Annotated in this window: 51 protein-coding genes (1 of these 51 running past the window's edge); 30 read left to right on the top strand and 21 right to left on the bottom strand. The window is 59.8% G+C overall.

All coding sequences use genetic code 11. The annotated features are described in order from the left end of the window. On the bottom strand, positions 1-1,387 hold the 5' portion of the coding sequence (edd, locus tag FHK95_RS16780) for a phosphogluconate dehydratase (protein WP_150305787.1). 449 nt of this gene lie to the left of the window's left edge; the window shows 1,387 of its 1,836 coding nt (coding positions 1-1,387); its start codon is at positions 1,385-1,387; its stop codon lies off the left edge, out of view. Between the two features lie 254 nt (positions 1,388-1,641). Between edd and pyk the strand changes: the two genes are divergently transcribed. Together pyk and FHK95_RS16770 are read left to right on the top strand one after the other, a co-directional pair. Continuing rightward, positions 1,642-3,093: a pyruvate kinase gene (gene pyk, locus FHK95_RS16775; protein ID WP_150305786.1), complete on the top strand. Its 1,452-nt coding sequence runs from the start codon at positions 1,642-1,644 to the stop codon at positions 3,091-3,093. Between the two features lie 272 nt (positions 3,094-3,365). Further along, entirely contained in the window at positions 3,366-5,084 is a 1,719-nt protein-coding gene (locus FHK95_RS16770) for an L-lactate permease (protein WP_150305785.1), read from the top strand. Positions 5,085-5,118: 34 nt separating this feature from the next. Here FHK95_RS16770 and glcC read toward each other — a convergent pair whose 3' ends face one another. Beyond that, positions 5,119-5,886 (bottom strand): transcriptional regulator GlcC, encoded by a 768-nt coding sequence (glcC, locus tag FHK95_RS16765; protein ID WP_150305784.1) that lies wholly within the window; start codon positions 5,884-5,886, stop codon positions 5,119-5,121. Positions 5,887-6,116: 230 nt separating this feature from the next. Here glcC and glcD point away from each other — a divergent pair, with 230 nt between their 5' ends. From glcD to FHK95_RS16740, 5 genes are read left to right on the top strand one after another with little or no spacing between them, the layout of a single operon-like run. Further along, complete coding sequence (gene glcD, locus FHK95_RS16760) at positions 6,117-7,616, top strand: glycolate oxidase subunit GlcD (RefSeq protein ID WP_150305783.1); 1,500 nt, start codon at positions 6,117-6,119, stop codon at positions 7,614-7,616. A gap of 41 nt (positions 7,617-7,657) precedes the next feature. After that, positions 7,658-8,710, top strand: a complete 1,053-nt coding sequence (gene glcE, locus FHK95_RS16755) for a glycolate oxidase subunit GlcE (protein ID WP_150305825.1) — start codon at positions 7,658-7,660, stop codon at positions 8,708-8,710. A 16-nt stretch (positions 8,711-8,726) separates the two neighbouring features. After that, on the top strand, positions 8,727-9,968 hold the full coding sequence (gene glcF / locus FHK95_RS16750; protein WP_150305782.1) for a glycolate oxidase subunit GlcF: 1,242 nt from the start codon (positions 8,727-8,729) through the stop codon (positions 9,966-9,968). After that, entirely contained in the window at positions 9,962-10,366 is a 405-nt protein-coding gene (locus FHK95_RS16745) for a GlcG/HbpS family heme-binding protein (protein WP_150305781.1), read from the top strand. Before glcF ends, FHK95_RS16745 begins: the two co-directional genes overlap by 7 nt. A 9-nt stretch (positions 10,367-10,375) precedes the next feature. Beyond that, positions 10,376-12,553, top strand: a complete 2,178-nt coding sequence (locus FHK95_RS16740) for a malate synthase G (RefSeq protein WP_150305780.1) — start codon at positions 10,376-10,378, stop codon at positions 12,551-12,553. Positions 12,554-12,632: 79 nt separating this feature from the next. Here the strand turns inward: FHK95_RS16740 and FHK95_RS16735 are convergent, their stop codons facing one another. Beyond that, positions 12,633-14,156, bottom strand: coding sequence for a fumarate hydratase (locus FHK95_RS16735; RefSeq protein WP_150305779.1), 1,524 nt, complete (start codon positions 14,154-14,156; stop codon positions 12,633-12,635). Positions 14,157-14,426: 270 nt separating this feature from the next. Between FHK95_RS16735 and FHK95_RS16730 the strand changes: the two genes are divergently transcribed. From FHK95_RS16730 to FHK95_RS16720, 3 genes are read left to right on the top strand one after another with little or no spacing between them, the layout of a single operon-like run. Further along, complete coding sequence (locus FHK95_RS16730) at positions 14,427-15,557, top strand: GGDEF domain-containing protein (RefSeq protein WP_150305778.1); 1,131 nt, start codon at positions 14,427-14,429, stop codon at positions 15,555-15,557. Beyond that, entirely contained in the window at positions 15,550-16,476 is a 927-nt protein-coding gene (locus tag FHK95_RS16725) for a 2Fe-2S iron-sulfur cluster-binding protein (RefSeq protein WP_178114830.1), read from the top strand. The genes FHK95_RS16730 and FHK95_RS16725 overlap by 8 nt, the downstream gene beginning before the upstream one ends. Before the next feature lie 17 nt (positions 16,477-16,493). Further along, positions 16,494-17,264, top strand: a complete 771-nt coding sequence (locus FHK95_RS16720) for an enoyl-CoA hydratase (RefSeq protein ID WP_150305776.1) — start codon at positions 16,494-16,496, stop codon at positions 17,262-17,264. Positions 17,265-17,301: 37 nt separating this feature from the next. On the opposite strand, the gene FHK95_RS16715 is transcribed toward FHK95_RS16720, so the two are convergent. The 4 genes from FHK95_RS16715 to FHK95_RS16700 all read right to left on the bottom strand — a co-directional run bounded on the left by FHK95_RS16715 (position 17,302) and on the right by FHK95_RS16700 (position 20,863). Then, entirely contained in the window at positions 17,302-18,459 is a 1,158-nt protein-coding gene (locus FHK95_RS16715) for a phospholipase D-like domain-containing protein (RefSeq protein WP_150305775.1), read from the bottom strand. 24 nt (positions 18,460-18,483) lie between these two features. Next, a complete protein-coding gene (locus FHK95_RS16710; protein WP_150305774.1) occupies positions 18,484-19,257 on the bottom strand; it encodes an oxygen-binding di-iron domain-containing protein in 774 nt (257 codons plus the stop codon). 119 nt (positions 19,258-19,376) lie between these two features. Continuing rightward, entirely contained in the window at positions 19,377-19,970 is a 594-nt protein-coding gene (locus tag FHK95_RS16705; RefSeq protein ID WP_150305773.1) for an acyl carrier protein phosphodiesterase, read from the bottom strand. Then, the gene (locus FHK95_RS16700) at positions 19,970-20,863 is read right to left on the bottom strand and encodes a hypothetical protein (protein ID WP_150305772.1); all 894 of its coding nucleotides are present in this window, start codon (positions 20,861-20,863) and stop codon (positions 19,970-19,972) included. The genes FHK95_RS16705 and FHK95_RS16700 overlap by 1 nt, the downstream gene beginning before the upstream one ends. A gap of 185 nt (positions 20,864-21,048) precedes the next feature. Between FHK95_RS16700 and FHK95_RS16695 the strand changes: the two genes are divergently transcribed. Next, entirely contained in the window at positions 21,049-22,104 is a 1,056-nt protein-coding gene (locus FHK95_RS16695; RefSeq protein ID WP_235906816.1) for a saccharopine dehydrogenase family protein, read from the top strand. Here the strand turns inward: FHK95_RS16695 and FHK95_RS16690 are convergent. After that, a complete protein-coding gene (locus FHK95_RS16690) occupies positions 22,097-22,996 on the bottom strand; it encodes a LysR family transcriptional regulator ArgP (protein ID WP_150305771.1) in 900 nt (299 codons plus the stop codon). The two genes, FHK95_RS16695 and FHK95_RS16690, sit on opposite strands and share 8 nt — an antisense overlap. Before the next feature lie 96 nt (positions 22,997-23,092). Between FHK95_RS16690 and FHK95_RS16685 the strand changes: the two genes are divergently transcribed. The 3 genes from FHK95_RS16685 to FHK95_RS16675 all read left to right on the top strand — a co-directional run bounded on the left by FHK95_RS16685 (position 23,093) and on the right by FHK95_RS16675 (position 26,719). Beyond that, a complete protein-coding gene (locus FHK95_RS16685; RefSeq protein ID WP_150305770.1) occupies positions 23,093-23,701 on the top strand; it encodes a LysE/ArgO family amino acid transporter in 609 nt (202 codons plus the stop codon). 187 nt (positions 23,702-23,888) lie between these two features. Continuing rightward, positions 23,889-24,470 (top strand): superoxide dismutase [Fe], encoded by a 582-nt coding sequence (gene sodB, locus FHK95_RS16680; protein ID WP_150305769.1) that lies wholly within the window; start codon positions 23,889-23,891, stop codon positions 24,468-24,470. A gap of 182 nt (positions 24,471-24,652) precedes the next feature. After that, the gene (locus FHK95_RS16675; RefSeq protein WP_150305768.1) at positions 24,653-26,719 is read left to right on the top strand and encodes a putative bifunctional diguanylate cyclase/phosphodiesterase; all 2,067 of its coding nucleotides are present in this window, start codon (positions 24,653-24,655) and stop codon (positions 26,717-26,719) included. Positions 26,720-26,830: 111 nt separating this feature from the next. Here the strand turns inward: FHK95_RS16675 and rpoS are convergent, their stop codons facing one another. From rpoS to FHK95_RS20080, 12 genes are all read right to left on the bottom strand, one after another. Beyond that, a complete protein-coding gene (rpoS, locus tag FHK95_RS16670) occupies positions 26,831-27,754 on the bottom strand; it encodes an RNA polymerase sigma factor RpoS (protein WP_408003642.1) in 924 nt (307 codons plus the stop codon). Positions 27,755-28,009: 255 nt separating this feature from the next. Continuing rightward, entirely contained in the window at positions 28,010-28,927 is a 918-nt protein-coding gene (locus FHK95_RS16665) for a peptidoglycan DD-metalloendopeptidase family protein (RefSeq protein WP_408003641.1), read from the bottom strand. A gap of 41 nt (positions 28,928-28,968) precedes the next feature. After that, positions 28,969-29,853, bottom strand: a complete 885-nt coding sequence (locus FHK95_RS16660; protein ID WP_150305822.1) for a DUF368 domain-containing protein — start codon at positions 29,851-29,853, stop codon at positions 28,969-28,971. A gap of 50 nt (positions 29,854-29,903) precedes the next feature. After that, a complete protein-coding gene (locus FHK95_RS16655) occupies positions 29,904-30,539 on the bottom strand; it encodes a protein-L-isoaspartate(D-aspartate) O-methyltransferase (RefSeq protein ID WP_150305766.1) in 636 nt (211 codons plus the stop codon). Between the two features lie 38 nt (positions 30,540-30,577). After that, positions 30,578-31,327, bottom strand: coding sequence for a 5'/3'-nucleotidase SurE (gene surE, locus FHK95_RS16650; RefSeq protein WP_150305765.1), 750 nt, complete (start codon positions 31,325-31,327; stop codon positions 30,578-30,580). Continuing rightward, complete coding sequence (truD, locus tag FHK95_RS16645) at positions 31,327-32,391, bottom strand: tRNA pseudouridine(13) synthase TruD (RefSeq protein ID WP_150305764.1); 1,065 nt, start codon at positions 32,389-32,391, stop codon at positions 31,327-31,329. Before truD ends, surE begins: the two co-directional genes overlap by 1 nt. Further along, the gene (gene ispF, locus FHK95_RS16640) at positions 32,388-32,861 is read right to left on the bottom strand and encodes a 2-C-methyl-D-erythritol 2,4-cyclodiphosphate synthase (RefSeq protein WP_150305763.1); all 474 of its coding nucleotides are present in this window, start codon (positions 32,859-32,861) and stop codon (positions 32,388-32,390) included. Before ispF ends, truD begins: the two co-directional genes overlap by 4 nt. A 96-nt stretch (positions 32,862-32,957) precedes the next feature. Further along, on the bottom strand, positions 32,958-33,809 hold the full coding sequence (fghA, locus tag FHK95_RS16635) for an S-formylglutathione hydrolase (protein WP_150305762.1): 852 nt from the start codon (positions 33,807-33,809) through the stop codon (positions 32,958-32,960). An 88-nt stretch (positions 33,810-33,897) separates the two neighbouring features. Then, a complete protein-coding gene (locus tag FHK95_RS16630) occupies positions 33,898-35,010 on the bottom strand; it encodes an S-(hydroxymethyl)glutathione dehydrogenase/class III alcohol dehydrogenase (protein WP_150305761.1) in 1,113 nt (370 codons plus the stop codon). A gap of 201 nt (positions 35,011-35,211) precedes the next feature. After that, entirely contained in the window at positions 35,212-35,598 is a 387-nt protein-coding gene (locus FHK95_RS16625) for a DUF4168 domain-containing protein (RefSeq protein ID WP_150305760.1), read from the bottom strand. Positions 35,599-36,733: 1,135 nt separating this feature from the next. After that, positions 36,734-37,252, bottom strand: a complete 519-nt coding sequence (locus tag FHK95_RS16620; protein WP_150305759.1) for a hypothetical protein — start codon at positions 37,250-37,252, stop codon at positions 36,734-36,736. A gap of 221 nt (positions 37,253-37,473) precedes the next feature. Next, positions 37,474-37,980, bottom strand: coding sequence for a hypothetical protein (locus FHK95_RS20080; protein WP_178114829.1), 507 nt, complete (start codon positions 37,978-37,980; stop codon positions 37,474-37,476). A 155-nt stretch (positions 37,981-38,135) separates the two neighbouring features. Between FHK95_RS20080 and FHK95_RS16610 the strand changes: the two genes are divergently transcribed. From FHK95_RS16610 to ligB, 10 genes are all read left to right on the top strand, one after another. Further along, entirely contained in the window at positions 38,136-39,662 is a 1,527-nt protein-coding gene (locus tag FHK95_RS16610) for a sensor histidine kinase (protein WP_150305758.1), read from the top strand. Further along, on the top strand, positions 39,652-41,034 hold the full coding sequence (locus FHK95_RS16605) for a sigma-54-dependent transcriptional regulator (protein WP_150305757.1): 1,383 nt from the start codon (positions 39,652-39,654) through the stop codon (positions 41,032-41,034). The genes FHK95_RS16610 and FHK95_RS16605 overlap by 11 nt, the downstream gene beginning before the upstream one ends. An 87-nt stretch (positions 41,035-41,121) precedes the next feature. Next, positions 41,122-42,306 carry an efflux RND transporter periplasmic adaptor subunit gene (locus FHK95_RS16600; protein WP_206668606.1) on the top strand — a complete coding sequence of 395 codons (1,185 nt, stop codon included), beginning with the start codon at positions 41,122-41,124 and terminating at the stop codon, positions 42,304-42,306. Continuing rightward, positions 42,306-44,270: a MacB family efflux pump subunit gene (locus tag FHK95_RS16595; protein WP_150305756.1), complete on the top strand. Its 1,965-nt coding sequence runs from the start codon at positions 42,306-42,308 to the stop codon at positions 44,268-44,270. Before FHK95_RS16600 ends, FHK95_RS16595 begins: the two co-directional genes overlap by 1 nt. Continuing rightward, positions 44,260-45,657, top strand: a complete 1,398-nt coding sequence (locus tag FHK95_RS16590) for an efflux transporter outer membrane subunit (protein WP_178114828.1) — start codon at positions 44,260-44,262, stop codon at positions 45,655-45,657. Before FHK95_RS16595 ends, FHK95_RS16590 begins: the two co-directional genes overlap by 11 nt. Before the next feature lie 19 nt (positions 45,658-45,676). Next, the gene (locus tag FHK95_RS16585) at positions 45,677-46,117 is read left to right on the top strand and encodes a hypothetical protein (RefSeq protein WP_150305754.1); all 441 of its coding nucleotides are present in this window, start codon (positions 45,677-45,679) and stop codon (positions 46,115-46,117) included. 99 nt (positions 46,118-46,216) lie between these two features. Beyond that, positions 46,217-46,885 (top strand): BLUF domain-containing protein, encoded by a 669-nt coding sequence (locus FHK95_RS16580; RefSeq protein ID WP_150305753.1) that lies wholly within the window; start codon positions 46,217-46,219, stop codon positions 46,883-46,885. 120 nt (positions 46,886-47,005) lie between these two features. Next, positions 47,006-47,977, top strand: a complete 972-nt coding sequence (locus FHK95_RS16575; protein ID WP_150305752.1) for an alpha/beta fold hydrolase — start codon at positions 47,006-47,008, stop codon at positions 47,975-47,977. A gap of 118 nt (positions 47,978-48,095) precedes the next feature. Continuing rightward, positions 48,096-48,749 (top strand): 7-cyano-7-deazaguanine/7-aminomethyl-7-deazaguanine transporter, encoded by a 654-nt coding sequence (locus FHK95_RS16570; protein WP_150305751.1) that lies wholly within the window; start codon positions 48,096-48,098, stop codon positions 48,747-48,749. A gap of 78 nt (positions 48,750-48,827) precedes the next feature. After that, a complete protein-coding gene (ligB, locus tag FHK95_RS16565; protein WP_150305750.1) occupies positions 48,828-50,537 on the top strand; it encodes an NAD-dependent DNA ligase LigB in 1,710 nt (569 codons plus the stop codon). Here ligB and speA read toward each other — a convergent pair. After that, positions 50,482-52,401 carry an arginine decarboxylase gene (gene speA, locus FHK95_RS16560; RefSeq protein WP_150305749.1) on the bottom strand — a complete coding sequence of 640 codons (1,920 nt, stop codon included), beginning with the start codon at positions 52,399-52,401 and terminating at the stop codon, positions 50,482-50,484. The two genes, ligB and speA, sit on opposite strands and share 56 nt — an antisense overlap. 353 nt (positions 52,402-52,754) lie before the next feature. Between speA and ectA the strand changes: the two genes are divergently transcribed. The 6 genes from ectA to FHK95_RS20135 form a co-directional block, all read left to right on the top strand. Continuing rightward, a complete protein-coding gene (gene ectA / locus FHK95_RS16555) occupies positions 52,755-53,261 on the top strand; it encodes a diaminobutyrate acetyltransferase (RefSeq protein ID WP_150305748.1) in 507 nt (168 codons plus the stop codon). Between the two features lie 18 nt (positions 53,262-53,279). After that, positions 53,280-54,566, top strand: coding sequence for a diaminobutyrate--2-oxoglutarate transaminase (gene ectB / locus FHK95_RS16550; RefSeq protein WP_150305747.1), 1,287 nt, complete (start codon positions 53,280-53,282; stop codon positions 54,564-54,566). 10 nt (positions 54,567-54,576) lie between these two features. After that, the gene (locus tag FHK95_RS16545; protein WP_150305746.1) at positions 54,577-54,978 is read left to right on the top strand and encodes an ectoine synthase; all 402 of its coding nucleotides are present in this window, start codon (positions 54,577-54,579) and stop codon (positions 54,976-54,978) included. 18 nt (positions 54,979-54,996) lie between these two features. Next, positions 54,997-55,905, top strand: coding sequence for an ectoine hydroxylase (gene thpD, locus FHK95_RS16540; RefSeq protein WP_150305745.1), 909 nt, complete (start codon positions 54,997-54,999; stop codon positions 55,903-55,905). 65 nt (positions 55,906-55,970) lie between these two features. Then, on the top strand, positions 55,971-57,401 hold the full coding sequence (locus FHK95_RS16535; protein WP_150305744.1) for an aspartate kinase: 1,431 nt from the start codon (positions 55,971-55,973) through the stop codon (positions 57,399-57,401). A 55-nt stretch (positions 57,402-57,456) separates the two neighbouring features. Then, a partial coding sequence (locus FHK95_RS20135) for a hypothetical protein (protein WP_206668605.1) occupies positions 57,457-57,671 on the top strand: 215 nt, incomplete at its 3' end.

The raw sequence follows: 57,671 nt of genomic DNA, 5'->3' as shown, positions 1-57,671 counted from the left end.
CGCTGGCTTGAAAGGCCTCGACAAAGGCTTCCTGGCTTTCAAAGATGCGGCAGGGCGCGCTCACGGACCAGTGCGCTTCGGCGACCGCTGATACCTTGATCACACCGCGGCCAAGTCGCCCTTGCACCAGTCGCAGGCCACCATCGACCGAAAACGGCTCGCGCCAACCGCGCAGAATACCGTGATCCAGACTCTCAATTGGCCCGGCGCGCCAGGTCAGCTTGCCATCGAGCAGCACCGGTTCCTGGGTATAACGCTCCAGTCCCGCACCTGCCACTGTCTGCACATCGGTGTGCAAAAGTCCCGCCTCGATCAGCTGACGGAACAGGAAGGCCGTGCCTCCAGCAGCCTGGAAATGATTGATGTCTGCCTGGCCGTTCGGGTAGATCTTCGCCAACCCGGGCACGACCTCGGACAGGCTGGCCATGTCGTCCCAGTTGAGATTGAGCCCCGCCGCCTGACCGATGGTAACCAGATGCAAGGTGAGATTGGTCGAGCCCCCGGTCGCCAGCAGCATGACCACCGCATTGATCAGCGCGCGCTCGTCAATGATCGAAGCCAGCGCACCCTCGCCGCTGCGTGCCAGGCGGGCAGCCTGTTCGGCCGCATACACGGTAAGCGCATCGCGCAAGGGGGTATCTGGATTAACGAATGACGCCCCAGGCAACTGCAGCCCCATCGCTTCCAGCAACATCTGATTGGTATTGGCGGTGCCGTAAAAGGTACAGGTACCCGGCGAATGGTAAGACTGCGTTTCGGCTTCCAGCAACTCTTCCCGCCCAATCAATCCTTCCGCGTAGCGTTGACGCACCGCCGCCTTTTCCTTGTTGGGCAGCCCAGAAGGCATCGGACCGGCCGGCACAAACAGGATCGGCAAGTGCCCAAAGCGCAACGCGCCCATCAACAGGCCCGGTACGATCTTGTCGCAAATACCCAGACACAGCGCACCATCAAACATGTTGTGCGATAGCGCGACGGCAGTGGCCATGGCGATCACATCGCGACTGTGCAGCGAGAGCTCCATCCCCGGCGCGCCCTGGGTGACGCCATCACACATGGCCGGCACGCCCCCGGCCACCTGACCGGTAGCGCCGAACGCACGCAAGGCTTCACGGATCAGTGGCGGATACGTTTCATAAGGTTGGTGAGCGGACAGCATGTCGTTGTAAGCGGTGACGATGCCAATATTGACCTCATCCATCATCCGCAACCGGTCCTTGTCCGAAGAAGAACACGCGGCCATGCCATGGGCCAGGTTGCCGCACGACAGCTGTCGCCGACCGCGCGGCAACTGTGCCGCATCATCCATCTGCTGCAGGTAGCCCTGGCGCGATTGTCGACTGCGTTCACGCAGGCGCTCGGTTACTTCGATAACACGTGGGTGCATCTGCCCTCCCCATTGCGGTGCGCTTCTCTAGTATCATCTCTGGCAAGCGCATACGGACTAGACTATAGCTTCGGTTACAGGTCGCTAACTTGCCACCATTGTAAGCCTCCGGGTAGCGGGCCAGTGATAATTCATCCGGGGTGAATCGCATGAATGCCACATCATGTTGCTTTACTCCTCAGTCGTGATCACAACGCTGCCTGTCGGGTGTCGACCTTGCGCCGGCACCTCCACATATCAATAGGAATTCAAACATGGCCATTCGTCGTACCAAAATCGTCGCCACCCTGGGTCCTGCCAGTAACACAGCTGAATGCATCGCTGCGTTGATTGATGCGGGAATGAACGTAGCACGCATGAACTTCTCCCACGGCACGGCAGACGAGCACCGCGAGCGAGCGCGACTGGTACGGGAGATGGCAGCCCAGAAGGGCCTGCACGTTGCGCTGATGGGCGATTTGCAGGGCCCTAAAATCCGTATCGCGCGCTTCGTCGACGGCAAAATCCACCTCGCCATAGGTGACAGGTTCCGCCTGAGCACCTCTCATCCGCTGGACGATGGCACGCCTGAAGTGGTCGGTATCGACTACCCGCAACTGGTCGTAGACTGCCGCACGGGTGATGAACTGTTACTGGATGATGGCCGCGTGGTCCTGCATGTCGATCAAGTCACGACCGACGAGGTCTGCTGCACCGTCACCGCTGGCGGCCCGCTCTCCAACCACAAGGGTATCAATCGCCGTGGCGGCGGCTTATCGGCTGCAGCCCTGACCGACAAGGACCGCAATGACATCCTTATCGCGTCCGAGCTGGAAATGGAATACGTGGCAGTTTCCTTCCCACGCGACGCGGCCGATATGCATCTGGCACGCCGTCTGCTGAAGGAGGCAGGCTCCTCTGCCTGGCTGATCGCCAAGATCGAACGCGCCGAAGCGGTCGCTGATGAAGCAGCACTGGATGGTCTGATCGAAGCCAGTGACGGCGTGATGGTTGCCCGCGGCGATCTGGGTGTAGAAATCGGCGATGCCGAACTGGTCGGTATCCAGAAAACCATCATCAGTCGCGCCCGCCGCCAGAACAAGGTGGTGATTACTGCGACCCAGATGATGGAGTCGATGATCAACAGCCCACTGCCAACGCGCGCAGAAGTGTCCGACGTAGCCAACGCAGCGCTGGACTACACCGATGCAGTGATGCTTTCGGCCGAATCCGCTGCCGGCAGCTTCCCGGTCGAAGCCGTTCAGGCTATGGCACGAGTATGTGTCGGCGCAGAGAAACATCCCACCAGCCAGTCATCCAGTCACCGCTTGCATCAAAGCTTCGAACGCTGTGACGAGACCATTGCGCTGGCGGCGATGTACGCGGGCAACCACTTCCCCGGCGTCAGCGCCATCATCAGTCTGACCGAGAGCGGCTACACCCCGCTGATCATGTCGCGGATCCGTTCGCACCTGCCGATCTTCGCGCTATCACCCAGCGCCCAGACTCTGGGCAGGGTCGCCATGTTCCGCGGCGTGCAGAGCATCGAGTTCAACCCAGCCGAGTTGCAGCGCGACCAGGTAAACCACGAAGCCGTCAACGAGCTACTCAAGCGCGGACACGTAAAGACAGGTGACTGGGTGATTCTCACCAAAGGTGATGCTTATGACGCCCGTGGCGGAACCAACGCTATGAAGTTGCTGCAGGTTGGTGAACGGCTGATCTGAATAAAACGCCCGCGACCCTCTCGGGTCGTGGGACCTCCCTGCACCACTGGTATGACCAGCCAGGCCGCCGCTGTCCTGCTGACCTTCCGCCTCGTCAACATGTTGATTTTCAGCGTTAATTACCCCTCCGCCTGACTTGCCGAAAAATTACTGGTCCTACCAGCCGGCAGACCTCTGGACCTGCCCAAATTGCAGTAGCAGTATCGATACGGCATTACAACAGCTCTGATTTGCACAGAGCCCGATGATAAAAAAAATAAAGGTAGATCAAGATGAGTCAAACGCTCTTGTCTCTGATTGCATTTTTCCCTCTGGTCCTGGCAGGCATACTGCTGATCGGGTTCCGGTGGCCCGCGAAACATGCAATGCCAGTGGTCTTCGTTGTCACCGTCATCATCGCCCTACTGGTCTGGGACATGAGCGTCGTGAGAGTGATCGCCTCCAGCCTTCAGGGTCTGGTACTCACCGCCGCCATTCTGTGGATCATCTTCGGCGCCATCCTCCTCCTCAATACCCTGAAGCATTCCGGTGGCATTCTGGCTATCCGCAAGGGCTTTTCTGCGATCAGCCCTGACCGCCGAGTTCAGGCACTCATCGTTACCTGGCTATTCGGGTGTTTTATTGAAGGCGCCTCCGGATTCGGTACGCCTGCGGCCGTAGCTGCCCCGCTCATGGTCGCCCTGGGGTTTCCGGCGGTGGCCGCCGTTGTGGTAGGGATGATGGTGCAATCCACTCCTGTCTCTTTCGGTGCGGTCGGCACGCCGATGATTGTGGGCGTGGGTGCCGGGCTTGATCAGGCGTCCATTGGTGCACAGCTGGCCACAATCGACTCAAGCTGGGAGGTATTCTTCCGGCTAATCGTGTCAGAGGTAGCCATCATCCACGGCATTGTCGGCCTGCTCATGCCCCTGTTCATGGTCATGATCCTGGTGCGTTTTTTCGGCAAGAACAAGTCGTGGAAGGAGGGGCTGGAAATCGCTCCCTTCGCGTTCTTCACTGCCGTGGCATTCGTCATCCCCTATATGCTGGCAGGCGTCTTTCTCGGTCCGGAGTTTCCCGCCATGATCGGCGGTCTGGTGGGCCTGGCAATCGTGATACCCGCCGCCAAGGCAGGATTTCTGATTCCGAAAACCCCCTGGGATTTTGCCGACTCCAGGGAGTGGCCAGCGGAATGGATGGGCAGCATCGAGATGAAGCTGGACGACGTTGCGGGAAAGCGACCCCTGGCAATCTGGATGGCCTGGGTACCCTACGTGCTGCTTGCCGCGCTGCTGGTTCTGTCGCGCACCAATGCAACGGTCAAGGCGGCCTTGAATTCGCTCAGTCTGCGCTTCACCGACATCATGGGCGAAACCGGCTTATCCGCCAGCCTTGAACCCCTGTATCTGCCCGGCGGCATTCTGGTGATGGTGGTGATCCTCACCTACTTCCTGCATCGGATGTCGTTCACCGAGCTGAAGAGAGCAGTCGGCGAGTCGACAAACACCATCGTGGGTGCCGGGTTCGTTCTGATCTTCACCATTCCGATGGTGCGGATTCTGATCAATTCCAGCGTCAACATGTCCGATCTGCCCTCCATGCCGGTAGCCATGGCCGAAGCGGTTGCCGCCTCGGTAGGCGGCGTATACCCGCTGTTTGCACCGATGGTGGGCGCACTGGGCGCCTTCATCGCCGGCTCGAATACCGCGTCAAACCTGATGCTGTCGCAATTCCAGTTCAACACGGCCGAGCTACTGGGCATTTCCGGCGCGCTGATCGTCGCGGCACAATCGGTGGGTGCAGCTGCCGGGAACATGATCGCCATTCACAACGTGGTGGCCGCCTCGGCGACGGTGGGGCTATTGGGACGCGAGGGCATCACGCTGCGCAAGACCATCCTCCCGACCATCTACTACGTGACGGCCGCAGGCATCATCACCATGCTGGCGGTATATGTCTTCGGTATAGGCGACCCGCTGTCGGCGGCTGGTCTCACCACCACGCGCGGTTAACAATTGGGGCTGACAGGACGGTACCGCCGCCCTGTCAGCTCCATCCCTCCAGCCGCATGGTCGCTCGTTCCAGGCGCTGCTCCTCGTTCTCGATATCCTGCAGGTTGTCTCGAATACTCTGAATATGGTCGATGGCAGCCCTCTTGGCCTGGATCGGCAGGCGCTCCATTACGGCGTGATAAAGCCGCGCATGCTGCCGGTCGAGTTGACGCTTGTGTACCGGGCGGTGGTAGAGGTTTTTCACCGAAGCGAACACCGAGCTCAATAACAGGCTGGTAAGGGATTGCAGGGTATGCACCAGCACCGGGTTATGGGAGGCGTCGCTGACCGCCAGATGAAAGGCATGGTCCAGACGCGCAAGTGTCTCGGGGTCCGTAACCGTACCACTGGCATGGGCGGCGACCATTTCATCGTAGCGCCGCTGAATCAGCACGAAATCGGCATTGGTACCCCGTAGCGCAGCAAGCCTGGCCGATTCGCCTTCGAGCAAAGCGCGAACCTCCAGCAAATCAAAGAGGGTTCTTGGATGAGTGTTGAACAGGTGCATCATCGGCGTCTCGTCCCTTCCCATCAGGCTGGCCACGTATGACCCTCGCCCCTGCTCAGTCTTGATCAGACCTCTGGCACGTAGCACCTTCAATCCCTCGCGCAACGCGCTGCGGGAAATCCCGAGCTTCTCGCACTGAGATCTCTCGGAAGGGAGCGCCTGGCCCATTTTCAGAACCCCGTCCGCTATGAGTTTTTCCACCCGATCAGCCACGACATCGCCAACCTGTCGTCGCTGCGCCGCATCATTGTTCATTGTTTTTATCCCGTCGGTTCAACTGGTCATACCAGCTTAGGAATACAAACGACATAAATCCAGCTTGAATCTGAAAAGCACGAACGGCAGGGCCTACCCAGCTTCTGGGAGAAAAGTGGGCAAAAAAAACTGGTCCTACCAGTAGTTTTAACGCTGGACCGGCTCTCACCTCAGTCGCATATTTCAAGCAGGTGCAGATACCAGTCCCACACAACAACAGGTGACGCCCGATGAATCTTCTTTACGATGAGCGACTCGATGGTCCTCTGCCTCCCGTGGATCGCAGCGGCCTGATCGAAGCACTCCGTCACGCCTTACCCGATATGACAGTGCTGCATGAACGCGAAGACCTGCAGCCCTTTGAATGCGATGGTCTGGCGGCTTATCGCATCTTGCCCATGCTGGTAGTCATTCCGGACACCGTTGAACAGATCCAGACCTTTATGCAGATCTGCCATCAACGCAAAGTGCCGGTTATTGCCCGCGGGGCGGGAACGGGTCTATCGGGCGGTGCACTGCCGCTGGAAACCGGCGTGCTCCTGGTGCTGGCGCGGCTGAAAACCATCCTGGAGGTAAACCCCGAGGGCCGCTTTGCCCGCGTCCAGCCGGGTGTACGCAACCTGGCCATCTCCGAAGCCGCGGCGCCATACCAGCTGTATTACGCGCCGGACCCCTCCTCCCAGATCGCCTGCTCGATTGGCGGCAACGTCGCCGAGAACGCAGGCGGCGTGCACTGTCTCAAGTACGGCCTGACGGTGCACAACCTGCTGAAGCTGGAGATCATCACGGTCGAGGGCGAGCGCATGACGCTCGGCTCCGACGCTCTGGACAGCGCCGGTTTTGATCTGATGGCGTTGTTCACAGGGTCCGAAGGCATGCTCGGGATCGTAGTCGAGGTAACGGTGAAACTGCTGCCGCGGCCCCAGGTCGCCAAGGTGCTGATGGCCAGTTTCGATGACGTCGGCAAGGCAGGCAGAGCGGTTGGCGACATCATATCGGCGGGCATCATCCCCGGTGGTCTTGAGATGATGGACAGCCTGGCCATCCAGGCGGCCGAGGATTTCATTCACGCCGGCTATCCGGTGGATGCCAAGGCGATTCTGCTGTGCGAGCTCGATGGTGTGGAAGCCGACGTCAATGACGACTGCGAGCGCGTAAGGGCGGTACTCGACAGAAGTGGTGCTACGGCCATCAGCCTGGCCAGAGATGATGCCGAGCGCGCTCTGTTCTGGGCCGGACGCAAGAATGCGTTTCCTGCGGTGGGGCGCATTTCGCCGGACTATTACTGCATGGACGGCACCATTCCCCGTCGGGAGCTACCCCGCGTGCTGCAGGGTATAGCGGATCTTTCGGCCGAATACGGCTTGCGTGTCGCCAATGTGTTCCACGCTGGTGACGGCAACATGCACCCGCTGATCCTGTTCGATGCCAACAAGGAGGGCGAGCTCGAGCGCGCAGAAGCCATTGGCGGCAAGATCCTCGAGCTGTGCGTGGCGGTGGGCGGCTCGATCACCGGCGAGCATGGCGTCGGCCGGGAAAAGATCAATCAAATGTGCTCGCAGTTCAACGACGACGAGCTGCTGACCTTCCATGCGGTCAAGGCGGCCTTCGATCCCGACTGCCTGCTCAATCCCGGCAAGAATATACCGACATTGAACCGCTGCGCCGAATTCGGCGCCATGCATATCCATCACGGGAAGCTGCCCTTCCCTGAACTGGAGCGTTTCTGATGACCGCGCCTTCTACCATGTCAGGAAGACCCGATCCCCGCATGTCCTGCGAGAGCGAGCAGCAGCTACAACGCCAGATCATCGACGCACTAGAGAACCAATCACCCCTGGCCATTCAGGGCGCCGGGAGCAAGGCATTTCTAGGCCGACCGGTAAGCGGCGAGCTGCTCGACACCCGCGCGCACTCTGGGATCGTCAACTATGACCCTACCGAGCTGGTGGTAACGGTACGCAGCGGTACGCCATTGGCCGAACTGCTGGCGACGCTCGACCAGCACGGCCAGATGCTGCCATGCGAGCCGCCAACCTTTGACGGCGCAGCAACCGTGGGCGGGATGGTTGCAGCCGGACTGTCCGGGCCGCGCCGGCCTTGGTCCGGCTCGGTACGCGACTTTGTCTTAGGCACCAGGGTCATCACCGGGCACGGCAAACTGATGCGCTTTGGTGGCGAGGTAATGAAGAACGTGGCCGGCTACGACCTGTCGCGCCTGATGGCCGGGAGCTTCGGCCTGCTCGGCGTGCTGACCGAAGTATCCCTGAAGGTCCTGCCCAAGCCGGTTGCTACCCGGCACCTGAGCCTGGACCTCTCCGCTGAAACTGCCCTGGAAAAACTGGCGCAATGGGGGCAACAGCCCATCCCTATCACCGCTGCCTGTTATATCGATGGTCGTCTGTGCCTGCGCCTGGAAGGGGGCACTGGCTCGGTGCGCTCTGCTGCTGACCGTCTGGGCGGCGAGGAACTGGAAAGCGATTTCTGGTCTCACCTCAATGAACAGAAGCTCGCGTTCTTCGATGATGCCCGCCCGTTGTGGCGACTGTCGTTGCCGAGCACGACGCCGGTGCTGGAGCTGCCGGGCGACGCCCTCCTGGATTGGGCCGGCAACCAGCGCTGGCTGAAAAGTGACGCCGCCGATACTACCATCCAGGCCCTGGCGAGCCAGTGTGGCGGACACGCCACCTGCTACAGCCCAGGCATAACCGACACGCCCTTTCAGCCGTTGCAACCCCTGCTCGAACATTACCATCGCCGGCTCAAGGCGCAATTGGACCCCCAGGGCATCTTCAATCCTGGCCGTACTTACGCCTCGCTGTGAGACAGGAGACCGGAACATGCAAACCAATCTGACCGAACAGGCGCGCAGGCTACCCCGCGCTGAAGAAGCCGAAAGCATACTGCGCTCCTGCGTGCACTGCGGCTTCTGCAATGCCACCTGCCCGACCTATCAACTGCTTGGTGACGAGCGTGACGGCCCCCGCGGGCGCATCTACCTGATCAAGGCGTTTCTTGAGGGCGAGCCCACAACCCGGGAGACCCAGATCCATCTGGACCAGTGCCTGAGCTGCCGCAATTGTGAAACCACCTGCCCGTCCGGGGTGGAATACCACACGCTGCTGGATATTGGCCGCGAGGCGATGGCCGGCCAGATCGAGCGCCCTTTGCACGAGCGTTTGCTGCGCTCGGGGCTGCGCACGGTGGTGCCCAACGCCAGCGTGTTCAAGCTGCTGCTGAAAACCGGACAGCTGCTGCGCCCGCTGATGCCCAGCGCCATGCAGGACAAGATTCCGGCCCACATTTCCCAAGCCGGGGAACGCCCGAAGGCACAGCACGCCCGGCGCATACTGATACTGGAAGGCTGCGCCCAGGCGGGCCTCTCACCCAACACCAACGCGGCCACCGCACGGGTGCTGGACCGCCTCGGTATCTCGGTCAGCTCGGTAAGCGAGGCCGGTTGCTGCGGCGCGATGGACTATCACCTGGACGCGCAGCAAAAGGGCCTCGAGCGGGCAAGACGCAACATCGATGCCTGGTGGCCGGCGATCGAGTCGGGAGCCGAAGCCATCGTTCAGACCGCCAGCGGCTGCGGCGCCTTCATCAAGGAATACGCCCATCTGCTGAAAGGTGATCCTGACTACGCGGACAAGGCGCAACGAGTCAGCAGCCTGGCGCTGGACCTGGTGGAGGTCATGGAGAAAGAGGATCTGCGGCCGCTGAACGCCAGCACCAGCCAGCGCCTGGCCTTCCACTGCCCGTGTACGTTGCAACACGCCCAGAAGCTGGGCGGCCGTGTCGAGCCTTTGTTGCAAAAGCTCGGCTTCAACCTTACCCCCGTCGCCGACGGTCACCTCTGTTGTGGCTCTGCCGGCAGCTACTCCATTACCCAACCGGTGCTTGCCAGGCAGTTGCGCGACAACCGCCTGAACGCACTGGAAGCCGGCAAGCCGGACACCATTGTCACCGCCAATATCGGCTGCCAAACCCATCTGGGCTCGGCGAACAGGACCCCGGTTCGCCACTGGATCGAGGTCGTCGAAGAGGCGCTGCCAGCCACATCAGGAGAAAGACCATGCTGAGCAAGTCCGTACTGAGCCTCGTCGAAGCCAACAGCATGATCGATGCCGCCTTCGCTGAAGCCGACCAGAACGCCTGGAAGGTCACCGTCGCCGTTGTAGACGACGGGGGCCATCTGCTGGCCATGCGCAGAATGGACGGCTGCGCGCCGGTGGCGGCCTATATCGCCTCGCAAAAAGCGCGCAGTGCTGCGCTGGGCCGACGTGAAACCAGCGACTACGAGGCAATGATCAACGGCGGGCGCACGGCTTTCCTGTCCGTCCCCGAGATTACCGGGCTATTGGAGGGCGGCGTGCCCTTGCGCATCGACGGCCAGGTGGTTGCCGCCATCGGGGTCTCCGGGGTATTGCCGAACCAGGACGCGCAGATAGCCAAGGCCGGCATTGCACATTTCAACTGAGGAGCATGTATGAACCAACGCATCGAGATAGAGGGCCTGCAGATTGATGCAGCGCTGCGCGATTTCATCGACCAGCGCGCACTGCCCGAAACGGGAATCGAACCGGGTACTTTCTGGTCAGGTTTCAGTGCGCTTGTACACGAGCTGGCACCAAAGAACCGCGCCCTGCTGGCCGAGCGCGACCGTCTGCAGATCGAGCTGGACCGGTGGCACAAGTCGCACCCCGGGCCTATCACCGACATGCCCGCTTACCGGGACTTTCTGCAATCCATCGGTTACCTGAAGGCGGTACCGGACGATTTTCGTATCAGTACCTCCGACGTCGACAGCGAAATCACCCAGCAGGCCGGCCCGCAGCTCGTCGTGCCCGTCATGAACGGGCGCTACGCTCTCAATGCCGCGAACGCGCGCTGGGGCAGCCTCTACGACGCACTTTATGGCACCGACGCCATCGCTGACGATGACGGCGCCGAGCGCGGCCATGGATACAACCCTGTGCGCGGCGACCGCGTGATCGCCCGCGCGCGGCAGTTTCTCAACGAGACCATCGCGCTGGGGAAAGGTGATCACACCCAGGCACAGACTTACCAGGTCGAGGATGGGCAGCTGCAGGTCAGGCTGCTGTCGGGCGAGCAAACCGGGCTGCAAGACCCCACGCTATTTCGCGGCTACCAGGGCAACCCGGCACAACCCGACGCCCTGCTCTTCGTGCACAACGGCCTACACTTCGAGATTCAGATCGACCCGGGCCATCCCATCGGCCAGACGGACGCAGCGGGGGTCAAGGATGTGCTGATCGAGGCCGCCGTTTCCACCATCATGGACTGCGAAGATTCCATTGCTGCAGTGGATGCCGAAGACAAGGTCCTGGTCTACAGCAACTGGCTGGGGCTCATGAAAGGTGATCTTGAGGAGCAGATGGACAAGGGCGGCAAATCGGTGGTGCGCAAGCTCAACCCTGATCGGCAATACACCACGCCCGACGGCACGGACCTGACCCTCCATGGCCGCTCGCTGCTGTTCATCCGCAACGTCGGTCACCTGATGACCAACCCTGCAATCCTGCTCAACGACGGCAGCGAGATACCTGAAGGCATCATGGATGCCGTCTGCACCAGCCTGATTGCCATGCACGACCTGCAGCGCAAGGGCAATTCGCGCACCGGCAGCGTATATATCGTCAAACCGAAGATGCACGGGCCGGATGAAGTCGCCTTTGCCAGCGAGCTGTTCGCACGCGTGGAACAGCTCCTCGGTCTGCCGGATAACACCTTGAAGATGGGCATCATGGACGAGGAGCGGCGCACGTCGGTGAACCTCAAAGCCTGCATTGCCGCGGCTCGGACCCGGGTCGCCTTCATCAATACCGGCTTCCTCGACCGCACCGGCGACGAAATGCATAGCGTTATGCAAGGCGGACCCGTGTTGCGCAAAGGTGATATGAAAAGCACCGCCTGGATCCAGGCGTATGAGCGCAACAACGTGCTCGTTGGGCTGACGTGCGGCCTGCGGGACAAGGCGCAGATCGGCAAGGGGATGTGGGCCATGCCGGATCTGATGGCTGACATGCTCGAGCAGAAGATTGCCCACCCCAAGGCGGGCGCCAATACCGCCTGGGTGCCCTCCCCGACTGCTGCGGTGCTGCACGCGCTGCACTACCATCAGGTCAATGTTCGCGATGTGCAGCAGGGTCTGGAAAAAATCTCACTGGCAGATGAACAGCAAAGCCTGCTCGACGGCCTGCTCACCGCCCCGCTTGCCGCTGAGGTCAGCTGGAGCGACAGCGAGAGACAGCAAGAGCTGGATAACAATGCCCAGGGCATTCTTGGTTACGTGGTCCGCTGGGTGAATCAGGGCATCGGCTGTTCCAAGGTGCCGGATATCAACAACGTAGGACTAATGGAGGACCGCGCTACCTTGCGCATTTCGAGCCAGCACATTGCCAACTGGCTGCACCATGGCGTCGTCAGTGAAGCACAGGTGAAGGAGACGTTCGAGCGCATGGCGAGGGTGGTGGATCAGCAGAATACCAATGATCCGCAATACATCCCCATGGCCACGGATTTCAACGCATCAGTCGCCTACCAGGCCGCCCTGGATCTGGTCTTCAAGGGCCTGGAGCAACCCAGTGGCTATACCGAGCCCCTGCTGCACCACTGGCGACAGGTGGCCAAAGCCCGCGGATAGCGGTCCACAAGCAAAAATCCCGGCACAATGGCCGGGATTTTTTCAGAGCACCGCGTGTACTGCGCGTTCAGCGTCTGCTTTACTGGACTTCTACCGCCAGACTGTCAGCTATCTTCTTCTTCCAGATCGCCGGGCCGGTGATGTGTACCGACTCACCGTTGGTATCGACTGCTACGGTTACCGGCATATCCTTAACCTCGAACTCGTAGATGGCTTCCATACCCATTTCCGGGAAGGCCAATACTTCGGCTTTCTTGATTGCCTGAGCAACCAGATAGGCTGCGCCACCGACTGCCATCAGATAGACAGCCTTGTGATCCTTGATAGCTTCGATCGCGATCGGGCCCCGTTCGGATTTGCCGATCATGCCCAGCAAACCAGTCTCTGCAAGGATCTGTCGGGTGAACTTGTCCATGCGCGTCGCAGTGGTCGGGCCGGCTGGTCCAACCACTTCATCACGGACCGGATCAACCGGACCGACGTAATAGATGAAGCGCCCTTTCAGATCGACCGGGAGCTGCTCGCCGTTATTCAGCATTTCGACCATGCGCTTGTGCGCCGCGTCGCGGCCAGTAAGCATCTTGCCGGATAGCAGTACGGTCTCGCCGGTTTTCCAGCTGAGCACGTCTTCCGGCGTCAGGGTGTCCAGGTTGACCCGGCGGACGCCGGTGCCGACTTCCCAGGTGATGTCCGGGTAAGCGTCCATTGGAGGCGGCGCCAGTTCGGCCGCACCGCTGCCATCCAGCACGAAATGTGCGTGACGGGTCGCCGCACAGTTCGGGATCATGCACACCGGCAGACTCGCGGCGTGGGTCGGATAATCCATGATCTTGATATCGAGAACGGTGGTCAGACCGCCGAGGCCCTGAGCGCCGATGCCGAGCGCGTTGACCTTGTCCATGATCTCCAAACGCAGCTCTTCGACCCTGTTCTGTGGGCCGCGGGCGCGCAGCTCATGGATGTCGATGGAACCCATCAAGGATTCCTTGGCCATCACCGCAGCTTTTTCCGCGGTGCCGCCGATACCAATCCCGAGCATGCCCGGCGGACACCAGCCTGCACCCATGGTTGGGACAGTGTTGACCACCCAGTCGACGATGGAGTCGGACGGGTTGAGCATGACCATCTTCGATTTGTTTTCCGAACCGCCGCCTTTCGCTGCAACGTGGAATTCAACTGTGTCGCCCGGCACCATCTGGTAGTGGATCACCGCAGGCGTGTTATCCCGGGTGTTGATGCGCTTGCCAGCCGGATCGGCCAGGATCGATGCTCGCAGCACGTTCTCTGGCAGATTGTAGGCCTGACGCACGCCCTCGTTGATCATGTCATCGAGGCTCAGCGTGGCGCCATCCCAGCGCACATTCATACCGATCTTGACGAAGATTGTGACGATGCCGGTGTCCTGACAAATCGGACGATGGCCGGTGGCGCACATACGCGAATTGATCAGGATCTGAGCCATGGCGTCACGTGCAGCCGGTGACTCCTCGCGCAAATACGCCTCATGCACGGCCTGGATGAAGTCCACAGGATGGTAGTAGGAGATGTATTGCAGCGCGTCAGCCACGCTTTGAATCAAATCATCTTGCTTGATTATGGCCATGCTCGGACAGGCTCCTCTATTGGCTGCTGGCTCGGCACTGACCTGCGGAGAGGGCAGAACTGCCAGATTCTCGGACAAAGCGGCGGTCGGGCCAGAGGCCCTTGCCTGAAAAGTGGCGAGCAGTATACCTGAGCATCGCACCTGCGGCAGCGGTCTTGCCCAGGATGCTACGGGAATGAGACAAAAGGCTTTGCAAAACCGTGAGGGGGCGCTAAATTGACGTCAAATGGCCATCATCTAGCATGTAACATAAGAAAGGACAGGCCCGACGTGACTGGAACGGATTCCACAGGCAGAGAAGCGAACGCTCAGGCGCTACGTCTGCAACGCTTGTATCTGGCGCAAACCAATTACCTCATCGCCTACGTATTGATTATCGTGGCCTGGGTCTCCGGTGAGTACATCGGCGATACCCTGGTACTGGCGACCCACTTCGCTCTCGGTATCAGCACCCAGATTGCTTTCCTTTCGATCTTCAAGAGCGGGCTGAACAAACGCTTCAAGGACCCCAATCTCGCCTCCATCCAGATAACAACCGGCACCATACTGGTGAGTTATCTGATGCTGTTCCTGGGCGACCTGCGCGGCAGCATGCTGTTGTTGTACCCGATGGGACTGATATTCGGCGTCTTCCAGTTGAGCATGCGCTCCTACGTGCTCCACTCCATTTTCGTCCTCATTTGCTACGCTGCGGTGCTGGCAGCAGACTTTCAGTTTCGCCTGTCCGACCGTGACCACACCGTCCAGCTGGTCGAATGGGCGGCGCTGGCCTGCTTCCTTGGCTGGTTATGTGTATTTGCAGGCTACGTTCGCAAGCTCAAAGAACAGTTGCAAGAACGCCACAGTACGCTAAGACTGCATCAGGAAACCCTGAAGGGGATGATGGGTCAACTTCAGGATCTGGCCGCGACGGACAGTCTGACCGGGCTGCCCAACCGCCGACATTTCATCGATGAGTCCCGGCGACGCATTCAGCTGCTGGGGCCAGGCAAAACCCTGGGGATCGCGCTGGTGGATCTGGATCATTTCAAGCACGTCAACGATACATGCGGCCACGCCGCAGGCGACGAAGTACTCCAGGGCTTTGCCCGGGTGGCGTCTGAAAACCTGCGCGGCGGCGATCTGGTCGCCCGGTTTGGTGGTGAGGAATTCATTCTGCTGCTGAACAACAGTGACATGGTCAGTTTGCACCATTGCCTGGATCGCATCCGCAATGCTTTTTCCCGCACCGAATTCCCGTGCTTACCCGAGGGCACCTATTGCACGCTCTCCGCCGGCCTGGCACTGATTCAACCGGGTGATGAGCTGGAAGCCTGCATCAGTGCAGCCGATCAAGCCCTTTATCAGGCCAAGAACGCCGGTCGCAATCGGTGCGAAGCCTTCGAAACGGCCTATGCCTGACATCAGGATTGGCCAGCTTACCCTCTACGCTGACCACGGCGAAAACCTGCTCGACACATTGCTCGCCGCGGGTCAGAACGTGCCCTGGTCATGTCGCGGCGGCTATTGCCACACCTGCCTGATCCAGGCGCGCCCGGGCCAGGCGCCTGACGAAGCCAGCACGATGCTCAGCCCTGAACAGCGCGAAGCAGGTTGGCTGCTCAGCTGCCAATGCCCGGTTCAGCATGACATGGACCTGCGGCTGCACGATCCGGCACGCGATGATCTGAGCGCCCAGGTCATCTCCGTGCAACAGGTAAATGAAGTATTGATACTGCGCATCGCGCCGCAGCGCCCGCTACGATTCCTACCGGGGCAACACCTGACGTTATGGATCAATAATCAGCTCGGCCGTCCCTATTCAATAGCCAGTCTGCCAGGCGAACCCTGGCTGGAGTTTCATATCCGGCTGCGTTCATCGGGACGTTTCAGCAGCGCCGCAGCGGACTTGGCAGTCGGCGACAGGCTATTTGTCGGCGCGCCCACCGGTGCGTTGCATTACGATCTGGAGTGGCAGGACCGCCCCCTTCTGTTACTGGCTGCCGGCACCGGGCTGGCTCCGCTGCAGGCCATTTTGCGGGACGCTCTGGAGCGCGGGCATCACGCGCCAATCGAGTTGTGGCATTGGTCGTCAAGCGACTGCTATCTGGCAGAACGGCTTGAGGCACTTGCCGAACAGCACTCATTATTGAGCTTCAACTTCCGGTCCCGGCTCACGATGGGCGAGGATATCCGCCAGCTACGTATTGCCTCGCGCAGGACCATGGCGCTAATCTGCGGCGACCCCGGTTTCGTCGAGCAGCTGCGCAAACCGCTATTTTTCGCCGGACTAGCCGGCCGTCAGGTGCTCGACGAAGCCTTCCACAGTCGCTCGCAATAACACATCAAGGAGCCATCGTGACTGACCAGCTGCTCATCGACCACAGTGATGCGGTACTTACCATCACCCTGAATCGTCCGCAAAAAAAGAACGCCCTGAGCCGAGAAATGTACGCCGCTATGGCGGAGGCCATTCAGGATGCCCAGGATGACAGCAGCCTGCGTGCCGTGATCATTCAGGGCAGTGAAGACTGCTTCACCAGCGGCAACGATATCGCTGACTTCGTCAATGTGGCGCCAGCCGGTGCGGACAGCCCCGTGTATCGCTTTCTAAAGGCTATCTGTTACGCAGACAAGCCGTTGATCGCTGCGGTAAACGGCCCCGCGGTGGGCATCGGCACTACCATGCTGCTGCATTGCGACCTGGTCTATATTGCCGACGATGCCATGCTGACAATGCCCTTCGTCAATCTGGGATTATGTCCCGAAGCCGCCTCCAGCTTCCTTCTGCCACGCTTGATCGGCCACTTACGCGCCGCCGAGATGCTCCTGCTCGGCCAGACCATTACCGGACAACGCGCTGCAGACATGGGATTGGCGAATTATGCGTTCGGCACCGGTGCGGATGTGCTGGACGCGGCTCGCACTGCAGCGCTGCGGATCGCTGCCCTGCCCCCCGGCTCAGTGCGGTTGACCAAACAGTTACTAAAGCAAGGCGTCAGCAAAGTGGCGAGCGAAATCATGGACAGGGAAGGCGAACACTTTGCCAGCTTGCTACAGGGTCCCGAAGCGCGGGAAGCCCTGTCTGCCTTCATTGAAAAACGCAAACCGACTTTCCCGGTGGCATAACGCGCCAAAGCAGCCCGCTGCGGCGGGCCTGACTTGCTCAGCCCTTGATGCTGAACCAGTACATGACAGCGCGATTCATCGTTCCCCAGAGAAAGATCTTCAGCCGGTGCAGCCGCGGCAGGTCGCGCCACTGCTCGCGCGTCCATTCGCGGCTCAGGCCAAAGTCCGTTTCAAAGCTTTGAGTGATGGCCCGATTGAGTCCGGCATCAACCAGATTGAGATTGGCTTCCAGATTCCAGTGCAGCGTCCAGTGATCGAAATTGCATGAGCCCAGGCTCGCCCAGTCATCGACCAGCACGGTTTTAAGGTGGAGAAAGCGCGGCTGGTATTCATAGATGCGGATGCCGGATTTCAGCAGCTTCTGGTAATACCGCTGCCCGGCATAACGTACCGCCGGGTGGTCGTGAATACGACCGCTCAACAGCAAGCGTACGTCCACCCCGCGACGCGCCGCGCGCATCAACGCCCGACGGATCCGCCAGCTCGGCAGAAAATACGGCGTCGCCAGCCAGACCAGATTATGCGCACGGGAGATAGTCGCGAACAACGCCTGGACCGTCTCACGGTGTTCCCGCGAGTCGGTGTAGGACAGCCTTGCATAGCCGTCACCCGGTGGTGGTGATGGCGGGATGGACACCCGGCGTCGGCGCGGTGGCACCAGCCTGAGCCGCTTGGCCGAGACGACCCATTGGCGTTCAAACAGGTCAAGGCAATCGGCAACCACCGGTCCACGCACCGACAGCATCTGCTCATGCCACTGCGAATAGCCCTTTTCACCGGGCTTGCAGAATTCATCGGTAAACCCCGTCCCACCTATGAATAACAGCTGCTTATCAATAATCAGCAGCTTGCGATGGTCACGGTGAAAATTGCCCTTGCCGCCCAGGAGACTGACCGGATTATAGAAGCGCAGCTCGACGCCGCCGGTCAGCAACCGTTGCCGGTCACTGTCATGCATGCCCTGACTGCCCAGACCGTCAAGCAGACAGCGCACCGTCACGCCGCGTGATACGGCCTCGAGTAAGGTCTCGGTAACGCGGCTGCTGCTCTCACCGGAACTGACGAGGTACAGCTCGATTTCGATGCTCGACCGCGCCAGCTGCATGGCTTCGATAATGCGCGGAAAGAACACCTCGCCGTCGATCAGCAGCTCGAACTGGTTATTTTCTCTCCATGGATAAATCTGTCCGGGCATGGTGATCCTTGGGCTTCGTTACGGCTAGGGTATGCGATAGTCCTCCTGATCAAGAAGATCCAGACCGCATTGCAGTTGGCTGATCCAATCGAGAAACGCGTTGATCATAGCAGCTCCAACGAAGGGTCGACCGTGCTGCGGGACGATCATCTCCGGCTGCAGGGTACGGATCATGTTGGCCCACAAACGGCACGCCTTGTTGCCGGCCATATAACGCCGGTGGAAGCCTTCCATGGTCGACAGATGCGCGGCGAAATCGGTTACCGGCTCAGCGTCGTCCACCATCGAGGCGCCCATATCACCGGAGAACAGTATTCTGCTGACCGGATCGAAGAACTGCAGGTTCCCCACCGAATGCAGGAAGTGCGCAGGCAATGCCTTGATCTCGGTTTTACCCAGCGGAATGTTCTGGCCCCGATCAGGCACTGCAATCATTCGTTCGGTGGTACTCATGCCCCGGCTCTTACTGAGGTATGCAGCTGACAAATGCGGCAGGAAGCGCGCCCAGAGCTTTGAGCAGACTACCTTGCAACCCGTATGCAGGAACCACTTATCCAGCGAGGCGATGATGTCGGGATCCTGGTGTGACGCGAATACATAGGTCAGATCTGCAATGGGAATGTGCTCACTCACGGCCAGGGCCAGCGGCATGTAGGTCAGGTCGCCGCCCGGATCAAGCAGCGCATGCTGGTCATGATCGATGATCAGAAACTGGTTGGATTGCACCCCATCCCCGGTTACCAACTGATCAAAACACAACACTTTGTGGGGTCCGTTGTCGAACAGCACTCTGGCCATGAAATTCCCTTTATAGAGTTAATTGATGTCTGTGGCGCGCCAACACAGCGTCGCCGCACCAGCGGAACACGTTATAAAACAGACCTGGGGAATGGGTACTGACCTGAATCAACGGGAAACTAGGGTAGGAGAAAATTCGCCTCGGCGCGGGCGAATTCGATGACCTCTGGCATGAACAGCAGGAAATCTTCCTCGAAACCGCCGTATGCGGTTTCCAGTTCCGCCACGCCACCGGGCAAGGTAGTCACCCGAGTGAAGCGCCGGGAAATATTGTTTACCGCCTGATGCAGATTGGACAGTTCGGCATAGCTGGTGAGCCAGTCCTGTTGCGCCATGCGCTGGATAATCGGCCAGGCTGAGTCAGGGATTTCGGTCTGCTGAGCGAGCAGCACGGCATACATATCCTGCGTGAAGCGCCCGATGGGCAGATCACTGTAGCGGGACCAGTGTGCAGCCAGCAGGTGATCGTAGAACATGTCGACCATAATCCCGGCATAGCGACGCCGATCGGGACTGACGCGCCGCTTGCTCCGAATCACCATCGGATGCGCATCAGTGAAACCGTCGATACGTCGGTGCAGCCAGACACCCTGTTTCACCTGTTCGGGAAGTTGCAGCGAATCCAGCGGACCTTTGACGAAGTCCCCCAGCAAGCTGCCCAGCGCACGTTGTGGCTCCTGCGGCCCGAGAAACAGGTGCGCGAGAAAATTCATCAGGGCTGCCCGGCAGTCTCGTTGATTGCCCGTAGCTGGGTTTGCAGGCGGGTGAGCGCGCGATTGGTCTGCAGGCGGAAGCTATCAATTGACTGGATTTCTTCGGCAACCATCGACATGCGCGCCTCCAGCTGACTGCGCATGGCTGCAACCTCGGCATTCACGTCCTGAGTGGATACCTGCTCGCTGAGCGCAGCCAGAGTCTGTTGCTGTGCTGCAAGTTGCTCACTCTGGCGGTTGAGCTGCGCTTCCAGCGGACCGAGCTGCTCCAGCCCTTCGCTCAGCGCGGTCACCTGGGCATTGAGCATGGTCAGCTGCCCGGCCAAAGCGGTGGCGTTCTCATCGTAGGCATTCAGCCGGCCGGTCAGCGCGGCGGTCTGGGTTATCACCTCCTCGAGGCGCTGTTGCTGCTTCGAGCCGTGCTCCTTGAGGGTCGTTCCGCCCTGCTCTACCTGCTCAAGCACCTGGCCCTGGCTACCCACTACTTCGGATAACTGATCAACCCGCCGATTAAGCGCTTCCAGCTCACTCAGGCTGGATTCCGTCGCGCTAACCTTGCCGGTGATGTTCTCGATCTGTCCGGCGGCGTCTTCACTGATACGCGCAAAGCTGTTCTGCGTGGCGACCAGCTGCTGCTGCAGGCGCGTCTGCTGCTGATGACTCCAGTAGCCGAAGCCGATCAGCGACAGGGTCAATGCCGCGCACAGCGCCCATAACCCACCGGTACCACGTTGAGCAGGCTCTGACCGCATGGGTGCACGCACGCCCGGCTCAGGCACGTCCTCACGCCGGGATGAAGAAATATATGCGCGCTCATCGTCGGTCGCGCGGATACCTGACAGCTCATCAGACTGATCGTCCGCGACATCATCAGGCATATTTCGTTTTCTCATCTCGATCCTCGTAACCGAAGTGCATCGGCCATGCTCATGCGACACGTGGTGTGTATTGTGCGTGCTACGCGATGGCATGACCAGTTCTTGCGGCTCTGCAGCAACCTCGTAGCGATTTCACCCGATTGCTGGTGGCACAGCCAGCCAGAGGATACTCTTGGGAAAACACTTCACGAGGGTCAGCAATGCATCAATGGATGATTTACGGAGCCAACGGGTATGCAGGGCGCCTGTTAGCCAGGGAGGCAGTGAAGCAAGGCCTACAGCCGGTATTGGCCGGACGCAAACAGCGTGAGATCGAAGCACTGGCCACCGAGCTGGGGCTTGAGCATCGGGTATTCACACTAGACGATAGCGCAGCGATGCAGGATGCGCTCAGGAATATGAACCTGGTTGCGCACTGTGCCGGTCCGTTCTCTGCGACCAGTCGACCAATGATCGACGCCTGCCTGGCTACCCAGACGCATTACCTGGACATCACCGGTGAGATCGACGTATTTGTCGCAGCACATGCGCGTAATGCCGAAGCGCAGGCCGCCGGTATCGTGCTGTGCCCCGGCGTTGGCTTCGACGTAATCCCGACTGATTGCCTGGCTGCCTGTCTGAAGCAGGCGTTACCCGATGCCGACCAGCTTGCATTGGGTTTTGACTCGCGCAGCGGTTTTTCACCCGGCACCGCCAAGACCTCGGTCGAAGGGCTCAAACATGGCGGCAAGGTGCGCATCGATGATGAAATCGCCACAGTACCGCTGGTGTATCAGAGCCGCGAAATAGATTTCGGTGACGGCACCAAGTATGCCGTGACCATCCCCTGGGGCGACGTGGCGACTGCCTGGTTCACCACCGGTATCGACAATATCGCCGTCTTCGTACCGATGGCACCAAGCGCCGCCCTGCGCCTGCGCCGACTCGACTGGTTAAGGCCGGTGCTGGCCCTTGCGCCAGTCCAGGCGTTTCTGAAATATCAGGCGGGCAAACGCATTAGCGGTCCAGACGTCGATCAACGCCGCGATGCGCCCACCTTTGTATGGGGCGAGGCGCAGAACCCCGCCGGTAAAAAGGTGGTGGCGCGGGTCAAGACTGCCAATGGCTATGACGTGACGGTACACGGCACATTGCTCGCGGTGCGGCATATGCTCTCCAATGAAGCGGTCAACCCCGGCTACTACACACCTGCCCGGTTGCTTGGCGATCACTGCGTAGAACAGCTGCCGGGCTCCGGCAGTATCGAAATCAGTTAGTGGCAGGGGCGGCAAGCCAGCGAGGTGCCTGATGCACCAGCTGGCCCGTCAGCGATTCCAGCAGGCGCCCGCCGTGGCGCCAGTAATGCCAGTACAAGGGCACATCTATCCCATCCCCCGGTGCCAGTTCTTGCAGGGCGCCGCTCGCCAGCTCCTCGCTGATTTGCAACGCCGGCACCATTCCCCACCCCAGACCCGCGCCAAGCATTCTCACGAAGCCTTCCGAAGAGGGGCACAGATGGTAGGGAAAGTCACCCGCAAACCCCCGTTCGCTGACGAACCGGTGCTGCAACTGGTCGTCCTGCCCAAACACGATTGCCGGTGCGGCCGCGACTGACTCGGCGTTCAACCCCTCCGAGAAATACCTATTGATAAAGCTGGGACAGGCCACCGCCAGGTAACGCATATGGCCCAGCAGGACCGAGCGCGCCCCCGCTACCGGTTCGGGCGTTGCGCACAAACAGCCCGCCACTTCGCCAGCGCGCATTCGCCGCAACCCGACGTCCTGATCATCCACCAGCAGCTCGAGCAGCAATGCCTGACCTTGGCATAACTCCGCAACCGCGGCCGACCACCAGGTAGCCAGGCTATCGGCGTTCAGCGCAATACGTAGCCGCGCGGGCTGATCATCCGATCCCGCCATGGGAATATCCTGTTGCAGGTCGCGTTCAAGCAATCGCACCTGCTGCACATGGTTGAGCAGCCGCTGACCCGCCGGCGTCGGCCGGGGCGGCGAGGCACGCTGCAACACCGGGGCGCCAGCCCGCGCCTCGAGTAATTTGATTCGCTGCGATATGGCCGATTGCGATAGCCCGAGCGACCGCGCGGCACGTTCAAAACCGCCGCATTCCACCACTGCAGCCAATGCGGCGAGCAGCTTGTAATCAAGCATCAGTTTTCCTTATATAGCATGAGCAGTATCTGTTTCACTTATAACCGCCCGCAACCCAAGCTGCCAGCTTCACCTTTCCATCTGGACTGCTACCCGATGTTCTATTTAAGCAATTTCTTCACTGGGCTCTTTACTGCCGGGGGGCTGATCATGGCGATCGGCGCACAGAATGCATTCGTTCTGGGTCAGGCGCTGCGCCGCGAACACCACCTTGGTGCTGCAATGGTGTGCATGCTGTGTGATGCCTTGCTTATCACGGCAGGCACCTTCGGGCTGGCCTCGCTCCTGCAGCGCCACGCGTTGCTGCTGGAGCTGACCCGCTGGGGCGGCGTGGCGTTTCTGGTCTGTTACGCGCTATTGGCTCTCAAGCGCGCCTGCGCCCCTCAGGCGCTGGATGCAATGCACCGCGCCCCGCGTTCCCGCCTCGCAGTATTGTTGGCGACGCTTGCGGTAACTTTGCTGAATCCGCATGTCTATATCGATACGCTGGTACTGATTGGCTCGATTGGGGCTCAGCAGCGTATGCCCGAGCTGTTTGTTCTTGGCGCGGTCAGCGCATCGGTACTGTGGTTCAGCGGGTTGGCGCTGGGCGCCGCACGCCTTGCGCCATTGCTGTCCCGTCCCATGACCTGGCGCCTCATTGATGGGGGCGTCGCCGTCATGATGCTGACCGTGGCCTGGTCGCTTGCGCGTTCAGCGTCGTAGTCAAGCGAGCCACATGCTTGCCACGTAGATAGGCCAGGCCCCAACTGCTATGATCTTGCCTTGCCGATTTACAAGACGGGCAGCGCCCAGTTTAAAAGAGGTGCTCGATGCAGACTGCTGGCCTGACCGCAGGCTGCCATATCGAAAGATTCCGTTGCGAACATGAACCTGAAGATGGAGATACACCATGGCTTTTGAATTACCACCACTACCGTACGAAAAGAACGCTCTCGAGCCACACATGTCTGCCGAGACGCTGGAATACCACCACGATAAGCACCACAACACCTACGTTACCAACCTGAACAACCTGGTTCCGGGCACTGAGTACGAAGGCAAGGACCTGGAGTCCATCATCAAGACCTCCAGCGGCGGCATCTTCAACAACGCTGCCCAGGTCTGGAACCACACCTTCTTCTGGAACTGCCTGAGCCCGAACGGCGGCGGCGAGCCGACTGGCGAACTGGCCGAGGCCATCAACAAGGCGTTCGGATCCTTCGACAAGTTCAAGGAAGAGTTCAGCAAGGCTTCGGTCACCACCTTCGGCTCCGGCTGGGGCTGGCTGGTGAAGAAATCCGATGGCTCGCTGGCGATCGTCAGCACCAGCAACGCTAACAACCCCATGACTGATGGCGCCACGCCGTTGCTCACCTGTGACGTCTGGGAACACGCCTATTACATCGATTACCGTAACGCGCGTCCCAAGTTTGTCGAAGCGTTCTGGAACATCGTGAACTGGGATTTTGTCGCGAAGAACTTCGCTGGCTGATTCTTGCTCGCAGCACTAAACGAACCCCGCTCCGGCGGGGTTCGCCGTTTTTATGGCACAATGCAATGACTTCTCTTTGACACTGGCCGTTACATTGCGAATACTGAGTTCAGTCCAGCCAGACCACTCTCTATCGTCTCAGGCTGATACGTTTCGCCCGTAGTAAAGCATGGACGGCCACAGTGAAATTGGAGCGACGAAACAGCCTCTCCGTCAAACTGTTTCAGCAAGTTCTGTTGTGGGCATTGATCGTGGGTATCCTTTTGAGCAGCGCTCAAATTGCATACGACCTGCGACTAGAACGCCGCATCATAGACAAAGCCGCTGAACAGATTCTCGCCATGTCGCGCGATCCCGCGACTCAGGCGGTATACAGTTTCGACCGCGCAATGGCTTCCCAGGTGGCTGAAGGGCTTTTTGAGCACAAGGCGGTGCGCTTTGTATCCATTGGCAATCCCAGGGAAGCCGCCCTGGCCATTCGCGAAAAACCTCTAGCTGTCCTGCCCTATCGAGCACTCACAGACCGACTACTGGGCACTGACCGGCAGTATTCGATTGAGCTCAGAGGGCGCGAGCCCACGCGGGAATACTATGGGGAGCTACGGCTGACGCTCGATACGGCTCCCTATGGGCAGGATCTCCTGGAGCGTTCGCTCATCGTACTTGTCTCGGGGATACTGCGCGCGTTGGCCATGGCGTTAGTGCTGTACCTGCTCTATCACATCCTGCTGACCCGGCCGCTTTCACAGATCCTTATTAACATTGCCCAGATCAATCCTGATAAGCCCGGGCGAATGCTGATTCCTGCCCTGCGCGGACACGAGAAGAACGAACTCGGACTCTGGATAGAGAAGGCCAACGAACTGCTTGAATCGATAGAACGCAACAGCAACCAGCGGCGCGAAGCCGAGGCCAACCTGCTGCACATGACCAATCATGACAATCTGACGGGGCTGCCCAACCGCAGCATGCTGCAGGACCAGCTCACCCGGATGCTTGCCGATGCCGGGCGCCAGCAAAAGGGCGTGGCAGTCCTGTGCTGTGGACTGGATGACTTCAAGGAAATAAACGAACAGTTTACCTATCAGTCCGGCGATACCCTGCTGGTAGCCGTGGCCGACCGACTGCGAGCCAATAGCAGTCGGCTTGGCAGTCTGGCCAGGCTGGGCGGTGACCAGTTTGCACTGGTGCAAACCGGCATCAGCGAACCCTACGAAGCCGCCGAACTGGCGCAGACGATTCTGGACGACCTCAATCGCCCCTTCGTCCTCGGCAATAATGTCGTCCGCCTGCGGGCGACCATTGGTATCTCGCTGTTCCCCGACGATGGCGCCGATGCCGAGACGGTCTTGCAGAAGGCCGAGCAGACCATGATGCTCGCCAAAGCCCGCTCACGTAACCGCTACCAGTTCTACATTGCCAGCCTCGACGCAGAAATGCGCGTGCGCCGCGAACTGGACAAGGACTTGCGCGGTGCGCTCGAACGCCGCGAGTTTCATCTCGTCTACCAGCCGCAAGTCAGCTTCGACGAGCATAGGGCGGTGGGCGTTGAAGCCCTGTTGCGCTGGCAGCATCCAGACCGCGGACTGGTGCCCCCTGACCTGTTCATTCCTCTGGCCGAGCAGAACGGTTCGATCAACGCTATCGGTGAGTGGGTGCTTGAGCAGGCCTGCAAGCAACTACATGAATGGCATCTCGCAGGCTTTCCTGATCTGCGCATGGCGGTAAACCTGTCCACCGTGCAACTGCATCACGCCGAGTTGGCCGGCAAGGTTGCCGCGCTGATGCAACGCTATGCACTCCCGCCGCTGAGCCTGGAGCTGGAGGTCACGGAAACAGGTCTGATGGACGATATTGCCGCTGCCGCAGGCCATTTGAATAACCTGAAGAAGGCCGGCGTACTGATTGCCATTGACGACTTTGGAACTGGATATTCCTCTCTCAGTTATCTGCGCGGGCTACCGCTGGACAAGATCAAGATCGACAGAAGCTTCGTCCAGGACGTACTGCTCGATGAAGACGATGCAACCATCGTCCGCGCCATCATCCAGTTGGGTCGCAGCCTCAACATGCAAGTCATCGCCGAGGGCGTCGAAACCCTCGAGCAACAGGTATACATAGTCAACCAGGGCTGCAACGAGGGGCAGGGATATTATTACAGCCGCCCGCTGCCGGCTTCTGCGGTACCGGACTGGCTGCACAGGTACAACGCCAGGGCTTTGATGCCCAAGGCACACTTTCTCATCTGACAATGGCTCAAGGGCGAGTCCGATCACTCCGCACAACGGGCTGATCTTCAGACCATAAAAAGCCCCGCGCGGGGTACAAGCCGTGCGGGGCTTTTACGTTAAGAGAGTCACCTATTGAAAGAGCGACTCACCGGTCAGACCATGCTGCTCGAGAATATCGCGTAACCGCTTGAGCGCCTCGACCTGAATCTGGCGTACCCGCTCGCGGGTAAGGCCGATCTCACGTCCGACTTCCTCCAGCGTGCTGCTTTCGTGCCCTCGCAAGCCGAAGCGCCGCGCAACGACCTCGCGCTGCTTCTCGCTGAGCTCGCCAAGCCAGTGGTCGATACTGGCGTTGAGATCATCCCCTTGCAGCAGTTCGCAGGGGTCAGTCGCCTGCTCGTCGGTCAGGGTATCGAGCAGGGTTTTATCGGAATCCGGCCCCAGCGACATATCCACCGACGCGACGCGCTCGTTCAAGCCGAGCATGCGCTTCACATCCGCGACTGGCCTGTCGAGGAGGCTGGCGATCTCTTCCGGTGAAGGCTCGTGATCGAGCTTCTGGGTCAGCTCCCGCGCTGCACGCAGATAGATATTGAGCTCCTTGACCACGTGAATCGGCAAACGAATGGTCCGCGTCTGATTCATGATGGCGCGCTCAATCGTCTGGCGGATCCACCAGGTCGCGTAAGTCGAGAAACGGAAACCACGCTCCGGGTCAAACTTCTCGACAGCCCGAATCAGCCCCAGATTCCCCTCCTCGATCAGGTCGAGCAGGCTCAAACCCCGATTGACATAGCGACGCGCTATCTTCACGACCAGACGCAGGTTGCTCTCAATCATGCGCCGACGACCCGCAGCGTCGCCCTTTTGCGCCAGACGGGCAAAATAGACTTCTTCTTCGGGGGTCAGGAGTGGCGAGAAGCCAATCTCGTTGAGATACAGCTGAGTAGCATCAAGTTGTTTGGTGAATTCGAAGGAGTTTTCGCGACGGTGCGTTCGCGGTGACGAAGCTCTGTTCAGTCCCGCCGGATTCAACTCGGCCGGTGTGCCCATGTCGAGCTCCTCCACGTCCTTCGGTTCCCGCTCGAGGAGAGCGAGATCGTCAGTCAGGGTTTGTACGGGCTCTTTATTATTCACTGCCATTTTCGCTGCCCCATATCGTTCGAAGTACGTCCGGATAAATGAACGGCTTCACTACAGCCTATCCATCCCTCACTGTAATTGACCGACCAAGCCCCCGCTTGTTCCGGTCACGTACTATTGTTTTGCTCGCCTTCCGTGACAAACGCATTACGACCGGTGTAATCCTTACTGCTTGGGCAAATAGCTCAAAGGATCCACCGGCTTGCCTTGGCGACGTATCTCGAAATGCAGCTTGACCCTGTCAGTGCCACTATTGCCCATTTCGGCGACCGTCTGGCCGGCCTTGACCTGATCGCCTTCCTTCACCAACAGACGACTGTTGTGGGCATAAGCGCTCAGGTAGGTCTGATCGTGCTTGATGATAATCATATCGCCATAGCCGATCAGACCGCGGCCTGCATACACCACAGCCCCGTTTGCGGCTGCTCTGACAGGCTGTCCCATTTCACCAGCTATATCAATTCCTTTATTCAAACTCCCGTTTGACTGAAAACGCGAGATCAAGGGGCCGGTCGCGGGCCAATTCCAGCCATCGACATTGGCCGGCACCTTGGCCACTGGCGCTGGGGTAGCGGGCTTGCTGCTGGGGGTGGGTTTGGCCGCTGGGGTACTCGGCCTGGAGGTGATTGCCGGCGGCGTCGCCCGCGGTGTCGCACGAGGCGCTGCAGCAGGCGGGGTCGGCCTGGCGGCGGCCGTTCCAGCCGGCCGAACAGTGGTGCGCAAGCCTATGCTTTCGGTGCTGCGTGGCTGCGTGGGTGAGGCGGCGTATGAACGTGAAGGTCCGACCCGCAGCTGCTGGCCCGGATAGATCGTAAAAGGCTGACGCAGACCATTGGCGGAAGCGACTGATTTCCAGTCCTTGCCGTATCGGAAGGCAATCTGATAAAGCGTTTCACCACGGCTGACGGTATGCAATCCCGACGTCGGCGCCGGCTCGGCACGCTGGCCGCCGCGGCTGCGATCATCGATAGGCACCATGCCAGCAGGCCCGGCGCAGGCCGTAAGCAGACCGATCAGCAGCCCCAGAGAAGTGCGCTTTATATATGTTATTACCGAATGCCTGTCGAACACACTTCGCCCCATACTCAGAAGTCGTGAAATTAACAACGGGTGAAGCGACTGGCTCAGGTTCGCCCTCCCCACCACTCGAGTGCTGCCACTAATAGCATGCCAAGCAGCATCAATGCCAACGCAACCAGCCAGAACGAGGGCTCCCCGGTCAGTGCCTGATAGTGCGCGGGAGTAATGTTGCTCTGCAGCAGGGGTTCCAGCTGCCCTGCACTGTTCTCGCGCCAGCTGAGCGTTTCCTTCCAGGGCCAGACCTTGTTCAGCGAGCCAACCATGAGCCCCGTCAGGAAGGCCAGCGTAACATGACGCAGATTATTCAGAAGCCACTGTAATAGCCTGGAAAAACTCAGCAAACCAGCGATACACCCAAGACCGAATACCGCGATGAATACCAGATCCATCGACCGCACCGCATCCAGCACCGGAGCATACAGGCCCAGCAACAACAAAATGAAACTACCGGATATGCCGGGCAGAATCATTGCGCAGATCGCGATGGAGGCGGCGATGAAGACCATTGGCAGGGTCACTGGCAACTGCAGGGGAACGGCCACAGTTATCAGATAGGCAAATGCGGCGCCCGCCAGGGCTGCCGACAGCGTGGCAATATTCCAGCGCGGGATTTGACGTCCAATGACGACGACCGAGATGAGAATCAACCCGAAAAAGAACGACCACAAATGGACTGGGTAGGCCTCAAGCAGATAGCTGATCAGCTTCGCCAGACTGAGGATACTGGTCAGCACACCCGCAAGCAGCGTCACCAGAAAGCTGCCATCCACGGATCGCCAGGTTTCCCTCACTCGGCCCTTTAACAGCCAGCCAACCTTGGTCGGACTGCACGCGGCGATGGCACCAACGAGACGGTCGTAAATGCCGGTAATAAAGGCGATGGTCCCGCCAGAAACACCTGGCACCACATCCGCGGCGCCCATTGCCATGCCCTTGAAAAAAACCGATAGGTACTGCACAACTCCCAGGGGTAATGCCTTCAAGAAGTAATAGCTCCTGCCAATAGCGGTACAAAACGTACCGGTTCGACCTGATGTCTGATGAACTGTTCCCCTTCGCGAATAACCAGGGTCAGATGCTGTTCCTTTTCGCCAACCGGAATGACCATCCGGCCGCCATCAGCCAACTGACTGAGCAACTCGACGGGCACTTCCGCCGGGGCTGCCGTTACCAGAATCGCATCGTAGGGCCCGTACTGTGGCCAGCCCCAATTGCCGTCGGCGTGGCGAAAGACCACGTTGCGGATATTGATATCACGCAATACGGCTTTGGCCCGTTCCTGCAGCGGCATGATGCGTTCAACACTGAAGATGCGCTCTACCACCTGCGCCAGAATGGCGGTCTGGTAACCTGATCCGGTGCCGACTTCGAGCACCTTGTCCAGCGGTCCACCACCGAGAAGCAGCTCGGTCATGCGCGCGACGATATACGGCTGCGACAGCGTCTGGTTATGTCCGATGGGCAAGGCGGTGTCCTCGTAGGCACGGTGTGCCAATGCCTCATCAACAAACAGATGCCGGGGTGTGCGGCGTATCGCCTCAAGCACCTGCAGATTCTGGATTCCTTCCTCGAATAAACGTTCCAGCAGTCGTTCCCGCGTGCGTTGGGAGGTCATGCCAATTCCGTGTATATAAATATCTTCGCGCGCTGCCATTAACCAAGATTCTCCAGCCACTGCCCAAGGTGATCGAACACCTCATAGTGGGTTTTGTCGACGCGCAGGGGGGTAACCGATACATACCCCTGCATGACCGCATGGAAATCGGTCCCCTCGCCGCCATCCTCGGCGTCGCCAGCGACCGAAATCCAGTAACCTTCCTTGCCCCGCGGATCGACCCATCGAACCGGTGTAGCGGCCCGCGAGCGATGACCCAGTCGGGTCAGTCGAATGCCCTTGATCTGATCAAGCGGCAGATTCGGAATATTCACGCTGAGTACCGTCCGCGGTGGTAACTCCAGCTGTTCATGCGCGGCCACCATGCGTCGGGCGATGGTCGCGGCGGCCGCGAGATTCTCCGGCTGACGCCCGACCAGTGAGAAGGCCATGGCTGTGCGCGACAGAAAACGCCCTTCCAGCGCCGCCGCCACGGTACCCGAATAGAGCACATCATCGCCGAGATTGGCGCCGAGGTTAATGCCGGCAACCACCATATCGACGGTCCCCTGATACAGCGCGTTGATCCCCAGATGCACACAATCGGTGGGCGTTCCGTTGAGACCAATAAAACCGTTATCCAGGGTAAAGGGGCGTAGTGGCTTGTCCAGGCTCAGCGAGCTGCTGGCGCCGCTACGGTCTTCATGGGGCGCAACCACTACGCAGTCGGCGTAATCGTTCAACGCCTCGTATAAGGCTGTCAAACCCGGTGCCAGCACGCCATCATCATTGGCTATCAGAATACGCATCAGGTTTCACTTTCCAGTCCGCCGCCCGGCTCTTCGGCCAGTCGCACCAGCTCGCGGATTACTGCAGTCGCGAAACAGCCGGTCGGCAGGGTAAATTCAAGTTCCAGACAATCCGGTGACGGATAATGCCACGTCAACGCCTTCAAAGGGAGACGCAGGATACGCCTGGATTGCTCAAGATCGGCAGAAATCAGCCAGGTTGCCAACTGCGGCTCACCCTCAGCCTCGGCCTTTTCCAGTTCCAGCACCGCGCCTTCGACCGCCGGTTCACCCTTGCCCCACAGCGGCCCAGTGGGATGCAGATCGAGCGCTGCCAGGCGCGGGTCGTTGTCTTCCAGCCTGCTGGCGGGAAACTGACTGCGGCTATCGGTGAAGGCCAGGCAATCGCCCGGCAACACCCTGTTCCAGCTGCCCTGCGCTACCCGGCGGGCAAGTACGCGGTTGAACAGCAGGCTGCGTGCAGTTGACAGCAACCGCGAACGCGTTCCCCGCGCGGGGGGCAAACCGCCACGCTCGGCCCAGCGACGTGCGTCGAACAGATTACTGCCTTCGCGACCGAATCGCTGCGGGCCAAAATAATTCGGCACGCCCTGCTCAGCCACTGTCCGCAGGCAGTGATCGAGCGCATCGCGGTCCGCCTGCAGTTCTGTCAGACGGATAGCAAAATGATTAGCCCGGTGCGCGCCGCGCTGCAGCTTGCGCCGGTGACGGCTGCTTTCAATACAGATGAGATCATCATTCCACAGCGCAGAAAAATCGGGATCGGCCTGCCCCGGCAACTGCATGCTGAACCACTGTCGGGTGATCGCCTTGCGGTCCTTGAGACCCGCGTAGCTGACATCCTTCAGCTTCAGGCCCGCAGCCCGAGCCAGCAGTCGAGCGACCTCTTCTGTATTCAAGTTGCGCTTCTCGATCAGCAACCAGAGATGCTCCCCCGCGCCTTCCAGTTCCAGATCGAGAATCTCGGTCACGCGAAAATCTTCCGGCGTGGCCTTCAGGATCGCGCTACCAAAGGGTCCGCCCCAGGCCAACGGCCCGAGCAACTCAGTGTCTGAGGCGCTCACAGGGCGACCAGCAGCGCGACCGCATGCACAGCTATACCTTCCTCGCGACCGACAAAGCCCAGTCGCTCAGTAGTAGTCGCCTTGATATTCACCTGGTCCGGATCAACCGTCAGATCCTCAGCGATGGCCTGGCGCATGGCCTGAATATGCGGCGCCATCTTCGGCGCCTGGGCGATGATGGTGGCGTCGACATTACCGACTTTCCAGCCCTTGCTGCCGATCAGATCCAGCGTGTGGCGCAGCAACTTGCGACTGTCCGCGCCCTTGTACTGCGGGTCAGTGTCTGGAAAATGCCGACCAATGTCGCCGAGCGCGGCGGCGCCGAGTAGCGCGTCCATCAGCGCATGCAGGACAACATCCCCGTCGGAGTGCGCCAACAGCCCCTGCGAATGGGAAATCCGCACCCCGCCGAGCGTAATGAAGTCGCCTTCACCAAAACGGTGAACGTCGTAACCATGACCAATGCGCATGCCAGACCTCTCGGCTGAAGAATCAAGGTGCTGATCTTACAGCCTGAGGGCCCAGCCTAGAAGGCACGACCGACGCAGGGTCGCAGCGCGACCCTATCAATCCTTCAGCGCGGCCGCATGATGGCGCAGGTGATCGTCGATAAAGGTGGCGATGAAATAATAGCTATGATCGTAGCCAGGCTGACGGCGCAGCGTCAGGGGATGCGCGGCGGCAGCGGCGGCCGCTTCCAACGCCTCAGGCTTTAACTGCTCATCCACGAAAGTATCTGCCTCGCCCTGATCGATCAGCAACGGTAACCGCTCCTGCGCATCGACGATCAGTTCACAGGCATCCCATTGCTTCCATTGCTCTCGATCATCACCCAGGTAGCCGCTGAATGCCTTTTGTCCCCAGGGACAGTTGATCGGATTGACCACAGGCGCGAACGCCGAGACCGACTGATAGCGCCCCGGATTCTTCAGCGCGCATATCAACGCTCCATGTCCACCCATGGAATGCCCACTGATGCTGCGCCGCTGCAAAACCGGGAAACTGGCCTCGACCACCGCAGGCAGCTCGCTGACAACATAGTCATACATCTGATAATGAGCGGCCCAGGGGTGCTCGGTAGCGTTGATGTAAAAGCCGGCGCCGAGCCCGAAATCGTAGGCGCCCTCAGGGTCATCCGCGACACCATGCCCGCGCGGACTGGTATCCGGCGCCACGATTACCAGCCCCAGCTCAGCAGCCAGCTTCAACGCGCCGGCTTTCTGCATGAAGTTTTCATCGGTGCAGGTCAGCCCGGAAAGCCAGTACAGAACCGGCAATGACGCGTCATGCTCGGCCTGGGGGGGAAGATAGACGGCGAAGGTCATATCGCAATCGAGTACCTGTGAGCGGTGCCCGTAACGCTTGTGCCAGCCACCAAAGCATTTGGTAGCGGAAATCAATTCGAGTGAAGTTGCCATGGATAGCCCAACCTGAACGAGTGATTGCGTGTTGTCGCGGTCACCCCACCGGGGACCGCGACACCTGCGAGAAGTCGATGCAGAACAATCAGAAATGAATGACCGTGCGGATGCTCTTGCCCTCATGCATCAGGTCGAATGCCTTGTTGATATCCTCAAGAGGCATGGTGTGGGTAATAAAGGTATCCAGGGGAATCTCGCCCTTTTGCGCCTTCTCGACATAGGAGGGCAACTCGGTACGTCCCTTGACGCCACCGAAGGCACTGCCGCGCCAGACTCGCCCGGTAACCAGCTGGAACGGACGCGTGCTGATCTCCTGGCCTGCGCCAGCCACACCGATAATCACCGACTCGCCCCAGCCCTTGTGCGCACACTCCAGCGCGGCGCGCATCAGCTGCACATTGCCCACGCACTCGAACGAATAGTCCACACCGCCGTCAGTCATATCGACGATCACTTCCTGAATCGGCTTGTCATAATCCTTGGGATTGACGAAATCCGTCGCGCCCAGTTCGCGGGCGATATCAAACTTCGACGGATTCACATCGATCGCGATAATGCGGCTCGCCTTGGCCATGGTTGCGCCGATGATGGCAGCCAGACCGATACCGCCCAGACCGAAGATGGCCACCGTAGCGCCCTCTTCCACCTTGGCGGTATTGAGTACGGCGCCGATGCCGGTGGTTACGCCGCAACCCAGCAGACAGACCTTCTCCAGCGGTGCTTCCTTGGGAATCTTGGCCAGAGCGATTTCCGGCACGACCGTGTACTCGGAGAAAGTCGAGGTGCCCATGTAGTGATAGATCGGCTCGCCCTTGTAGGAGAAGCGCGATGTACCGTCTGGCATCAGCCCCTTGCCCTGGGTCGCACGCACCGCAGAACACAGATTGGTCTTGCCCGAGCGGCAGAATTTGCACTCGCGGCACTCGGCCGTATACAGCGGGATCACGTGATCGCCTACTTCCAGCGATGTCACCCCTTCGCCTAATGCCTCAACGATACCGCCACCTTCATGGCCAAGAACCGCCGGGAACACACCCTCAGGATCATCCCCAGACAACGTGAAGGCATCCGTATGGCACACACCGCTGGCCACGATCCGGACCAGCACTTCGCCAGCCTTGGGCGGCGCGACGTCGATTTCGACAATTTCCAGAGGCTTGCCGGCGGCGAATGCCACGGCTGCGCGTGATTTGATCATTGTGCTACTCCAGGTCAGCGGTAATTGAACAGAACATCGATGCCGATAAGGATACCTCATCGACAGCCGGGATGGCCCGCCGGACCCCTAGCAGGCTCGCCCGGTTATTCACCGCAGCGGTGCTATTCGTCTCGATGTCATGCACATGCCAGACACAAAAAAGGGGCCGCGAGGCCCCTTTTTGATACTACCGTGCAACGATTAGTTCATGCTCTGAATGCGCTGCTGCAGCTCTGGATCGCTCTGCATGCGTGTGGCGATCTCGTTGTACTTAGGAATCTCGAGGCCTTCGCTCTGAACGGCTTCAACCATTTTTTCCTGGGCTTCCATCTGCAGGGATTGTGCCTCTTCCTGGTTCTCAGCTTTGCTTAGACGCTCAGAGAACTCATCACGGATCTCGCCAACTGCTGAATCGGCTTCTGCGAACTTCTGCAGATCTTCTTCAGAAATTTCGGTTTGAGCACCGCCCATCTGAGCAGCAGGCGCGCCCTGCGGAGCACTACCAGTGTCCTGTGCGAAAGCGGCTGGAGCAGTAGCGCCGATTGCGGCAAGAGCGACGGCTGCGGTAAGGGTTTTCAATGTGTTCATAATAGGAATTCTCCTGGTTGATTAGTTATCTGGACTAATACAACTTGCGTGCCACACCCCTAAAATTAATCACAAGCATTTGTTTTATATGTGTTTTTATTACTTTATCGCGCTCCGTATCAAACCCTATCTGGTTCGCGAGGCTAGCGATAAACGTATACTTATTACACATGGGTAAATTTGATCCGTTCAGAATGAATACAAATTGGCGCGCTCAGGCTGGGTCTACTAACAGTGAGGTCGGTGATTCGCTCCGAACATATCGGCGCCAACGTCCACATGATCCAGATGCACCACAAATAATTCGTTGGTTGTGTTCCTGAGTCAGCTNCCACATGATCCAGATGCACCACAAATAATTCGTTGGTTGTGTTCCTGAGTCAGCTGTCGCCTCGCTTCGCATGAACATTGGAACTGCCCGATAGAAAACCCCAAAGCGACGGCGGCATCGGCAGCGGTTTTAAATCTCCACCTCACTCCCATGCTCATCAAGTCCGCCGGCTGTCAGGGTGGCGCAAGTGTCGAAAACAGGGATGTTTTCGTCAAGCCCCCAGGGATGGGTTCACGGCGTCTTGCGCCATCCTGGCAGCCGGTGGGCGCCCTGCTCGGACATATCGGCGGAAACCTCCCACAGGATCTAGAAAAGCTCAAACAATGCAGCTATTCGTTTGGTTGCCTTGCGGAGTCGGCTATCGCGAGGCGACAGGGCTGCGCCGACACGCTGCAAGTACGTCCCTGTAAGCTCGCCGATGACATCCCTGTCATCCCACGGTCGGCTCAGCCCCGTCGCCTCGCTACGCATAAACGTTGGCGGTGCCTGAGAGGAAGACCAAAGCCAAAGCGGTTTTAAATCTCCACCTCACGCCGATGCTCATTCAAGCTCGCCGGATGTCAGGGTGGCGCAAGTGTCGAAAACAGGGATGTTTTCGTCAAGCCCCCAGGGATGGGTTTACGGCGTCTTGCGCCAGCCTGACAGCCGGCGGGCGAGCTGCATGATCACCCGAATAACACGAGCCCGGTTCTGATGGAAACTGGGAAGCAACCGGCGGACGACCTACGAGTAAACACAGCACAAAAAAAAGGGGCCTAGCGGCCCCTCGGTATTGCGACCGGATCACCGGCCTGAGAAATCGGATCAATTACTGTCGTCGATATCACGCTGACTGCGCTCGATCTCGTCTGGCGCACCGGTAATACCGGGGCGGTCAGCGGTGCGGGCTGGATCGGACATTCCGCCCTGATCCTGGGCACTATGGCCTGGCGCACTCATGGTGTCCGAATCACCCATGTTCCGGTTTTGCGATCCCTGACCGCTTTCCGACGCCGCGCCGGAACTGCTACCTTCTCTACTTCTGTCCATATCTTTACTTCTGTCCATATCTTTCTTGCGCTCGGCCTCGTCATAGTCCATGCCGTGACCACCTTCAGCCTCACGCCCGGTTGCGCCGTGCTGCATGGTGTTGCCTTGTCCAGTGGCCTGAGTGCTATCCCCGGTCGCGCCCTTACCCATCATGCTATGCCCTTCAGTGCCCATCTTGGTTTTCGGCCCCGGGTCAGTGCCCTGGGCTGCATCGCTCTGAGCAAACGCGGACGCCCCAACAAGACTCAAGGACGCAAACGCGACTGCTGTGGTGAGTTTTTTTAATGTATTCATTCTTTTCTTTCCTCAGTTGTCAGCCTTGCTGGTCTTGCATGCAGACTCAGTGCTGGCTGAGCCGCTGCAGTTTTCGCTGCCTGAAAAAGATGTCAGACGCTGAACCAGTACAGCTGGAATGTCGACCATCCAGCTCCTGTCTCAGGATTCCGCTGATGTCTTGGGAACCCTACAAAGAGAGTCGGAAGCTGGCTTGATCTGTCTATTGTCTTTATTAAGGCTTATTGAGCAGTACCGCCCGTACCTTCTCCGGTGCCGCCACCCATGCCAGTGCCAGAACCAGTTGCTCCACTGCTAGTGCCGCCCGTGCCACCGGTTGAACCCTCGGTACTGCCTTCAGTGGTTCCGCTGGTGCCACCCATGTTGGTTCGACTGTCACCTGGGGTTGTTTCCGGGGAGCCGCCCATGCCGCGATCTTGCGTGGTACCCGACATGTCATCCGGATTGCGAGGGGGGCGAGGGGGAGTTGATTCATCACCCGGGGTGGCAGAGGTTGCTGGTGTGGCGGGCATATCTGATGTGTCAGTGTCAGGCGTTGCCGGAGTGGCTGGCATATTTGATGTTCCAGTGCCAGTCGCACTGCCTGCAGCGGAACCCGATGAGGTTCCCTCGGCAGTGGGGGAACCCTGCTCGTTATAGGATGTATCGCTAGCGGCCAGTACGGAGGGAGCGGCAAAGCCGAGCGTCGCAAACGCTACCGCTGTAGTGAGTTGTTTTAAGGTGTTCATGCATTGTTCTCCTTCATTGTGTGTCGGAAAGCATGAAGCGCGTCTCCCGACGCGCCTTAACAATGTGATACCGATAACGCTTATAAGTGCCATCGAACCGCCGACATGCCGAGCCAGCTGCTGTCCTCAACGCCGTTTATGTATAGAATCTACACATGAGCAAAAAATACCCAACCTCGCCTAATCGAGCCCGCCTCAAGCATGCCTGGACGCACATCAGCGGCCTGCAACAGACCTTGCTGCTGTTCGTCGTACTGCCCTTGATGCTGCTCACGGCGCTCGGTATCCGGATCGGTCTGGAGCAGGCCAACCAGTTTCAGGAGCGGCGTCTGAAAAACGATCTGGAGCTGATCGGGCGGGCCATCAGCATCCCGGTCGGCGGTGCCCTCAGCGAGGGAGACCAGCAAGCCATTGAGCTGGCGCTGGGCTCGGTGTTCGTGCTGGGAGAGGTCTATGGCGCCTCGGTTTTCGACGTGAACGGAGTGCGCCTTGCCTCTGCGGGCATTACTGAAAGCGATCTCAGCGGCACAACCATCCCGACCCAGATCGTGGCCACCGGCGAAGGTCAGGAAGGCTATAGCCGGGTTGCCGGACGTAATCTTTTCTCACACTTTTTGCCGCTGTTCGATAACGCGGGGCAAATCCAAGGCCTGATTCAGATCACTCGCCTGGCGAGTGATTTCCATCAAGCACTGGAGCAGATAACGGTCATCGCCTGGGCCATCTGGGGATTGCTCAGTTTGACCATTCTCGCGGCAGTATTGCTCGGCCACTATGGCGGCGTGGGCCGCTACGTCGACAAGTTGCTTGAGCATATGCAGCGCGTCGCCAGTGGCGACCATTCCCACCGGGTTGCACTGGAGGGCCCCAAGGAAGTGGCGGCCCTGGCCGATGGCCTCAATCACATGCTCGACAGTATTGAGCAGGCCAATCGCGAGCTGGAAAGCCACCGTCAGGCAGAGACAGCCCTGTTGGCGCGCCTGAAGGACAACGAGAAAATGGCGGCCATCGGCAGTATGGCGCGGGGCATTGCCCATGAACTTGGCGCGCCGCTCAGTGTGATCGACGGTCGCGCGCGCCGGCTGGAACGCTCCGAAGCGCTGGATGATCAGCAGCGACGCCAGCTGTCAGCCATTCGCACCCAGGTTGCGCGGCTCACACGTACGGTGAAACAGCTGCTGGATTACTGCCGTCCGACCGCGCCACAACCTCGCCCGCTGTCGCCGCAGATCCTGCTGCAGACCGTCGTTGAAGCCATCGCCCCGGAAATCGAAGCGGCTGGGCGGCGTCTCAGGCTGGATATTCCGCTTGCGCTTCCCGAACTCACCGGGGACGCAGGCCGGCTCGAACTGGCCTTACTCAATCTGCTGCGCAACGCGCTGCAGGCGGCCGAGCACAACATCGACGTACAGCTGATCACAGAGGATGCCTGGCTCAATATTCGTATCGCTGACGATGGTCCGGGGCTGCCCGACCACCCCACCGACAAGCTGCTCGAGCCTTTCTTTACCACCAAATCCCCAGGGGAAGGCACGGGGCTTGGGCTGGCCATTGTCCAGTCTGTCGCTGACGAACATGGCGGCGCGCTGACGCTTGAACCGGGTCCGGCCGGAGGCTGCGTGGTCACCTTGAAATTGCCGCTCAAACAGCACTCCCAACAGGGCATTACCCATGACGCATAACGAACATATCCTGCTGGTCGAAGACGACAGCGGGCTGCGCGAGCTGCTGCAGGAAGAACTCGAAGCCGAGGGTTACGCTGTGACGGCCTGCAGCGATGCCGAAAGCGGTCTGCTAGCCCTGCGTGAACAGGTGCCCGACATGCTGATCAGCGACCTTCGCCTGCCCGGCGCGGATGGTCTGAGCCTGTTGCCCGCTATCGGCGAGCTGACGCCCAAGCCCGCGGTACTGATCATTACTGCCTTTGGCTCGGTCCAGCAGGCAGTGGAGTCGCTGAAGGCCGGCGCCGATGACTTCCTCACCAAGCCGCTGGAGATGGACCACTTTCTGCTCAGCGTGTCGCGCCTGCTGGAAAACCGTCGCCTGCGCAGCGAACTGCACCGTTACCGCTCGCTCATGGCCGTGGAACAGTTGAACGGCATCATCGGCCAGAGCCCGGCCATGCAGCAGCTTTTCCATCAGATTCGCCAGATCGCCAGCGCTGACGGCCCGGTGCTGATTCAGGGCGAGAGCGGCACCGGCAAGGAGCTGGTGGCCCGGGCGCTACACGAGCTCAGCCCACGCAAGGGCAAGCCCTATATGGTGGTCAACTGTGGCGGCATTCCCGCCGAGTTGATGGAGAGCGAATTCTTCGGGCATGCCGCTGGGGCCTTTACCGGGGCCCGTGGCCAGCGCGCCGGGCTGTTTCAGCAGGCCGAAGGCGGCACCCTGATGCTCGACGAACTGGGGGAAATGCCGCTGGCGCTGCAGGCCAAGCTGCTGCGCGCATTACAGGATGGCATGGTGCGCCCGGTCGGCAGCGATCACGAGATCCAGCTGGATGTACGGGTTATCGGCGCCACCAACCGCAAGCTGACGGACCTGGTCGCTGACGGCAGCTTCCGCGAGGATCTGTTTTATCGCCTGGAAACCTTCGGCATCCAGATCCCGCCGTTGCGCGCCCGCGGCGACGACATCCAGCAACTGGCCGAGTATTTCCTGGCGCGCTTCAATGCGCGTCAGCAGCGAAATATCCAGGGTTTCAGCGATGAATCGCTGTCGATACTCACTCGCTACACCTTCCCGGGTAACGTGCGGGAATTGCAGAATGCGGTCGAACGCGCCGCGACCTTCTGCGATAGCCCGTTGATCGAACCGCGGCATTTGCCGCAACGGATCCGCGAGCAACCGCAACAATCGCCACAGAGTGCCGCCAGTGCCGAGCTGGCGGCCATGCCCATGCCCTCCTCGGAGAATGCTGAAGGTTTGCCGGATCTGGAGACCGTACAGCGTCAGTATATTCACCAGGTACTCAATGCAACGCAGGGCAACAAACGCAAGGCCGCGGACATTCTCGGCATCACCCGGCGCACGCTCTACCGCTGGCTGGAATGACTTTACAAAGTCTTTACCAAGCATGCGTCCGGCTTGACGCAGCTGCCTGTAAACTCGGCAGCATCTGCCCAACCCGGAACCCTTCGAATGAAAGCTGGCCCCACTCGCCGTATGAGCCGCCGACCATGGATGATCATCGTTGCCCTGTTGATTGCCGCCGCCCTCGCCTGGTTCTTCTGGTTCGCCCCCGATAACCGCACCCCGGAATTCACCAGCGCCACGGTGGGCCGCGGGAACATCGAGGACAGCATCACTGCCCTGGGCACCCTTGAGCCGCTCAATTATGTGGATGTCGGCACCCAGGTGTCGGGCCAGCTGCTGGCCCTGCATGTCGAGCTCGGCGACCAGGTCGAGGAAGGCCAGTTACTGGCCGAGATCGATCCCACCGTCTACCTCGCCAGGGTTGAGGCCAGCGAAGCGCAGCTGGCCAATCTGCGGGCGCAACTGGCAGACCGGGATTCGCAACAAACCCTCGCCCGGCTGCAGGCCGAGCGCCAGCGCAACCTGATGAAGGTCGACGCCACCAGCAAGGAAGCACTGGAAGTGGCCGAAGCCCAGTTACGCTCGGCCAGCGCCCAGATCGAGGCAATCAAGGCGCAGATACGCCAGACCGAATCCGCGCTCAAGGGTGACCAGGCCGATCTGAATTACACCCGCATCTACGCCCCCATGACTGGCACTGTCGTCCAGCAGCTGGCAAACCAGGGCCAGACACTCAACGCCAACCAGACCGCCCCCATCGTGGTGCAGATCGCTGACCTGAACACCATGACCGTTCGCACCCAGGTGTCTGAAGCGGACATCAGCCAGCTTAAGGTCGGCATGCATGCGTATTTTTCGACGCTCGGCCAGCCGACTCGACGCTGGGAGGGCACGCTCAGGCAGATCCTGCCTACCCCGGAAGTGATCAATAACGTCGTGTTGTTCAACGCCCTGTTCGACGTGCCCAATCCCGATCGCGACCTGCTGCCGCAGATGAGTGCACAGGTATATTTCGTGCGCGCGGCTGCCGAGGATGTGCTGACCCTGCCCGTCTCGGCGCTACGCCAGACCAGCGCCGATACGGGCAATCCCGGCGCACCCGGGCGGCCGTTTGAGGTGCAGGTCGTCGATGCGCAGGGCCGGCCGCAGCCACAGAACATCCGCGTCGGCATTCGCAACCGGGTCATGGCTCAGGTGCTGGATGGTCTGGCCGAGGGCGACGAAGTCGTCACCGGCGGCCTGAAGCCCGCGTCTGCAACCAGCCCCTCAGCTGGCGGACGGTTCCGCTGATGGCAGCCCCGTTGATTCGTCTAGAAGATCTCACCAGAACCTACCGCAACGGCGAGCTGGCCACCACTGTCCTGCACGACGTGTCACTGGACATAGAAGAAGGCGAATTCGTTGCGATCATGGGCGCGTCGGGCTCCGGCAAATCGACCTTGATGCATTTGCTGGGTTGCCTCGACAAGCCCACCAGCGGCCGCTACCTGTTCGCCGGCGAGGATATTGCGCAGCTTGACCGCGACGCCTTGGCCAGTCTGCGGCGCAAGACCTTCGGCTTCATCTTCCAGAGTTACCACCTGATTGCCTCGGCGACCGCGACCGAGAATGTCGAAGTGCCAGCGATCTATGCCGGCATGCCGCGCGACGTGCGGCATGCGCGCGCCGAGCAGTTGCTGAGCGAACTGGGGCTGGGCGATCGCCTCGGCAACCGCCCTAATCAGCTTTCAGGTGGACAGCAACAGCGCGTATCCATCGCCCGCGCCTTGATGAACGACGCCCGGGTGATTCTGGCCGACGAGCCCACCGGCGCATTGGACAGCCAGAGCGGCAAGGATGTGCTGGCACTGCTCAAGCAGCTGCATGAGCGTGGCAAGACGGTCATCGTCATTACTCACGACCGGGAGGTGGCCAGCCACGCGGACCGACTCATTGAAATCCGCGATGGCCATATTCTGAGTGACAGCGGAAGAGCCAACGCCCCAGAGCCTGACCTTGACTCCGCAACACCGATCCCAACCAATGATGACGTCACTATCACCCGCCGGGCGGCACTCGCCGATACCGGTGAAGCCGTGCGCATGGCGTTACGTGCATTGAAGGCCAACCTGTTTCGCACGGTGCTGACCTTGCTCGGCATCGTCATCGGCGTGGCTTCGGTCGTAGTGATGCTGGCAGTCGGTAACGGCGCCCGCCAGGAGGTGCTCGATCGGATCAGCTCGATGGGTACCAATCTGCTGTTGGTACGCCCCGGCGCGCCCAACACGCGCCGCTCGGCGGACGGTCAGACCAGCACGCTGATGCCGGCCGATGCCGAACTGGCGGCGCAGCTGGATAACGTTGTGGTTGCGGTACCGGAGATGAACGGCCGCGCCACCGTGCGCGCGGGCAACAATGACTACCAGACGCAGATCACCGCCACCAGCCCGGACCTGCCCATGGCGCGGGACTGGGGCATCCGCAGCGGCGTGTTCATTAACGAGGAAGACAACCAGCGCTACGCCGCCGTTGCGGTACTCGGCCAGACCGTGGTCACCAATCTGTTCGGCGCCGAGGGCAACCCGCTGGGCGAGTACGTGCTGATTAACAACGTGCCGTTTCAAGTCATCGGCGTGATGGACGAACGTGGCGCGGCGCCCTGGGGCGCGGATCAGGATGACGTGGTATTCGTGCCGCTGAACACCGGCAGCCTGCGCCTGATCGGCCAGCGCCACCTCAGCTCAATCACCATCATGATGGATGATCTGGGGATGGCGGAGCTGACCCAGGAAGAGGCCCGGCAGGTGATTCTGCAGGCCCACGGCGGGGTCGAGGATTTCCAGATCCGCAACATGGCCTCACTGCTGGAGAATGTCGCCGAGACGCAAAACACCTTCACTGTCCTGCTCGGTTCAATCGCCGCCGTGTCGCTGCTGGTGGGCGGTATCGGGGTGATGAACATCATGCTGGTAAACGTCACCGAGCGTACTCGGGAGATCGGTATCCGCATGGCTACGGGGGCACGCACGCGGCACATCTTGCAGCAGTTTATTGTCGAGGCGCTGGTGGTATCGGCGATCGGTGGCGCGCTGGGCGTGGTCGGCGGCCTGGCGTTTGCCGCTGGTCTGCAGGCGCTGGGAACGGCGATTCAATTCACCACCGGCCCAGTGGTGTTGGCCTTCGCCTGCGCCTTCGCTACCGGCCTTATTTTCGGCTACATGCCCGCGCACAAAGCCGCGCATCTCGATCCAGTGGTGGCCCTCAGTGCAGACTAGAATTCTCGTTCCGATCATCCTCTCGGCGGTACTCGCCGGCTGCAGCCTCAATACGCCGATACCTCCAGCCGAGGTGTCGATCCCTGCGAACTGGAGCAGCGAAACCGCCAGCAGCACCTGGCCCGCCGACGGCTGGTGGCAGAGTTACGACTCCGCGCAACTGGAACAACTGATGCAGCGCGCCCGCGACGGCAACCTGGATCTGGCCAGCGCTGCCAGCCGCTTACTGCAGGCCGATGCGCAGCTGCGGCAGAGTGGTGCCGCGTTGCTTCCACAGCTGGGCGCCGGCGTTTCGGCCAACCGCAGCGACAGCCTGCGCAGCGATGGCAACGGCGACACCGGCCGCGATATCTATAGCGCCACGCTCAACGCCAGCTATGAGGTGGATTTCTGGGGCCGCAACCGCGCCCTGGTCAACTCCGCCCGGGCCAATCTGCAGGCCAGCCAGTTTGATAGCGCTACCTTGGCCCTGAGCATTGATGCCAGCGTGGCCAGCACCTGGTTCCAGCTGCTGGAAAATCAGCGTCGGCTGACACTGGCGCGCGATAGCCTGGCCATCGCCGAACAGGTATTAGAACTGGTTGAAGCGCGGTACCGCTATGGCGCCGCAGACAGCCTGGAAGTCAGTCAGCAGCGCACCCTGGTCGCTCAGCTGCAGGCAGCGCTGCCGGGCCTGGAGCAGTCCACTCTGCAACTGCGCAACAGCCTTGCCCTGTTGCTCGGAGCCAGCCCGGAGGCCGCATTACCGACGCCTGGCTCGCTGGAACAGATTCAGCCGCCCGAGATTGGCGCCGGTTTGCCTATCGAACTGCTAACCAGACGCCCCGACATCCGCGCCAGCGAAGCGCGCCTGGTCGCCGCCAACGCCGACCTGACCGCGGCGCGGGCTGCCCTGCTGCCCGGCATCCAGTTAACCGGCCAGTTTGGCGCGCAGAGTCTGGCGCTCTCTGGTCTGCTGAGCAATCCGGCTAGCGCCTGGAGCCTTGCCGCCGGACTTACCCAGCCGATTTTTCAGGGCGGACGATTGCGCGCCCAGGTCGATCTGAGCGAAGCGCGGCAGGAGGAACTGCTGATCGATTACCGGCGCACATTGCTCACCGCGCTGGGTGACGTGGATACAGCTTTGGGTGCCGTGCAGCAAGCGCGCATCCGTCACGGCTTCCTGCAGCAGGCCAACAGTGAGGCCGAGCTGGCATTCACGCTCGCCGAAACACGTTACCGCGCGGGCGCCATCACCCTGCAGACATTGCTGGATACGCAACGCACCTGGTACCAGAGCCAGGACAATCTGGTCCAGCAGCGCTCCGGCTGGTTGCAGGCAACCGTTGATCTGTACCGCGCGCTGGGTGGCGGTTGGTCCGAGGGAGCGGTAAGCTACGCGCCTTGATTTTCCCGGAGAAACGACTGTGGCTGCCACCCTGCGCCTGGCGACGTTGAACAATGGCCAGTTCCAGCTGCACGAGCAGGAACTGCAGCAAGTCTGCGCCGAACTGCCCCGCCTCGACGCGCTGTGCAAGAGCCTCGGGGTCATTCCGCTCAGCCAGTTTGTCGACGTCACCGCACTGGAATTTCGCGAAGCAGGCGAACTGCTGGACGACCAGGCACCCGAGCGAATCGAGCCTGATCCGCTCACTGGATTAGCCTACGGACTCGAGGACATGAGCTGGAGCCCCGTCGCAGTCGGGATGACCAGCGTCGAAGCCCTGACCGGCCATCTGCAGCGCAATCGCCCACGTGAATTGCCCGGTGCTGACATCCCAGCGCTTGCGGCCGAGCTGCACTATTGCGAACAGATGCTCGCACCCCTGGAACCCGAGGGTGCCCAGTTTCATCTGGCTGCAGATTAACCAACGCGTCCACGCGGACGTCTCTTGAAATACATGCGAGTCCAATTCCCTCCGCTAACCGCCTAAGCTACTGGTTCTGAAGTTTAAACCAGGCATGTTATGAATGACCTCGCCCGCATCGTCTATATCAGCCGCGCTACCTTCGCGGCCACTTCCGGTACCGACGGGCCCGGACCAGACGGGTCCGCAGGCAACGTCGCGAATGCTGCAACGGCCGATAGCCAGGTTACCCAGATCCTGTTGACGGCCCGTGCGACCAACCAGCGCGACGGTCTGGTTGGCATGCTCTATTACCGCGACGGTTGCTTCATGCAGTGCATCGAAGGTGAGCGCCGCCGCGTCCACAAACTGTACCGGACCCTGTTGAAGGATCGGCGGCATCGCGATCTCAAGCTTCTGGTGAGCGAGCCGGTTGACCGCCTGGCCTTTCCCGAATGGCCGATGAAGTTCGTGCCTGATGATCACCACATGCAGGCTTTGCTGGTCGAGCACGGGTTCGATGAATTCGACCCCTATCGCTTCGATTATTATCTCGTTGAACGCGTACTGGAGCTGATGCAGGGCCTCGTCGATCCCACGGTCAGCGACGCCGATGCCAGGGCTTCTTCACCCGTACGGGATATCCAGCTCGATCCTCACCGCCGGCTTCCCATGCCGATTGAAGCTGGTGCGGCCAAGCTTCGCCGTGAGCGGCTAATCATCAGTATCAGCCTGCTCGCGCTAGGCGTCAGTCTGGCGAATCTCGCCTATATCATCGCCAACATCTGAGTGGGCCAGCGTTAGCTGATGCGCCGATCATCATCTGGTGAATGACAGAAGCAACAGACTCCGACCTTTGCCATAGTGACTGCCCCAGATATTTGACTCAGTCACTCGAACGGAGCAGGCATGGCCACCATCGAACAGCGCATCCTCAAGGTTAACGGCATTGAGCTCAGTGTCCACATGGCAGGTCCGGCGGACGGGCCGGCGGTGTGGCTGCTGCATGGCTTCCCTGAATGCTGGTACTCCTGGCGGCATCAGACCGCGATGCTCGCGGCAAACGGCTATCGGGTGCATGCCCCGGAGATGCGCGGTTACGGACGCAGCAGTGCGCCTGAAGCGCCGGAACAATACGACATCCTCACGCTGTGCGCTGACATTCAGGGCGCCATGGACCTGCTTGGCCAGACCCAGGTCGCGATGGTCGGACACGACTGGGGCGCGCTGGTGGCCTGGCATCTGGCGCTGCTGGAGCCTGAACGCATTACCGCCCTGTGCTGCATGTCGGTGCCCTACGCCGGCCGGCCCAAGGTGCCGCCTATTCACAAGATGCGCGAGCTGTTTGCAGACCGTTTCCATTACATCGTCTACTTTCAGGAGATTGGCTCGGCAGAACGGGAGCTGGAGGCGGACATCGCCCGTACGTTGCGCCTAGTCATGCACGGTCTGTCCAGCAACACTGCATCTGGCGAGGGGCTGATTCAGGACAAACCGGCCGATTCCGGCTGGCTTGAAGGCCTGCAGGACCCCGGCGAGCCGCCAGCCTGGTGTCCGCCGGAAGCCTTCGCGGTGTATCTGGAGAGCTTCCAGCGCAGCGGCTTCCATGGCCCCCTCAACTGGTATCGCAACTTCGAACGCAACTGGGAGCGCACCGAACATCTGGCCGGCAAGACAGTCGACCAGCCAACGCTGTTTGTCATCGGTGATCGCGATCAGGTCGGGCAACTCGAGGCCCACACGATCAAGCGGATGCCCTCCGTTGTGCCCAAGGTTGTGCAACATGTCATTCCTGATTGCGGCCACTGGGTCCAGACGGAAAAACCTGAACCAGTAAACGAACTGTTGTTCAGCTTCCTGCAGGAGCACTTTTCCGCCTGACGACAGCGGCCGTGCCGCTGCCCGGCTGGCCAGTGGCGCGCCGACCCTGTAAAGTACGCGCCGCTGCCAATCCCGGCAGCATGGGTTCCCTAACCCCATCCATTAAAAAGGTCACCGCATGCATACTCTGTCGCTCCCGCGTCGTCGCGGCGTTCTCGCTGTCCTGATCGCGTTCCACATTCTGATCATCATTGCCAGCAACTATCTGGTGCAGTTGCCGATGAGCATTTTCGGCTGGCAAACCACCTGGGGCGCATTCAGCTTCCCGTTTATCTTCCTGGCTACCGACCTGACCGTACGCCTGCTTGGCAAAACCTCTGCGCGCCAGGTGATATCCCGCGTCATGCTGCCGGCCCTGGTGGCCTCCTATGTGGTATCGGTACTGTTCCAGGAAGGCGCCTTCCGCGGCCTGGGCTCTCTGACCCAGTTCAATGAGTTCGTACTGCGCATCTCCCTCGCCAGCTTCGTCGCCTATGTGCTGGGGCAGTTTCTCGATATCCAGGTGTTCGACAAGTTACGCCGCCTGCCGCAGTGGTGGGTCGCGCCGAGCCTGTCAACGGTGTTCGGCAATCTGCTGGATACCTACGCGTTCTTCTCGGTCGCTTTCTGGCAAAGCAGCAATGCCTTCATGGCCGAACACTGGCTGGAAATTGCCACCGTGGACTACGTCATCAAGCTGGCCGTCAGCCTGGTGCTGTTCGTGCCGCTGTACGGTTTGCTGCTCAACGGCATCATGCGTTTTATTGCAGGAAACAAGCCCGCTACTGTGTGATCGCAATGCCAGGCAGGGCACAAACGCGGGAGTTAGGCGTTGCTAGACTAGGGCGATATTCAGCAAGGATGCTGCGTCATGCCCCGATACCTCCTTATTCTGTGCGCCTGCGCTCTGCTCGCCCGTACCGCTCTGGCCTCGGATTGCCCTGACTGGACCACCGGCCACGCTGCTGGCGAGATCCAACAGTTAAGCCAGCAGATTCACGTCTGGGATGCAGCCTATCGCGAACGCGACATCTCGCTGATTGCCGATGAGCTCTACGACCAGGCGCTCAGCCGGCTGCAGCGATGGCAGTCCTGCTTTCCCGACACCCCACCCGTTCAGGCCTACCGTCCGCGCGCCGGCAAGGTGGCGCACCCCGTCCCCCAGACAGGTCTGGCCAAACTCGCCGACCAGAGTGAGGTAGAGCACTGGATCACGCCGCGCAGCGGATTGTGGATTCAGCCAAAGGTTGACGGTGTGGCGGTCACGCTGGTTTACCGGGATGGCGCGCTGGTCCAGGCGATCAGCCGCGGGGATGGCTGGCAGGGAGAGGACTGGACTGAGGTCGTGCGCTCGCTGCCAGCGGTTCCATCACACTGGCCGCGGCGCCGGGATCTGGTCCTGCAGGGCGAACTCTATTGGCGCCTGGCTGAGCATGTTCAATCACGCGACGGCGGCAACAGCGCACGCAGTACGGTCGCCGGATTGCTGCAACGCAAGCAGCTCGACGACACCCAGCGCGCCGGGATCGGCCTATTTGTCTGGGACTGGACGGATGGGCCGCCAAGCATGCGTGATCGGCTGGATGTGCTGACAGAAGCTGGCCTGGATACCGCGCACTTCACACATCCAATCGACACCGCAGCGCAGGCCATTGACTGGCGGCGGCGCTGGTTCAACGCACCGCTGCCCTTCGCTACCGATGGCGTCGTGCTGCGTCAGAATGCGCGGCCGGCCCCTTCCCGCTGGCAAGCCGAACCGCCCAGCTGGGCTGCCGCCTGGAAATATCCGCCGCAGCGTGCCTTGGCGCAGGTTAAGGCTGTGCGTTTTCAGGTCGGCCGTACCGGGCGCATCACACCGGTACTGGAGCTGGAACCCACGCCACTCGATGACCGGATCATTCGGCGCGTCAGTGCCGGCTCGCTGCAACGCTGGCAGACGCTCGACATTGCGCCCGGGGATCTGATTTCGATTCGCCTGGCTGGCCAGACGATTCCGCAGATCGAACAGGTGGTGACCAGAACAACCCATCGAACGGCCGTGGCAGCGCCGACCCAGGCCGACTATCACGCACTGAGTTGCTGGAGTGCGACCGCAGGCTGCCGTGAGCAGTTTGTCGCCCGATTGAACTGGCTTGGCGGGAAGAACGGGCTGGATTTGCAGGGAGTCGGGTCCGGCACCTGGGAGTGCCTGATCGATAACGGGCAAGTGCGAGAATTGCTGGATTGGCTGGAACTGCCTGAGACGGCCGTACAGGAGTGCGGCGTTAAAATCGGTCTTAACCTTAGCGCAGCGCGACAACGCAGCTTTAAGACCTGGCTCAGAGCGTTATCGATACCCGCCAGTGGTACCGCACGCCTGCCTGACAACTGGAAGGCATTTCAAGCCATGCGCGCGACCGACTGGCAAGCCCAACCCGGCATTGGTCCGATCCGTGCCCGCCAGCTCGTCGAATTCACCCAGCAGTTGCATAACACCGGCCTCGCAAACCGCTTGAGCGAGGCCGGTATTGTTGGGTTTGGCCCTGTTACTCGGCAGTCAGATATGACGACCGCGTCAGCCCCAGACGTAGCGCGTCAATAAAGCGCGCGCGCTCAGCGGCGCTCAGGCGCGCCCCCGACACCTTATCGCGATATTTGCTGACCAGTTCGTCGGGCTCGAAGTGCACGTACTTGAGCATATCCTCGATGGTGTCGTGGGTTTCGATGCCGCCGTGTACCACCTTGCCGTCGGGACGCAGGTAGACATTCACCGAATCGGTGTCGCCGAACAGGTTGTGCATATCGCCCAGAATTTCCTGGTAGGCGCCCACCATGAAGATACCCAGCAGGTAATCCTCGCCCTCGCGCAGATCGTGCACCGGCAGACTGTTCTCGATGCTCTGCTCGTCGACGTAATGGCGAATCTTGCCGTCGGAATCGCAGGTCAGGTCCTGCAGCACGGCGCGGCGCAACGGCTCTTCATCCAGACGGTTGAGTGGCATGATCGGTAGCACCTGATCGATCGCCCAGGTATCCGGCAGGCTCTGGAATACCGAGAAGTTGCAGATGTACTTGTCGGCCATCTTGTCGTTCAGTTCGTCCAGCACCTGGCGATGCGAACGCTGGCGCGCCTTGAGCAGCGTATGCAGACGGGTGCAGAGCGCGTAGTAGCACTGTTCGGCCAGGGCCTTCTGGGCCAGACCAATCCGGCCCTCGGCATACTGCGCCGCCACATCGGCAATGTAATGCGTGGCGCGCCAGTAGGTCTCCGTCACCATCTCGATGTCGGTCTGGCCTAACAGCCCGACCAGGTTGCGAATCACCTGCGGCAGCTCTTCGGGATTCTCGATCGGTGGCACCGTATCGTTGTGCCGTTCGACGTCGGTCACCTGTACCACCAGGACCGCGTGGTGCGCGGTCATCGCCCGTCCGCTTTCCGAGAAGATATGCGGGTGCGGCAGACCCTGCGCTTCACAGAAGTCCTTGAGCATCGACACGACGGTATGCGCGTACTCGCCGACGTCATAGTTGATCGAGCTGGCGTTGCGCGAATGGGTGCCGTCGTAATCCACACCCAGGCCACCGCCCACATCGATATGGTCAACCGGCAGTCCCAGTGCACGCAGCTCGCCGAAGTAACGTATCGCTTCGCGGAAGCCATGCTGATAGTCCGCCAGATTGGCGATCTGCGAGCCCATATGGAAATGCAGCAAGCGCACCCCATCCTGCAGGCCAGCCTCGCGGAAGCGATCAACCACCCGCAACAGCTGCGCGGCGGACAGTCCGAATTTCGATTTCTCGCCGCCGGTATCCGCCCATTTGCTGGATGCCAGCGAAGACAACCGCACGCGCAGACCCACCTGTGGAATCACACCGAGTGCGGCGGCCTCTTCTATCACCAGACGCACCTCGGACTCCTTCTCGATGACGATAAAGACGTTATGCCCGAGCTTCTGACCGATCAGCGCCAGATGGATGAATTCGCGATCCTTGTAGCCGTTGCAGACAATGGTCCCACCCTTGGGCGCCAGCGCGAGTACCGCCATCAATTCGGGCTTAGAGCCAGCTTCCAGACCAATGGACACGTTTTCAGTGGCGATGATGTTTTCGACCACCGCCTCCTGCTGATTCACCTTGATCGGATACAGCGCGGTATAGCCGCTGTCGTATTCCAGCTCAGCAATATGGCGGTCGAAGGCGCCGGTCAGTTGGCGTACCCGGTCCTGCAGGATATCGGGGAAACGAATCAGCAAAGGCAGGTCGAGGCCGCTATCGCGCAATTGTGCAACCAGCTCATGTAGATCGATCTGATGGCCGTCGGGTCCACGTGGCATGACTTCCACATGTCCATGCTCGTTGGCGTTGAAATACCCCGCGCCCCAGTGACGTATTCCGTAGATGCTCCGGCTATCGCCCACCGTCCAGGCCGATGCATCTTCTTTACGTGAACGCCGCTGTGAAACCATCGAACATACCTCTAGTGGTTGAGAAATCTGCGCATAGGATAAAGCAAATGCGTCACGCCTGCCCCGCCAAGCGCTGTCGAGCAGTTTATTTACAACTTAATCTCAGACGGCAATTCCTCCAGCCAGCGACCGGGAAAATAGTGGGAACTGGCTCGCCGTTCAATCGCTCTAAACCCCGCTAATCTACTTGGACACAGCCCTTCCCAGCACAGACAGATGACATAAATATTTAACAGCTATAAATATTCAAAATCGATGCATCATGCCTGTAAGTGGCGCGGATGTTGGGTTGAGATAAGTTTTCCGATGTGTTTTTATAGAAAAAGAATTCAATCGTAAATAAAGGTACGCCTTTGACATCAACACCCTTTACGCTCCGCCGCCCAGTCGATACGGACGGCTTTGCAGTTAACAGTCTGGTAGAACGTTGTAAGCCACTGGACACCAATTCGGTTTATTGCAACCTGCTTCAGTGCAGTGACTTCGGCGACACATCGATTGCCGCCGAGAATGCAGAGGGAGAGCTGGTCGGCTTTATCTCCGGTTACCGCCCCCCGTCCCGTCCCGACACCCTGTTTATCTGGCAGGTCGCTGTCGACAGCAGCACTCGAGGCCAAGGCCTTGCGCTGAAAATGCTGATGGGATTGGTAGAACGCGTCGCTCCCCAGGGAGTGCACTGGCTGGAAACCACTATTTCGCCTGGCAACGACGCCTCCGAAGCGCTTTTCAAGAAGGCCTTCAGACAGCTAGGCGTCGAATACAGCACCCGCGTAGTTTTTGACCGCGCCACCCATTTCAATGGCTTGCACGATGACGAAGTACTGTATCGCGCCGGTCCGTTCAACTTTCAAACCGCTTAAAAAGCTCCAGGAGACACCATGCAAAACTTCGAACAGTTCGAAAAACATGAGTCCGGAATCCGCAGCTACTGCCGTTCATTCCCCGTCGTATTCAAGCAAGCCCGCGGTGCAGAACTCATTACCCGCGAAGGCAAAGCCTATATCGACTTTCTGGCTGGTGCCGGAACCCTGAATTACGGGCATAACAACCCGGTACTGAAGAAAGCGCTTATCGAGTATCTCGAGGCTGATGGCCTGACCCACGGTCTGGACATGTATACCGAAGCCAAGGAACGTTTCCTTGAAACCTTCCATCGCGTCATCCTCGAGCCACGCGGCATGGGCAATTTCGTTGTGCAGTTCAGCGGCCCTACCGGTTCCAACTCGGTTGAAGCGGCACTGAAACTGGCGCGCAAGGTAACTGGTCGTCAGAACGTCATCAGCTTCACCAATGGCTTCCATGGCTGCACCATCGGCGCCCTGGCTGTCACCGGCAATGGCCATCATCGCGGCGCCTCCGGCGTTCCCTTGACTGATGTCAGCCGTATGCCCTATGCCAACTACTTTGGCGACAAGGTCAACACCATTTCCATGATGGACAAGCTGCTGAGCGACCCAAGCAGTGGCATCGACAAGCCCGCTGCGGTAATCGTCGAAGTCGTTCAGGGTGAAGGCGGTCTGAACGCTGCGTCTGCAGAATGGATGCGCAAGCTCGAGAAGCTCTGCCGCAAGCACGAAATGCTGCTGATTGTGGATGACATTCAGGCCGGTTGCGGCCGGACAGGCACCTTCTTCAGCTTCGAAGAGATGGGCATCAAGCCGGACATTGTCACGCTGTCCAAATCACTTAGCGGATACGGCCTGCCCTTCGCAGTCGTGCTCATTCGTCGGGATCTTGACCAGTGGGAACCGGGCGAGCACAACGGTACATTCCGAGGCAACAACCACGCCTTCGTGACCGCCGCCGCTGCGTTCGAGCACTTCTGGAAAACCGATGAGTTTGCCAAGAGCGTTCAGGCCAAGGGCAAGATCATCAAGGAGCGCATGCAGCGCATCGTGAGCAAGGTTGGTCCTGATTCACTGTTCGTCAAAGGCCGCGGCATGATGCTGGGCATCAGCTGCCCCGACGGCGACACCGCTGCAGCAGTATGCCGCGAAGCCTTCAAGCATGGTCTGGTGATTGAAACCAGCGGTAACCATAGCCAGGTCGTGAAATGCCTGTGCCCGCTGGTCATCACCGAAGAGCAAATTGACAAGGCCATGACTATTCTGGATGCGGCCTTCGCTACCGTATTCAGCGAACAAGTCAAAACTCAAGCATCCTGAGGAATTCCGAATGATCGTACGTCAGCTGAAAGAATGTGAGAACTCCGAGCGCAAGGTTGTCACCGAGACCTGGGACAGCACCCGGATGATTCTCAAGGAAGACAAGATGGGATTCTCGTTCAACATCACCACCATCTATGCCAACACCGAAACGCATATCTGGTACCAGAACCATCTTGAGTCGGTGTATTGCATGAGCGGAAACGGCGAAATTGAAACTTTAGCCGATGGCAAGGTCTACCCCATCGAGCCAGGCACGCTTTACATCCTGGATAAGCACGATGAGCACATGCTACGTGGCGGCACCGAGGACATGAAAATGGCCTGCGTGTTCAACCCACCGCTCAGTGGCAAGGAAGTACATGACGAGAACGGCGTTTATCCCGCCGACATAGAGGAAAACGCCCCTTAAAGTCGAACAGGAGGACCAATGTTTGCTGATTTGTATCCATCACGTGAGTACGACCAACCAAGCTGGCACGAACGGCTAGACCCGGTACTGTACCGGCGCGATTTGCACAATGCGCCGATCAGTGCCGAGCAGATGGCCAGCTTTGAGCGCGATGGTTATTTGGTATTACCGGAAGTATTCAGCCCCCGCGAAGTTGAAGTATTCAAGCGGGAGCTGTACCGGATCAGTCAGACACAGGAAGTCCTTGATTCGCCTGCTGCGATACAGGAACCGGACAGCGGCGCATTACGCTCGCTGTTCGCGATCCACCGGAGCAATCCATTGTTTTCCCGGGTAGCGCAGGACGAGCGAATTGCCGGTATTGCCCGTTACATCCTCGGCGGTGACATCTATGTTCACCAGTCGCGGCTGAATCTCAAACCGGGATTCAAGGGCAAGGAGTTCTACTGGCACTCCGATTTTGAAACATGGCACGTCGAAGATGGCTTGCCGCGGATGCGCACCGTCAGCTGTTCGATTTTGCTGACAGACAACCATCCGTTTAACGGTCCTTTGATGTTGATTCCCGGCTCGCACAAGCAGTACATCAGCTGTGTAGGCAAGACGCCGGAAAATCACTATCAAAGATCACTGCGCAAACAGGAACTGGGCGTTCCAGACGAAGGAAGCCTGCAGGAACTGTTTCAGAGCCAGGGCGTTGATATGGCCACCGGCCCCGCCGGTTCGGTCGTGCTGTTTGACTGCAATACCTTGCACGGGTCCAACAGCAATATCACGCCCAGCCCGCGCAGCAACCTGTTCTTTGTCTACAACCACGTGGACAATCTGCCGGTTGAACCATTTGGCAATGTGCCACCGCGACCGGATTTTGTAGCCGAACGCGGAAAAGTCGAGCCGCTGCAGATAACTCCGCAGCAGTACGACTGAGGGCAGGAGCCCTCGCCTCTGCCGGATTGGCAGAGACGATATTCACCAGAAAAGAACCCAGGATTATGCATACAGTAGAAAAAATCGGCGGCACCTCGATGAGCCGCTTTGATGAAGTACTGAACACCATTTTCATTGGCGACCGTGAAAAAGCCGAGCTTTATCACCGGGTATTTGTCGTCTCCGCCTATTCAGGCATGACTAACATGCTGCTTGAGCACAAGAAAACCGGTGAGCCCGGCGTCTATGAGCGTTTTGCCGATGCGCAGAACGAAGATGCCTGGCTGGATGCGCTGGACGTCGTGCTCGACACCATGAAGCAGAAAAACGGCGAGCTTTTCGCCAGCGAATACGAGCGCCAGGCCGCCGACCGTTTCATCGAAGGCCGCATCAGCGACGTTCGTGAGTGCATGGTCAGCCTGCAGCAGTTATGCACCTACGGTCATTTCCAGCTGACCGAGCACCTGATGAAAGTTCGTGAAATGCTCGCGGCACTTGGCGAAGCACACAGCGCTTTCAATACCGTGCTGGCGTTGAAAAAGCGTGGCGTGAACGCCCGTCTGGTGGATCTCACCGGCTGGAATCAGAGCGAGCCCAAACAGTTCCAGCAGATGATCAAGGACAGCTTCGCTGGCATTGATCTGAACAAGGAACTGGTAGTCGCAACGGGCTATACCCATTGCTCCGAAGGTCTGATGAACACCTTTGACCGTGGCTACAGCGAGATCACCTTCGCGCAGATTGCTGCGACCACTGGCGCGCACGAAGCCATCATCCACAAGGAATATCACCTTTCCAGCGCTGATCCGAATCTGGTTGGCGTCGACAAGGTGGTGACCATCGGCCGTACCAATTACGACGTGGCCGACCAGCTGTCGAATCTGGGTGTGGAAGCAATTCACCCCAAGGCAGCACGCACCTTGCGCCGCGCAGGCATTCAGCTGCGCATCAAGAATGCCTTCGAGCCGGATCATGGCGGCACCCTGATCAGTCAGGACTATTGCAGTGAAAAGCCCTGCGTAGAGATCATTGCTGGGCGCAAGGATGTGTTCGGTCTTGAGGTCTTCGATCAGGAGATGCTCGGCGACGTTGGCTACGACATCGAGATCACCAAACTGCTCAAGCAGCTGAAGCTCTATGTCGTCAACAAGGATTCCGACGCCAACAGCATCACCTACTACGCGTCAGGTTCGCGCAAGCTGATCAACCGGGCGACCCGGCTGATCGAGGAGCGCTATCCGATGGCTGAAGTACGGGTGCATAACATCGCGATCGTCTCGGCGATTGGCTCGGACCTCAAGGTCAAGGGCATCCTCGCCAAGACCGTGGCAGCACTGGCCAGCGCCGGGATCAGTATCCAGGCGATTCACCAGTCGATTCGCCAGGTCGAGATGCAGTGCATCATCAATGAAGATGATTACGACGCCGCCGTCGATGCGCTACACAAGGCATTGATCGAACCGGAAAATCACGGAGACGTCATCGTCGCCGCCTGATCAATCCGAAAAAAAGCCCGGCAATTGCCGGGCTTTTTTATGGCCGTCATTCAAGGTGAAACTGTCCCTGCGCTGCCCATTCTGGGGGTGTAGCGCGCCTGCGCTACGCACCAACCCCGTCGGCGCGTCCGAACGCGGCCCGATCAGCCCCTGTCGGCGCGCAGGCGCACGCCAACCCCAGGAAAACCCACGCGAAGCCGTGCCATTCTGGGAGCGCGCGTCCTATGCCCCCAGCGGCTTTATGCCATCCTGGGGGTGTAGCGCGCCTGA

Source organism: Pseudomonas saliphila (assembly GCF_008638345.1).
Lineage (GTDB): Bacteria > Pseudomonadota > Gammaproteobacteria > Pseudomonadales > Pseudomonadaceae > Halopseudomonas > Halopseudomonas saliphila.
This window is presented reverse-complemented; position numbering and strand designations above follow the sequence as displayed.

Excerpts from the sequence above, each read along its gene's own strand:
- pyk (WP_150305786.1), top strand. The coding sequence starts at position 1,642 with ATGGCCATTCGTCGTACCAAAATCGTCGCCACCCTGGGTCCTGCCAGT.
- FHK95_RS16770 (WP_150305785.1), top strand. The coding sequence starts at position 3,366 with ATGAGTCAAACGCTCTTGTCTCTGATTGCATTTTTCCCTCTGGTCCTG.
- glcC (WP_150305784.1), bottom strand. The coding sequence starts at position 5,886 with ATGAACAATGATGCGGCGCAGCGACGACAGGTTGGCGATGTCGTGGCT.
- glcD (WP_150305783.1), top strand. The coding sequence starts at position 6,117 with ATGAATCTTCTTTACGATGAGCGACTCGATGGTCCTCTGCCTCCCGTG.
- glcE (WP_150305825.1), top strand. The coding sequence starts at position 7,658 with ATGTCCTGCGAGAGCGAGCAGCAGCTACAACGCCAGATCATCGACGCA.
- glcF (WP_150305782.1), top strand. The coding sequence starts at position 8,727 with ATGCAAACCAATCTGACCGAACAGGCGCGCAGGCTACCCCGCGCTGAA.
- FHK95_RS16745 (WP_150305781.1), top strand. The coding sequence starts at position 9,962 with ATGCTGAGCAAGTCCGTACTGAGCCTCGTCGAAGCCAACAGCATGATC.
- FHK95_RS16740 (WP_150305780.1), top strand. The coding sequence starts at position 10,376 with ATGAACCAACGCATCGAGATAGAGGGCCTGCAGATTGATGCAGCGCTG.
- FHK95_RS16735 (WP_150305779.1), bottom strand. The coding sequence starts at position 14,156 with ATGGCCATAATCAAGCAAGATGATTTGATTCAAAGCGTGGCTGACGCG.
- FHK95_RS16725 (WP_178114830.1), top strand. The coding sequence starts at position 15,550 with ATGCCTGACATCAGGATTGGCCAGCTTACCCTCTACGCTGACCACGGC.
- FHK95_RS16715 (WP_150305775.1), bottom strand. The coding sequence starts at position 18,459 with ATGCCCGGACAGATTTATCCATGGAGAGAAAATAACCAGTTCGAGCTG.
- FHK95_RS16710 (WP_150305774.1), bottom strand. The coding sequence starts at position 19,257 with ATGGCCAGAGTGCTGTTCGACAACGGACCCCACAAAGTGTTGTGTTTT.
- FHK95_RS16705 (WP_150305773.1), bottom strand. The coding sequence starts at position 19,970 with ATGAATTTTCTCGCGCACCTGTTTCTCGGGCCGCAGGAGCCACAACGT.
- FHK95_RS16700 (WP_150305772.1), bottom strand. The coding sequence starts at position 20,863 with ATGAGAAAACGAAATATGCCTGATGATGTCGCGGACGATCAGTCTGAT.
- FHK95_RS16695 (WP_235906816.1), top strand. The coding sequence starts at position 21,049 with ATGCATCAATGGATGATTTACGGAGCCAACGGGTATGCAGGGCGCCTG.
- FHK95_RS16690 (WP_150305771.1), bottom strand. The coding sequence starts at position 22,996 with ATGCTTGATTACAAGCTGCTCGCCGCATTGGCTGCAGTGGTGGAATGC.
- FHK95_RS16685 (WP_150305770.1), top strand. The coding sequence starts at position 23,093 with ATGTTCTATTTAAGCAATTTCTTCACTGGGCTCTTTACTGCCGGGGGG.
- sodB (WP_150305769.1), top strand. The coding sequence starts at position 23,889 with ATGGCTTTTGAATTACCACCACTACCGTACGAAAAGAACGCTCTCGAG.
- rpoS (WP_408003642.1), bottom strand. The coding sequence starts at position 27,754 with ATGGGCACACCGGCCGAGTTGAATCCGGCGGGACTGAACAGAGCTTCG.
- FHK95_RS16665 (WP_408003641.1), bottom strand. The coding sequence starts at position 28,927 with ATGGGGCGAAGTGTGTTCGACAGGCATTCGGTAATAACATATATAAAG.
- FHK95_RS16660 (WP_150305822.1), bottom strand. The coding sequence starts at position 29,853 with ATGGCAATGGGCGCCGCGGATGTGGTGCCAGGTGTTTCTGGCGGGACC.
- FHK95_RS16655 (WP_150305766.1), bottom strand. The coding sequence starts at position 30,539 with ATGACCTCCCAACGCACGCGGGAACGACTGCTGGAACGTTTATTCGAG.
- surE (WP_150305765.1), bottom strand. The coding sequence starts at position 31,327 with ATGCGTATTCTGATAGCCAATGATGATGGCGTGCTGGCACCGGGTTTG.
- ispF (WP_150305763.1), bottom strand. The coding sequence starts at position 32,861 with ATGCGCATTGGTCATGGTTACGACGTTCACCGTTTTGGTGAAGGCGAC.
- fghA (WP_150305762.1), bottom strand. The coding sequence starts at position 33,809 with ATGGCAACTTCACTCGAATTGATTTCCGCTACCAAATGCTTTGGTGGC.
- FHK95_RS16630 (WP_150305761.1), bottom strand. The coding sequence starts at position 35,010 with ATGATCAAATCACGCGCAGCCGTGGCATTCGCCGCCGGCAAGCCTCTG.
- FHK95_RS16625 (WP_150305760.1), bottom strand. The coding sequence starts at position 35,598 with ATGAACACATTGAAAACCCTTACCGCAGCCGTCGCTCTTGCCGCAATC.
- FHK95_RS16620 (WP_150305759.1), bottom strand. The coding sequence starts at position 37,252 with ATGAATACATTAAAAAAACTCACCACAGCAGTCGCGTTTGCGTCCTTG.
- FHK95_RS20080 (WP_178114829.1), bottom strand. The coding sequence starts at position 37,980 with ATGAACACCTTAAAACAACTCACTACAGCGGTAGCGTTTGCGACGCTC.
- FHK95_RS16610 (WP_150305758.1), top strand. The coding sequence starts at position 38,136 with ATGAGCAAAAAATACCCAACCTCGCCTAATCGAGCCCGCCTCAAGCAT.
- FHK95_RS16605 (WP_150305757.1), top strand. The coding sequence starts at position 39,652 with ATGACGCATAACGAACATATCCTGCTGGTCGAAGACGACAGCGGGCTG.
- FHK95_RS16600 (WP_206668606.1), top strand. The coding sequence starts at position 41,122 with ATGAAAGCTGGCCCCACTCGCCGTATGAGCCGCCGACCATGGATGATC.
- FHK95_RS16595 (WP_150305756.1), top strand. The coding sequence starts at position 42,306 with ATGGCAGCCCCGTTGATTCGTCTAGAAGATCTCACCAGAACCTACCGC.
- FHK95_RS16580 (WP_150305753.1), top strand. The coding sequence starts at position 46,217 with ATGAATGACCTCGCCCGCATCGTCTATATCAGCCGCGCTACCTTCGCG.
- FHK95_RS16575 (WP_150305752.1), top strand. The coding sequence starts at position 47,006 with ATGGCCACCATCGAACAGCGCATCCTCAAGGTTAACGGCATTGAGCTC.
- FHK95_RS16570 (WP_150305751.1), top strand. The coding sequence starts at position 48,096 with ATGCATACTCTGTCGCTCCCGCGTCGTCGCGGCGTTCTCGCTGTCCTG.
- ligB (WP_150305750.1), top strand. The coding sequence starts at position 48,828 with ATGCCCCGATACCTCCTTATTCTGTGCGCCTGCGCTCTGCTCGCCCGT.
- speA (WP_150305749.1), bottom strand. The coding sequence starts at position 52,401 with ATGGTTTCACAGCGGCGTTCACGTAAAGAAGATGCATCGGCCTGGACG.
- ectB (WP_150305747.1), top strand. The coding sequence starts at position 53,280 with ATGCAAAACTTCGAACAGTTCGAAAAACATGAGTCCGGAATCCGCAGC.
- FHK95_RS16545 (WP_150305746.1), top strand. The coding sequence starts at position 54,577 with ATGATCGTACGTCAGCTGAAAGAATGTGAGAACTCCGAGCGCAAGGTT.
- thpD (WP_150305745.1), top strand. The coding sequence starts at position 54,997 with ATGTTTGCTGATTTGTATCCATCACGTGAGTACGACCAACCAAGCTGG.
- FHK95_RS16535 (WP_150305744.1), top strand. The coding sequence starts at position 55,971 with ATGCATACAGTAGAAAAAATCGGCGGCACCTCGATGAGCCGCTTTGAT.